We start from the raw sequence: 56,113 nt of genomic DNA, 5'->3' as shown, positions 1-56,113 counted from the left end.
CATAATTTTTTAAGTCGCAGGGGTTCTAAACCTTCTATATCAGCCGGATAGCGTTTTTTAATATCAAAGAAATCATTAATTTCTCTTAAAATTGTTTCAAAACGTGGTAGTAATTTTTCGGGATGATAATCATCGATAAAATTAGCAGGTAAAGAATTAACGGGAAAATTACGGGCATAATTAAGAATACGTTCCAGATCGTATTGACTGGAATAGGCCCCGATTTTTTGACAATTGAAACCGGGATCGAGATAATCGGCTAGGGCGCTATTGACGCTAGAAAATACCGTACAACCACAGGCTAAAGCTTCCAGGGGCGGTAAGCCAAAACCTTCCGTTAAACCGTTTACAGCCCAATATTCAGCCGAATCGTAGAGATAAACCCGACTACGATTGAATAATCCCACTAAATCCTCCACATAGCTATCTAAAACCTTAAGGCGACATTGGGGACGGAGGGCGGGAACTAGACGATTGAGAAGATACTTTGAGGATTTGCGCCCCTGTACTAAGACATCGATATCTCTTTCTAAGCCTAAATTGAGAAATTCTGAGCCAATTTGATTAGGAAGATAGTAAATCAGAGCATTAGGAGCTTTTTCCCCCCAATAACCCATAGTATTACGGCTAACGGTTATAATTGGTATTCCGGGGGGTAAACGGAAGCCGTAACCTGTACTATGGGCATGATAAATGATATTATGCGATCGCAATCTTGGCACCAGTTTAGGCAGATCAAAACCCCAGCTAACCACAAAAATACTGTCATCCGAGCTTATTTTCGCGAGTATATCCTCTAAAAAAGGATAATTGAACTCTTTTTGACGATAAGTCACAATCTGGGCGGTACAAATTTGACTAGCCAAATTGACGGTTTTCATTTCTGCCCACAGTCCACCCCCACCAAAAGGAGAAGTAGTACCGGGTAAGAGAAAATAGAGGTTTCTCATCGGGATAATAGAGGTTTTGGTTAAGCGGTAGTCTGGAGACTCGGCTATTCTATGCTTAATTATTAAGGTGTGAGGTATCTAAAGGCAATAGTCGATCGAGCATAGATATTATACTATAGCGTTTCCTGTTCCAAGAGGTACATTATCGATGTCGAAAAATTTAATCAGCAAAGGTTAAACTGTGCCACACAGGTGTGAGAAACCTTATATATCCATTAATATTAGCAAGGGGTTTTTAATACTTAATTACTCTATTTTTATTCGGATAAAAAATGAACTAGAGATTCTATGACCTAGAACACGGAGATCGCCTAAGTATAAATACTCGAAAAATCGCTATTTTTTGAACTTAAATGATTGTTTTAAGTTCAATTAGTCTTTAAAAATATCTTGTTTTTTCTTGCGAGGTTCCATAGTATTAAATTCAGAGAAGTAGCTCGACAAGCCTGACAACTCTTGCCAAGACTTTTGTATTTATAGCGTTTCCTAAGCTAGTGAGGTACGCCTATTTTTCTTCCCTTTTGCCGTTCGGCGGTTCGACTGAGCTCACGGCCGAAGCCTTTTGCCTAAAACCCATAACTTTTGTACCTCATCAGACTGAAAAACGCTATATATAGTCAATTACGATCGCGACCGTGTTCCCTAACCAATTCGCTCGTAATTATCCGTGGATTTCTAATTCCAACCGAGTCATATCTCCCCTCCCCGAGGCTCCCCTCGCCTTCAGTGCCGACGCGATCCAATGGCCAGAAAGCTGGCAAAACAAAACCCCCGTACTCACCACCACAATCTAACCATGAACGAGAACCCGAACCCTATCCCCGCCATCCTACCCCGATCGGTGTGGGAGAGCCAGATCGCCTATCTCTGGGCCGTATTCCGGGCGAAAAAAGCACTGGATGAAATTGAACGAATTCAGAACGAGAAGACATGAAAGCCCGATCTAATCCGCATCCAGTAACCCCTCATCTCTCATCGAATCGCCTGTTTTAAACTACGGCAAAGTTCTTCGAGGGATTTTAAACCATCGCCGGGGGAATTATCGGCCAAACGTTTAACCATGGCACTGCCGACAATTACCGCATCAGCACCCCAGTTTTTCACCTGTAGCGCCTGTGTCGCGTCAGAAATGCCAAATCCTACCCCGACGGGTTTATCGGTGACAGAACGGATAGAATCGAGCAATTCCTCCACTCTGGTGGCCACTTGCTTCCGCATTCCCGTCACTCCCGTGACACTAACCAGATAAATAAAACCTTGGGATTGCCTGGCGATCGCTTGTATTCGTTCCGGGGGACTGGTAGGCGCTACCAATAAAATGACTTCAATTCCCTTAGCGGCAGCCGGTTGCAGCAGACTTTCCGCTTCCTCTAGGGGTAAATCGGGAACCACCAAACCACTCACCCCGGCTGCTTTAATTTGGTCTAAAAAGACATCTATCCCGCGATGATAGATGGGATTATAGTAAGTAAACAGAATAATCGGAGCTTTCACCTCTCCCTGGGCATTTTTGACGATTTCTAGCACATCTTCCAACTTGACACCCCGATTTAAAGCGCGGGTGGCTGCCGCTTGAATAACCGGACCATCCGCAAGAGGATCGGAATAGGGAACCCCCAACTCGATCAGATCAGCCCCTGCCCGGTCTAAAATGCGTAAAGCTTGGGCAGTAGTAGATAAATCGGGATCACCGGCAGTAATAAAGGGAATCAAGGCACAATTCCCCTGGGAACGGAGAGAACGAAAACACTCGGAAACAGCAGTCATCGAAAATTACTGGAGAGATAAAGCACCGTCTATTATCTCATGGCGGGGAATAGCTCATCGCCGGTCGCTGTCAGCTCAGGTAAAGAATTTTTCAAGTAATACTTAAGGAATATTGACAAAATGGCGATCAAGGGTAAAATAGGCTCAGTCTAGTAGTTTTGAGAAAGTTTCTGGCATAACATGGGTTTTTGTTCCGCTTTTTCTGGTACAAAATAGGACTACTGCCCGATCGGTTTGCGTATAATCAAACACCATATTATATCCATGTTTTCCATTTACATTCTCACCTATAACGAAGAAATTGATATTGCCGCCTGTGTAGAATCGGCACTTCTATCCGATGATGTGATTGTGGTTGACTCCTACAGTAGCGATCAAACAGTAGAGATTGCTTCTCGTTATCCAGTGCGCGTGATTCAGCATCAATTTGAAAGTCATGGTAAACAAAGAACTTGGATGTTAGAAAATATCGAGACTAAATACGATTGGGTTTATATTCTCGAAGCAGATGAAAGGATGACACCCCAACTGTATGCAGAATGTCTGAGTGCCACGCAACAGACAGAATTTACTGGTTTTTATGTGGCCGAAAGAGTTATGTTTATGGGAACTTGGATTCGTCGCAGCACCCAGTATCCCCGTTATCAAATGCGTCTATTTAGAAAAGATCAAGTCTGGTTTAGCGATTATGGTCACACGGAAAGGGAAGAATGTCGAGGAAAAACCTCTTTTTTAGAAGAAACCTATCCCCACTATACCTGTAGTAAGGGTTTAAGTCGTTGGATTGAAAAACACAATCGTTATTCTACCGATGAAGCAGCAGAAACCCTACATCAGTTGGCTAACGGGGGTGTTAGTTGGAAAAATTTATTTTTTGGTGAAACCGAAGTAGATAGACGGAGAGCTTTAAAAGATTTATCCCTACGATTGCCTTTTCGTCCCTTGCTTCGTTGGTTTTATATGTATTTTATCCTAGCGGGAATTCTCGATGGTAAAGCTGGTTTTGCTTGGTGTACTCTGCAAGCTTTTTATGAGTATTTGATCCTCTTAAAAGTGGCGGAAATGAAACAGGGTTTACCCACTCCCCCCGAAGTTAGAAATCGTTTTCATACCCCGCAAAATGGTAACAATAGTAATTCCCACAAGCCCAATTTCGTCTCCCTAAAAGGAAAAGCCGATTAACATTTAACCATGATTAATCAGCCGGAAATCATCTAACAACAACCTAGGGACAAAAAACAATGCCAATCCACCTACTCAGTGGTTAATTTTCACGGGGAATACAGCCGTTCGACTTCACTCAATAGTTACTTGACTGGTATCGACGCTGGTTGCCCCATGGACTTTACTGGCAATTACTACCATTTTATTTAAAGTCGCCTGATGGGAAACCTTGCCTTTTAGTACAAATTTACTGCCAGTTTGGGCGACCCACAATTTGTCTTCATCAGCTAAATCCGGTGTCTCGTCAAAAGCTAAAACTACTCGTTTAGCTAGGCCGCTTTCGTCGTATTTTCCGTCTAATCCGACTCTTTCGGGGGGAATACCAGCAGCCGCGGCTTTTCCTGCGATCGCACTAGCGGCATCTGCCGGTTTATCTAAGCCAAAAATTCTTTTTAACCAATCCATTGCTAACACTCCTGATTGAGTTCTAAAACCCCAATTTCTTTAAGAGGGATTTAGTGGAAACGATGTGTCGATCTAATCCTAAACGATCGGGACTGACTCCCACCGCTAAAGCGACTAATTGGGAAAAATGTAGTACAGGTAAACCTAAACTTCGACCGATCACTTTTGCCACTTCCGGTTGTCGGGAATCAAGATTAAGATGGCATAAAGGACAAGGGGTGACTAAACAATCGGCCCCCGCTGCCATGGCCTCTAAAATGTGTTTTCCTGCCATTTGGAACGATTGGGTGGTGGCATAACTGGACAGGGGCCAACCACAGCATTGAGTGCGTCCTTGATAATAAATCGGATTTGCTCCCACCGCTCGAAAGACATTTTCTAGAGATTCCGGCTGAAAAGGATTATCGTAGGGGAGAGTATCCTGGGCTCGCAGGAGATAACAACCATAAAAACCAGCACAATTTAAGCCTGATAAGGGACGAATCACCTTGGCCGCCAGATTATCTAAGCCATAATCGCCGACAATTGCCCAGAGTAGGTGTTTAACCGTCGTCGTACCTTGGTAGGGGGAACAATGTTCTTTCTGTAAATAATTATTAACTTCCTCAACATAATTGGGATTATTATGCTTTGCTTCCTTCAAGCGCTCATCCACATGACCGATCACCCCTTGACAGGTGCTACAGTGAGTCAACAGGGGTAAATTGAGGGCTTCTGCTAGGGCAATATTGCGCGCATTGACGGCATCTTCCAAGAGTTGCGAATCTTCCTTATAGGTTCCCGAACCACAACAGGCAGCTTTTTTGAGTTCGACTAAATTAATCCCCAAAGCTTCCGTCAGGGCTGCCGTGGATAGATATAGTTCCCGACAGGCACCTTGGGCGACACAACCGGGAAAATAAGCATACTGGAGATTGTTGACTGTCATGGATTCTAGGAAATTACTACTCATTACCTATCTACCATCTTGCCCCCCTTCCCCCCTGTCATCACTAAAGTCATGGAATTTCTTAACAGACAGTCTTTTGTGAGCTGCTCCGAACAAGTGTAGAGTAGTTTGTCCCTAGAGATAATATCCAAACAGGAGGAGAGCCATCTCAGCAGTATAATGGCTCTCCTTGAGAAAAATTGTTGTCATGAGGAGTGGGTTATATAAATGGGAATCTATCCGGTCAAGAGGTGATTTATCGGTAGAATTGAGAGTGCAGCCGAGAAATTACGGCGAGAAACCCTATTTTGTCGGCTTACGCCGCTTGGGGGAGGGTGATAACAGCATCAAAGTCAGCACGGCTAGGGAAAATCGAGAGAACCCGGTCCAGTTGGGTTAATTCAAAGATAATCTTGACTGAAGGTGGAATAGAACAGATATTGAGGGATTTTTCTTGACTTTGAGCCAGACGAAAGACGGTAACTAAAGCCATTAATCCAGCGCTGTCGAGGAATTCCACCCTACTCATATCCACGAGAAAAGTGATAGAGCGACTCCGGTTAACCAGATTGGTGAGCTGCTCTTGAAATTCTAGGACGTTAGCGGCGGTAATATAGCCACTTGGCTCAAATAGAGCAATTTCTGGGACTTTTACAGGACTTTTCATGGCTGGGCTTTGAAATTCATAAATGAACCTTTTAACTAGAAATCAGATACCGCTATTATGTCCTAACTTTCTGATTTTGCAACCCCGGTCTTGATAAATTTCCTCTCTCTTGAAAAGATTAATCTTTTCTTAATCTTGACCCCTGTAGGGAGGAACTGGTTTTAGGTTAACCTCATAATCTGGGCAGTAAAGAGAAACAGTCATCAAGGCTTATTAGGGTGAACACTAGGGGAAAGTCGTTAGGTTTAAGCTCTAATCCCGAATAACTGATCATAACCCACTATTCTACCGGTATTTTTGTTAAAATAAAGTAAAGCAGGATACAGAAACTAGATTTATTGAGCTAGAGTAAGGAAATTGTGGATACCCAGCCGACTATCCGCCAATTAGTGGAACAAGCCCTATATTATCGTCAAATCACCCCAGAAATCGAGAACGGAATCAGTGAACTCCTCGGTCGTCTTGGCTACGTTTCTGATGTGGATTACGAAGCCCTCGAGTTACTCATGGATGAAATGGACGAAGGCCGGATTAATCTCGTTCCGCGTCGGTAACTTCAGTTATCAGTTATCAGTTATCAGTGGTGAGTTATCAGTTCACTGATGGCCTTTCGGTTCCTGCTTATGCAATGGACGGGGTTATAAGGGATGATTTAGCGATCACCCGATCGAACCGGACCTAGTAACGAAGAACCTGACTGATTACTGTTGGCTGAACCATCCCCCAAAACCTAATTTCCCCAAATTTCCCCAAATTAATATAATTAGCTGCAGGCTTTCTCTTAACCTGATTTCTTCGATGATTCCTTTAACTCTTAATCTCTTGCAAGGTTCCGTTACTTTTCGTTTCAGTCCCAGTGCTGCTCTGGATTTGCAAAGGGAAATTAACATTTTACTCGATCGACTGAAAGCGATCGCCAGTAATGCTGCTAGTGGGGGCAAACCCCAACCCCAAAAACCGCTGGAATATCAGCACACTGGTGATGTATTTCTGGAAGTGTTTTGTAATCCCAATATTTATCCGAATCCTTTTTCGGCTAAAGTTTTGTTAACGGTCCGCGATGATCGCCTGCGCTTAACCACAGAAACAGAATTAACCCGTGTGATCGAGGATTTAGAGCGTTATATCGACCAAAATAGTTAGAATCGGGGGGTTTTTGGGGTTTCGACCTTTCCTTGTCGTCCCACCTCTCCCCATCTGACTATTCTTCTCTAGCTTGCCATGTTACCGACAGATTTATTGATTTCCCGTCAAAATGGCGAGACAATTATTCCCAAACGCTTACCGATCGCTGCCGATTATCTGGCGATCGCTAAAGAACAAATCACCTGTTTTCAGGAAAGTATCGGTCAAACTAAGGGAGAATTAAGCCAAAAACTCCTAATCTTGGAGGGAGACAGTCCCGATTATAAAATTAAACGGGGATTTGCTCACCTATTAACCAATCATTTTGCCAACTTTGAGATTATTAGTCCCTTAGAACCCCAGGAATTAAGAAAAAGAGTTTTTGAACAAGCGGCCAACTTTGTTCCTATTCCCCAAAATCGATCGCTAATTCTGGAGAAAATTGCCCAGCAACTCAGCCAAGAATTAAATCAAGAAATTTTTCCAGTAGCTCTAGAAAAAGGACTCTATGCTGATTTAGCGGAGAATAAAATTCTCACTCAATTTGATGCTCCCACCCCCGAAAACTTAATTCATCGTTTTAACCTCTCGCAAATTCAAGGGATTTTTTATCGGGCCAGTTATTTAATTATCAACGTCCATCGCAATGATCCGGGGGAATATAAATATCTCTTTCGCTATCTAAAACTATTTCGTTTAATGACTTATATCGAAGGGGATGCCGACACGGGATTTACTATTACTATCGATGGTCCCACCAGTTTATTTAAAGCTAATAGTCGTTATGGCATTGAAATCGCTAAATTAATTCCTGCCTTACTCCATGTTACTCACTGGAATTTGAAGGCACAATTACAGTATAAAGATTCCTATACAGGAACTATTAAAAAACAACAGTTCAATTTAGAGGATAAATGTGGTCTGGTGTCCCACTATTCCCCGGGTAAACCCTACGATAGTATGTTAGAGGAATCTTTTGCTAAACGTTGGTTACAGTTAAAAACTGAATGGCAGTTAGAAAGGGAAGTGGATTTAGTGCCTTTACCCGGAGGAGTGATGATTCCCGATTTCCGTTTAGTGCATCCCGATGGTCGCGTTTTTCTCCTCGAAATTGTTGGTTATTGGCGGCCAGAATACCTACAAAAGAAATTTTTACAGGTTAAATCGGCCCAAGCAAATAATCTAATTTTAGCCGTATCGGAACGGTTAAATCTAGAAAAAGCTGGAGTGAAATTTCAAAACCTACCCGCTCAGGTTATCTGGTTTAAAGATAAATTATCACCCCAAGCAGTGTTAGAAGTTTTAAGTTAAAGGGTTAAGAAGCTAAAAGCGGAAGTATAGTTTCATACTCCCGCTTCGGTTTAATCAGACTAAGTCAACTCTTTCGCCTAAGACTGGACAATGAGTGCTACATCATTGAGCAATGGCAGGACTGATGGACACTTTCACCACTTTATTTTTTTCTTCTTCCGCTTTCGGGAGGGTGAGATTGAGAATGCCATCTTTGTATTCAGCAGCCACGTTAGTGTTATCAACCTGAACCGGTAGAGGAATAACCCGATGGAATTTACCATAACGGAATTCAGTGCGGGTAAACCCTTCTTCTTCGGTTTTGATTTCCGATTTTCTTTCACCATTAATGGTCAGACTATCGGCTGTTACTTCCACGTTGAGGTCTTTGGCTTCCATACCAGGTATTTCCAGTTTAAGCTGAACTGCCTCTGGCGTTTCGGTCATTTCCGCCGCCGGGATAAAGGATAACCCCATTTTTTCGCCATTGCCTACATCAGTCGGCACAAGACGGTCAAACAAGCGATTCATTTCTTTCTGTAGGCTTTCTACTTCTCTGAAAGGTTCCCAACGTATAAGTGCCATATAAGTCACCTCCGAAGTTTTCTTAACGCTAGAGATGTTGGTTTATCTCTACACTTTTAGGATAGATAAAAGATTCTCTTACCGGGGTAGGGTTTTCGGTATTGAGTTTTTCCAGATTCCCGTACTATCTCCTATACTAGGGTCTGCTGAAAAAGTTTTTCCTGGTGTGGGGTGTGGGGTGTTTTCTCAGTGAACTGATGACTGATAACTGATGACTGACTCCACCAACAAACTTATTCAGCAAACCCTAATTGTTGTCTATTATTTTCATCGAAATAGAGCAATAACTCCTAAAATAACCCCTAGCAAGCCAATTAAGATGGCGAATATAACGGCTTTGCGATTTCTCTCTAGTTGGCGTGTTAAGTTTTTTCGTTCTTCCTGAAAACGATTCAGTCTGCGCTCAATTTCCTCTAACTTAATTTTTTGTTTCGAGTTCTTAGTCTCAAGATTTTGCAGATGAGATTTAAAAGTTTCTAAATCAGCTTGTATTGTATCTTTTTGCTTTTGCAAGGTTGTCTGAAATTCCTCTAATTTTTGATCATAGGATTCTACAATCTCAGAAATTTTTAAATAATTACTTTCAACAGCTAATAACTGTTCTAGCTTAACATCAAAACTATTAAACTTAGTTTGTAGTCGGTTAAATTGTTCTAACAAATCGATATATTTATTATCAATACTTTGTTCAAATAGCTTGTTTTCTTTCGTGAAAATTTTGTAAACGCTAAGATAATTATAATTAATTATTTTTCTGGGAATTAAGTTGTTCGCACCCGTTAATAAATATTTCGTTACATTATCAGAAATGGCGATTGATGATTTGAAAGTTTCTTCCATACTCTTATTGATCAAAAATGCTTGTTCATTGTAATCATCAAAGTTCGTTTTATTTAAATCATTAATTATACTAATAATACTATCTATAATTCTGTTAACTTGAGTGTATAATCTCAAATCGTTTATAAACATAAAGCTATGGCTAGGCATATTTTCTGATAAGAATTTCATGTTTTCAAGTATTATTTTTAAATCTTTATCATTTTTTCCAAATTCATTTAAACAGTTTTGAAACATGAAAATACTGCTGTCTTTTATATTACTAAATATTGAAAAAAAAGAATCAATTTGATTTATATCTAAATGATGACTGAGGAGAGCAAAATGATAGTCTTTAAAGCAATTGTTGATTATATTTTTAGTGATGTCTTGACTGATTCGCCAAGTATCAGAATATAGGTCGTAGGAATAGATAACTATCGATTTTACTTCTGGGTAAAATTGTCGTAAAAAACTTAATAAACCAAGAGCTTCAGGTGCAGCACCCGCGCAAAATAAACAAACTTTGAGATGTTTTTTATCAAAAACTAGCTGCATCAAGCTGGGGTCTTTTTCTTGCAAGCTTTCCAAAACTCTATAAGTCATTTCTACATGATGAGGATAGTAAGCCAGTAAGTAAGCAGCCTGAGTGTTATAATTAGAATAATCTACACTTACATGATTAGTATGAAAACTACTTCTTAGTCGTTTAACATCAGGTTGCAAAGATTGTAAGTAAGATTTAATACTAAGACTTTTTCCCTGTAATCTATTCAGATCAATTAAATTTTCGATAATTAAGTGGTATAAATTGTTAAGTTCGTTCATGGTTAGATAATATTCCTAAAAGTAAGATTAATTCTCGCAGAAATATTGTGATTAGTTTTGGGTAATTGATGTAACCAGTGGTGTTGAGTTGCTCCGCGCATGATTAGCAAACTACCTGATGTTAGCTCAAGATTGATAATATCTTCCTCCTGTTTATGTTTAAGTGAAAATTTTCTTGTGCTGCCAAAACTAACCGATGCAATAACTGGATTTTTGCCTAATTCTGGTTCATCATCACTATGCCAAGCGACGCTATCTCGACCATCTCGATAAAAATTCAGAAGCACGCTATTAAATTTCGTACCTGCTAGAGTTTCCGCTCTCTCTTTAATATATAATAAGGTATCTGTCCAAGCAAGAGGATTCATATTAATTCCTGAATAAGTATAGGATTTATCTGAATCGCCATACCAAGCAGTTAATCGAGGTAGAGGTAAGGTTTGCCCCATCATTTTTATATAATCCTGTCGCCAAGCTATCTCATTTTGCAAAATATTTAGCAAATATTCACTTTGTTTATCATTGAATATTTCTTGGTAAAAAATAACTTCACCGTCTCGATTAATTAATGTTTCTCCAATGGTTGATTCTAGAGGATTAATTTTGATAAATTCTCTAATTCCTTGCTGACGATAACGCCTAAACCATTTGTATAATGTGCTATAGCTATAATCTGAAAATTGAGCAAACTGTCTAATATTATCAGACTGAGATGTTTTAAAGTCAATCAATGCTTGTATCGGCTGAGTTTTTTCTGCCTCTAGCAGATAGACTTTTAAAAGAGAGATAGATTCTTTGATATGCAAAGTTTTATATTTACTCATAGATAGGATAAAAAATTAAAACATTTTGATATTAATTATCTACTGATGAATAATTAAACTTTCTAAACTGGTTTGTAAATCTTGGGTTAATTTTGCTACGGCCGAGCGTCGATCGCTTTTATAATCGGCATAGCGCTCGGATACAGAAATAGGCTCACCGATAGTTATTATCGCTTTTTGTTGACCAATTTGGGGACGAAAAAAGGGATTACCTCCTTTAATTCTTGTTACTAAATCCCAGAGTAATAAAATTGTCTCAGCAAATCTTTCTACGGTGGGTTTTTCTTTGACATAATAACCGGTTACTGAGACGAAACTTTCGACAATTCTCATGTGCCACATTTTTAAATTAGCTTCATCGGCCAGGCGATCAGCTAATCCTAATTCAAGGGTAGAAATAGAATGAGTGGGTTTTAATTCTTCCCGATAAATGCGTTCCCATCCTGCTTGTTCTAAACGACGACAGCGATCAATTACATTACCATTAGGAGAAAGATTAAAATACTTTTCTACGGTTTGTAAGGCCACATCTAATAAATTGGCTAAACGTTTGGCTAGGGTTTCATTTGGATCATCACCATTGGCAGGCACTACAGGCAAAGATTGATAGTAGAAATCTCGATAAAAATCCTCCATTAAGGATAATAATCTTTCTCCTAAACGAAAAAGACGCTCGTATAAAACCTTTTGTTCTAGGGATAAATTTGGGATTGTTTCTAAACCGCTATCGGTTTCTAAATTAGTTAAAATTCGCTCGATTTCTTGCCACACTGGAGTCAGATAAAAATACTGAATACCAATAGGTAAAATAATTACTTCTTGCTGTTGTTTAGCTTTTCTGACATCATCCACACCCCAAAAAGCCAATTGAGAAATACCCGGTTCAATAGCACTGACAAGCTCATTATGTCCGTTAGTTGCTCCTTCTGGAGCGGCGGCTAAAGGATAATCTCCTTCTAATAATAAACGACGAGCCGAACGCAATCCGATTAAATCAGCTTTTCCCCGTTGAATTGGTGTGCCACCTAACTTAGAATATAACCATCCTACCCTTTCTCCCGCCCATAAAGGAATCCCTCGATCGTACATAAAATGAGCGTGAATTGGAGTGTTTAATTTTATTCCTAACTCTTGGGCTTTTTGGGGTACTAATTTCCACAAAAGATAGGCCATACAGTAGGGATCGTTAATACTGGGATGACGAAAGGCAAGCAGTAAACGGACTTTTTTCTCTTGACTTTTTTGATAAAATGTGATTAAAGTTTCTAGATTAGCGGCGGAAATTTCTCTTAAGTTGGTTTGAGTTTGTAACCAGAGAGGTAAAAAGATTTGACATCCCTTTAAAAGCAAGGGGTTAAGGTCAGGTGGTATAAATTCTAGAGGAGGTTGTGCGCCCAAAGATAGATTAGACATATAAGTAGTCGTGCCAAATAAATTTCCTAGTTGAGACAGTTATCAGTTATCAGTTATCAGATTTGAGTTTTCAGTTCACTGTTTACTGTTTAAGGAAGAATAAAAGAAAAATCTGATCAATAATTACCCACTGTCCAAAAGGTAATCAAAGCAGCAAACAGGTGTCGCGCTAGATTTCAAATAGACTGGGATTACAGGCTCCCTCAACCGTGAAAGGAGAAATTAACCGACTTTGAGCGAGGAGGAACAGGAGCAGTTTACCTCCTCACCTAAACAAATACAGCTATACTATAGCTCTATCCCCATTTCCTGCAAACGAGCTGCCAGCAGTTGAGAACGCTGTCTTTCCGCTTCCAGAGCTTGCTGAATAGCATTTAATTGCTCTTGTGCTGCAGCTGCTTGCTCCTGTGCTGCAGCTGCTTGCTCCTGTGCTGCTTCTTCTGGCAAGGGGATTAAATTGCCTTCCGAGTCATAAAATCTTGCCCAGATTGCCGTTTCTCGGTCAATAGTGCCTTCCCAAGTTCCCAACCAATAGCCTAAGGTTTCGCACCATAACCAGCCGCGCTCGTTTCGTTCTAAAGAATGGTAACGTTGGTCGGCCCCTAAATGCCATCCTTGTAAAGAATTGCCATCGAAAGGATCGTAGATGAAATAATCTGGCGTGCGGAAGGTTCCCTCATAAATTGCCTTTTTTCGCACTTTATCAGTCTTAGCGGTACTAGGAGAGGTTAATTCCACGATAACGTCGGGATAACGTCCCTCTTCTTCCCAAATTACCCAACCCTGTCGCTCTCTCGTACCATCGACATTGAGGACAGCGAAGAAATCTGGCCCGCGAAAATCGCGATTTTTCGCCTGTTCGCGGCTGAAATAAATAAACATATTGCCACCAGTGTAGAAGTCGTCTCGTTCGCCATAACCCTGCTGTAGGGAGCGAATCAGGACATTCATGGCAATGCGGTGTCGGTTGCTTTCCAAGGGTTCACCATCATCAAAAATTAAGTCTGTGGGGGGTGGGGGGGGTTCCCAGAAGTCCTCGAAATCTTCTTCTATCAGTGCCGGAGAGGTGGCAGTTTCGTCGCTTTTGGCAATCGTCATTTTTTCGGCCTCTCTAGGTGGGAGTATCCATATTTTTGCTGATTATTGCTCCTATGTTACATCAAAATTTAGGAGTGAGGAGATAGATGTTAGGAGTTGAGAAAATTATCTTCGCTTAATAATGACCAAAATTTTTCTTCTGGGTGCGTTACATTGGGCTAACAGACCCGACTAATATCCTTAAGCTAACTAAAAAACTTGGCTTTATCTTTAACTAATTTTGTCCCGATTCCGGCGGCAATCACTTCGGAGAGAATGCTAATTAAACGATAGATAGCAACGGTGACAAGTACGTTAGCGGCGGGAAATTTTTCTGTGTCTAAAAGTGCGATTGCTGTGGCTTCAAACACTCCTAATCCTCCCGGCGCTCCGGGGACAACTAAACCCAATAACCAAGCAAAACTAAAGGTTCCTAAGAGGGGTAAAATCTGAGCGGGGGTAATCATTTTTAACACCATCCAAGCTAAAATAAAACCCGCACCGCGCCATAATAAAAATCCAGTTTCACCCAAGAGAGGGACGAGAGGATATTTAGTTAGATAAACAGGTTCTTGAGCAATCTTTTTCTTTTGGCTAAGGATTTTGAGAGGATAATTTAAAAATTTGGGATGAATGCCGATTAAAATTAATCCTAAAACTAATATCTGTATCCCTAGACTTGAGCTAGATTTCATCCAACCTAAACCACTACCAATAACTGCTATGGCTAAGGCTGCACACACCAGTAATAAAAGTTCTAATAAAACGCTTAAACTAGCGGTTCCCCAATCACTTCCTGCTTTATTAATTGCCACAATGCGAGCATAAAAGTGTCCGATATTACCGGGTAGGTATTTTCCTAAATTGGTAATCATATAGATCCCAATTCCTGTGGAGGTTTTAATCGGTTGTTGATAGCTTTTGAGTATCCATGTCCACACCCATCCTGCCCAAATTTGAGCAATAACTGTGGTTACAAGTGCCAAGAAAAGAAATAACCAACCGTGATTTTCAATTCTAACTGAGGTGACGTTATCCCAGTTATTTTTAAGATTACTGAGAACAAAAAATAAGGTTCCCCCAATAATCAGCCAACGTAGAAACTTTTTCAGCATTTCATTTTTTCCTTTATTCATTTTCTGGAGGAACCCAATCGAGAGCGATCAGATTTTCTAAACTGTAGGGACATTCCCCAGGAAAACTAACTTGATTATCGTTTTTTTCTCTAACATAATTTAAGGCTTTCTGGTAAATAAGAGGTAATTCTTGAGTGAGATAATTGCGGAGATTAGTAGTTAAATAATTGTCGATCTGGTTTTTGAAATTGACAATTTCTGAGTGCCAATGACTACGATTATATGTTCTTTCATCTTGCCAAAATTGTAGGAGTAAACAATGTCTAATAATTTGCTCTAATAAACTAGCAACACGAAACTTTTTTCCGTTTCCCAAATCTTCTAATTCCTCGATTAAGTTTTCTAAGTCTAAAGCTTCATATCTTTTATTCTTCAAGAGTTCTATAGTTTCTTCTAACCAGAGGGAATCATCAATTTCGTAGAGAGTTTTTAAGTCGGGAATAACAGTCATTTTTTATCTCCTTTATTCGTAAGGTGGTAGCCAATTAGGATCGAGAAGTTCTTCTAAACTGTAGGGACAAGTATCGGGGAAAGTAACTTTATTCTTTGTCTTTTTTCTCACATAACGGATTGCCTTATGATAAATATTATCAAATTCTTGTTCTAAATATTTCCGTAAACTTGCCGTTAGGTAGGTATTTAATTGATCTTGAAAATTTACCAGTTCTGATTCCCAATGACTTTGATTATATTCTCTTTCCCTTGTCCAAAATTGCAGTAACAAAGCATGACGAATAATTTGCTGTAAAAAACTAGCAACACGAAACTTTTTTTCGTTACCCAAATCTTCTAACTCCTCGATTAAATTATCTAAATCTAAAGCGTCAAATCTCTTCGCTTTTAAGAGTTCGATAGTTTCTTCCCACCAGAGGGAATCATCAATTTCGTAGAGAGTTTTTAAGTCGGGAATAACAGTCATTATCATCTCCTTTATTCGTATGGTGGTAGCCAATTAGGATCGAGAAGTTCTTCTAAACTGTAGGGACAAGTATCGGGGAAAGTAACTTTATTCTTTGTCTTTTTTCTCACATAACGGATTGCCTTATGATAAATATTATCAAACTCTTGTTCTAAATATTTGCGTAAACTTGCCGTTAGGTAGGTATTTAATTGATCTTGAAAATTTACCAGTTCTGATTCCCAATGACTTTGATTATATTCTCTTTCCCTTGTCCAAAATTGCAGTAACAAAGCATGACGAATAATTTGCTGTAAAAAACTAGCAACACGAAACTTTTTTTCGTTACCCAAATCTTCTAACTCCTCGATTAAATTATCTAAATCTAAAGCGTCAAATCTCTTCGCTTTTAAGAGTTCGATAGTTTCTTCCAACCAGAGGGAATCATCAATCTCGTAGAGAGTTTTTAAGTCGGGAATAACAGTCATTATCATCTCCTTTATTCGTATGGTGGTAGCCAATTGGGATCGAGAAGTTCTTCTAAACTGTAGGGACAAGTATCAGGTAAAATAACTTTATTCTTTGTCTTTTTCCGCACAAAGAAAACTGCATCTTCATAAATGTTAGTTAATTCATTTTGTAAATAATTACGGAGATTGGTGGTTAAGCCTCTTTTTAGCTGAATTTGAAAGTTGACTATTTCTAACTCCCAGTGATCCTGATTATATTCTCGTTCACCTGTCCACAATTGTAATAATAAACAATGTCTAATAATTTGCTCTAATAAACTGGCAACACGAAACTTTTTTTCGTTTCCCAAATCTTCTAACTCCTCGATTAAATTGTCTAAATCTAAAGCGTCAAAATTTTTAGCCTTGAGCAGTTCTATAGTTTCTGCTAACCAGAGAGAATCATCAATTTCGTAGAGAGTTTTTAAGTCTAGAATAACAGTCATTATCGTCTCCTTTATTCGTAAGGTGGTAGCCAATTAGGATCGAGAAGTTCTTCTAAACTGTAGGGACAAGTATCGGGAAAGTTGACTTTATTATCGGTTTTTTGACGAACATATCGCACGGACTCAAAGTAAATTTGCTCAAATTCCTGTTCTAGATATTTACGAAGATTTGTGGTTAAATAACGTTTTAGTTGATCTTTAAAACTAACTATCTCTGCTTGCCAATGAGCCTGATTATAATCTCTCTCGCTTATCCAAAATTGTAATAATAAACAATGTCTAATAATTTGCTGTAAAAAACTAGCAACACGAAACCTTTTTTCGTTCCCCAAGTCTTCTAACTCCTCGAGCAAGTTTTCTAAGTCTAGCGCTTCAAAATTTTTAGCCTTGAGCAGTTCGATAGTTTCTTCTAACCAGAGAGAATCATCAATTTCGTAGAGAGTTTTTAAGTCTAGAATAACAGTCATTTTTTATTTCCCCTAGAATTGGCAATAGTGACCAGTTAAACCGATCACTAAAGCTTTTTTCCTGTTTATATACTAGATAATTTTAGCGGAGCGCAGACCGAAAAAGAGACCGAGGGCAATTCCGGTAAAAACGATCAGATAACCCGCTAAAGCAGCAACAGCTAACACAGACATGGTGAAAATCTCCCAAGTAATTTAATCTTTTTTAGCATTGTACCGTTATTCTTGCCCTTCCCCTTCCTCCTCTTCTATATCTTCCCCAAAGCGCTGCTGGGGGGGGATTGCGGCGACAATTGCCTCGATTACCTTGCCGACTGGAACAATTTCTAAGCCCACATCTTCGGGATAAACTTGACCTCTGGGGACAATCGCCCGTTTAAAGCCTAATTTCGCCGCTTCTTTTAATCTTAGTTCCATTTGCGACACTAAGCGCACTTGTCCGCCTAATCCCACTTCCCCGATTAAGACTGTGCGCGGATCCACGACTCGATCGCGAAAACTAGCGACAACCGCGATCGCAACTCCCAGATCCGCCGCCGGTTCTTCCACTCCCAACCCTCCTGCGGAAGCAACATAGGCATCTAATTTCGATAAAGGAATGCCGACGCGCTTTTCTAAAACGGCGAGAATTTGCTGTAATCGGTTGTATTCTATGCCAGTAGTCGATCTTCGCGGGGAAGCATAACTGGTAGGGCTAACTAATGCCTGTAGCTCCACCACAATCGGGCGTGTACCTTCACAGGCTACCACCGTCGCCGTACCAGGGGAAAATTCGTCGCGATTGCCTAAAAATAATTCTGAGGGGTTTTCCACTTCCACCAAACCGTGATCCACCATCTCGAAAATACCGATCTCATGGGTTGCCCCAAAACGGTTTTTCACAGATCTTAAGAGACGATGGGAGGCATAGCGATCGCCTTCAAAATATAACACCGTATCGACCAAATGTTCCAAAACTCGCGGACCGGCGATCGCCCCTTCTTTAGTCACATGACCGACAATTAATAAAGTAATATTCTCCCGTTTTGCTACCTGCATCAAGGCGGAGGTACATTCGCGAACTTGGGCGACAGATCCCGGTGCGGAAGTTAACGCCCCAAAATAAAGAGTTTGAATACTGTCAATTACCGCCACCTGTGGGCGTAGAGATTCTAATTCCCGCAAAATTTCCTCTAAATCGGTTTCTGGCAGAACATAGAGATGATTATCGAGTTCTGCGGTTGATTCAGAGGCTTTGTTCTCCTTGCCATTGCCGTTATTTTCCGACTCAACGGGAACCACTCCCACCCCCAAACGGGCAGCCCGCAGTTTAATCTGTTGTCCCGATTCTTCGGCGGAAACGTAGAGGATGCGCGGTAATCTTTGGGCGAGTTGGTTGGTAACTTGCAGTAAAAGCGTCGATTTGCCGATACCCGGATCGCCGCCGATTAGTACAAGAGAACCGGGAACAATGCCACCACCGAGAACGCGATCGAATTCCCCGTAACCAGAGGGAAAACGTTCCTGTTCATACTGGGTAATTTCCGAGAAGCGCACCGAGATGCGCGGTTGCGGGTTGCGTTGCCCTTTGCCGTTATTTGGGCGACTATTTTGCCATCCTGGGCGATTTCCCGCCGGATTATTGCCACCAGCCATCACTTGTTCTTCTAGCGTCCCGTAGGTGTCACAACTGGGGCATTTTCCCAACCATTGGGGAGATTCCGCCCCACAAGCGCTACAGATATATATTGTTCGCGATTTCGCCATGTTTTTTAAGAAAAGTTGAAGAAAAGCGGTTTGAGGATCAATTCTCTTGTCAAATTTAGTTAAGTATGATAGAGGGGAAGGAAGACCATAAAGTTATTGATAATTGCCATAAAAGAAATAAAATAGGAAGTTTAGGCTTAATGATAACGGCCAAAGGATATTCTATAAACAGGAACGCTCGTTATTTAACTTTAAAATTCATCACACTATTTAACTAAGGAGTGTTAATTCAGTTGGAGAACCAAAAGGAAAAAATTCTCGTTGTTGATGATGAAGCCAGCATCCGTCGTATCTTAGAGACTCGTTTATCGATGATTGGTTATGAAGTCGTCACCGCCGCCGACGGAGAGGAAGCTTTAGAAACCTTCCGAACTGCTGAACCCGATTTAGTGGTTTTGGATGTGATGATGCCGAAATTAGACGGTTACGGTGTCTGTCAGGAACTCCGCAAAGAATCGGATATTCCTATCATTATGTTAACCGCTTTGGGCGATGTGGCCGATCGAATTACTGGGCTAGAATTGGGCGCGGATGACTATGTAGTTAAACCTTTTTCTCCCAAAGAACTCGAGGCGCGGATTCGTTCGGTGTTGCGTCGGGTGGAGAAAAATGGCGCTCCGGGGATTCCTAGTTCCGGTGTGATTCATATTGGTTCCATTAAAATCGATACTAATAAACGCCAAGTTTATAAGGGGGATGAACGCATCCGTCTGACTGGTATGGAATTTAGTTTACTGGAATTATTGGTCAGTCGCTCGGGAGAAGCTTTTTCCCGCTCGGAAATCCTTCAGGAAGTTTGGGGTTATACCCCCGAACGTCATGTGGATACGCGGGTGGTAGATGTGCATATTTCCCGTTTACGAGCCAAATTAGAAGATGATCCCAGTAATCCTGAGTTAATTCTCACCGCTAGAGGTACAGGCTATCTTTTCCAGCGGATTTTAGAACTAGACGAGGAATAGTTCTCAGCTATGGCACCAGCTGATCCCAATCGTATTTTAAGACTGTTACCCCTGTTCGCCGGCATCGTCGGGGGTACGGTATTAATGTTTAATCGTTTTGCCACTGCCGATTTAACCCCATCGCAAGCGCGTTCCGATGTGATGGGAGTGATTTTGAGTGGGGTTTTAATTTTGGTGGGTTTAATCTGGCAAAGAGTTCAACCCCACTTACCGGATGCTGTGGAATTAATCGGGCGCGAAGGTCTGGAATTTGCCCCAGATTTGCCAGAACCGGTTAAAATTGAGCTTGCCTGGGCTTCCCATTTACTTTTAACTAACACCGTGACAAAATCTCTGATCGTTTATTATCAGGGAAAAGTTTTATTACGTCGCGGTATCTTAAGCCAGAATTCTGAAGTTAAAGTTAGTAATATTATCAAAAGAGTTTTAGAAACCGGTAAAGCCGTCTATTTAGTTAATTTAAATTTATATCCCGCTAAAATCGAGTTTGACTATTTGCCAGAAAACAGCCAAGGCTTAATCTGTCAACCCATCGGTAAGGAAGGGGTGTTAATTTTGGCGGCAAATGCACCGCGCAGTTATACTAAACAAGATGAAATTTGGATCGAGGGAATTGCTGATAAATTAGCCAACACTTTCAGTCAGTTTTAGACGATTTCAGTAAGATTTAAGAATTTGGTTAAGATGAGAGTAGGCAATTAGCGCTCAAAATGTTATTTTCTCTCGCTGATCTATTCCTAATTTTAAGTTAATTATCTCTTCGATTCCTATTTCATCAATTATTCCCGCTACTATTCCTAAGTGATCTAGATTTTTTACTTCTATCTTTGACATTTTTCTTGACTTGAATATTTTTTGAGAACCTTTTTAGTTTCTCACTTTTTGGCTCCTTTGGGTTTGGTGGGTAAAATGTATTCTAAGATACATTCCTGCTGGCGAGGGAGTGGAAGGAACCACTCCAGACACAGAGGACGCAAAGATTGATCGCTTCTATATTAAGTTAAACTGATCAAACAAAGAATAAGAGAGCCACTTTTTCTTCCCTAAGATTATAAGTATAAATACTTAACTGGTTTTTCATTTTATATGCTACCAGTTATACTACAAGTTGAAGTGCAGAATGTGGGTTGTATTGTAAAGTTTCAAGACCTATAATCAGATGGCCTCTCTGATGAAAAAGACAGAACAGTATCAAGCTTTACCCGCTAAAGTTTCCCAACAAGTTTTAAGAGGATTAGACCGGAACTGGCCATCATTTTTTGCCGATTCATCATTTGACTATACTTTTACTAACTATTTTTCAACACGAATAGGATTATCTGGAAGGAATACTCTTTCTCGATCGCCTTGCTTCTCCGGCGGATTTATACTCGGAGGAAGAATAGCAAAAAATCAGTAATATTGCTGAATATAAGCGATAAAATCCCAAAATATGCTTATCTCTTCAAAATAGTTTAAACAGCTTAACAGGACTATATTTATCTGACGACAAAGTTTTTGTTCGTAAATCTAAATTTTTTGTTAAAATGATAACGATTATCATTCTAGGAAAGCTAAAATACCAAACAAACGAACTACTTGACAAAATAAACTAATTGTGCAGTGGAACTCTGCCCTCAATTAACGAGGGAGATACTCAAGACTTTTTCGGTGACTAGGAAAATCAATTTTTCCAGATTTCCGCACCGGAGATAAACCCAAAGACGAGGGAATAACCCGATAGCTTTCATTAGTTATCGTCTAGATGCCCAGAAAAATAAATACTCTAGCAAAGGGTATTTATTAACATTGGTAAAATCAGAAAACTCGGCCGATCAATTAACTATTGGAGTCCATAAAAATATCTATGACCTTAGCTAAGTCCAAAGCAATTTTTGACAATGATGACTACAATCACTTTCCCGAAGTGATTACCGAACCTAAATCGCCGGTATCAGAATTCGAGATGATGCAAGCGATACGAACACTGCTGTTAGGATTAGGAGAAGACCCCGATCGCGAAGGGTTACGAGATACTCCCAAACGAGTAGTAAAAGCCCTAAAATTTCTCACTTCTGGTTATCAGCAATCCCTGGATGAATTGCTGAATGGGGCAGTTTTTCACGAGGATGCTAACGAGATGGTTTTAATCCGAGACATCGATATTTTTAGCTCCTGTGAACACCATATTTTACCAATTATCGGCCGCGCTCATGTTGCCTATATTCCTAACGGGAAAGTGATCGGTTTATCGAAAATTGCCCGCATCTGTGAAATGTACGCCAGACGACTGCAAGTACAGGAACGTTTAACCGCACAAATTGCCGATGCTTTGCAGGGATTACTGCAACCTCAAGGGGTAGCTGTGGTGATTGAAGCGACTCATATGTGTATGGTAATGCGCGGGGTTGAAAAACCCGGTTCTTGGACTTCTACGAGTGCCGTGCGCGGTATTTTTGCCGATTCTGCTAAGACTCGTCAAGAGTTTATGAGTTTGATTCGTCATAGTCCCGATTTTCACTAATTAGTCAGGGGGATTGGGATTATTTGATCGTCCTATCCCCAGTTTTTTCCTAGGTAAAAAACCAGAGCAAAACCAGCTATTTACTGTTTACTTTTTATTTTTAACTTGCTGTTATCATGCTGATTCGTCCCCGTCGTCTTCGTTATACTCCAGCGATTCGCCGTCTTGTTCGTGAAACTGAATTAACCGTTAATGACTTGATTTATCCCCTCTTTATCATGGAGGGAGAAAATCAAAGGGTTGCTATTCCTTCTATGCCCGATTGTTATCGTTATTCCCTCGATTTATTGCTCAAAGAAGTGGTTAATGCTTATAAATTAGGCATTAATGCCATCGCTCTTTTCCCCCTGATTGCCGAAGATAAAAAAGATAATTTCGGTAGAGAAAGTTATAATCCCGATGGTTTAGTGCCAAGGGCAGTGAAAGCGATCAAAAAAGAAGTCCCTGAAATAATTATTATCACCGATGTTGCTCTCGATCCTTTTTCGATTTATGGTCATGATGGTATTGTGCAGGACGGTAAAATTCTCAACGATGAAACCCTAGAAGTTTTAGTGAAAATGTCGCTATCACAAGCGGCAGCCGGGGCTAATTTCGTCGCCCCTTCCGATATGATGGATGGTAGGGTTGGGGCGATCCGTCGAGCTTTAGATGCGGCTGGCTATTTAGATGTGGGAATTCTCGCTTATACGGCTAAATATGCCTCTGCTTATTATGGTCCCTTCCGAGATGCCTTAGAATCAGCGCCAAAATTTGGTGATAAGAAAACCTATCAAATGGATGGGGCTAATAGTCGGGAAGCGTTACGCGAAGCCAGTTTAGACATAACAGAAGGGGCAGATATTATTATGGTTAAGCCCGCTCTGGCCTACCTCGATATTATCCGTCGTCTGCGCGATAGTAGCCATCTTCCCGTCGCCGCTTACAACGTCAGTGGTGAATACGCAATGATTAAAGCGGCGGCAAAACAGGGCTGGATTGACGAAAAAAGCCTGATTTTGGAAACTTTAATCAGTATGAAACGAGCGGGGGCCGATTTGATTTTGACCTATTTTGCTGCCGATGTGGCATTAATGAAACAGGAAAGCCGATTTTAGGGTTTTTGCCAGCGAAATTGATAGAAATTATCCTGCGCTCCCCATACCTGCCGGCCAAGGCTATCATAACCTCGATCGCTGGTATCCATGCCCTGGGAATGTAGAATAATTGTATTAGTTATTTTCACCGCACCTCTGGCATTAGTGGGACAACCCTGGGGGGGAGTTTCTCCCCGATAACCCCCCGCTATCGGTTTTAAAAACACAGTACACACCGACTCGGCCAAATCTGATACATTTAATTTTCTTTCTGTCAAGTTTTTGTTACAAAAATTAATAAAGTTAGGGGCATTATTTAACTTATAGGCTTTCGATTCCACAGTGGAATTATCAGCACTAGGTTGAATGACTAAAATTCTTTGACGATAGGGTTGATTTAAGCGATCGATAATTGCCTGTTCTTGATAAAGATAAATATTATCCTGTTTGGGGGAAAAATCCACGGCACAGGTAGTCATTTGCACCTTAGCAATGCGCGGGTTAGTCTGCGCTTGTTGCGTCGTATCCATGACCCCAATTAAATGATTAGCCACCCCCTGCACTTCCGGGTTAAGGGACAAAGATTGAGTGAGAAAAAATCCTAGGGCGATCGAAGTTTTCAGCATGAGCAGAGGCTTGATTCCGGTTAGTCTCTAATTAGCTTAAACTAAGAAGCAGCAAGAGCAAAAATACCCCTTTTCCCATGGCTAATCATCTGGCTGAATCTGAAAGTCTTTACCTGCGAAAACACGCCGAAAACCCGATCGATTGGTGGTATTGGTGTGACAGCGCCCTAGAAATTGCCCGGAGAGAAGATAAACCGATCTTTCTCTCGATCGGTTATTCTAGCTGTCATTGGTGTACGGTTATGGAAGGAGAAGCGTTTTCCGATCGGGCCATTGCCGATTATCTCAATCAGTATTTTTTGCCGATCAAAGTTGATCGCGAGGAAAGACCGGACATCGATAGCATCTATATGCAAGCATTGCAGATGATGGTCGGTCAAGGGGGTTGGCCTCTGAATGTATTCCTAACACCCGATAGTTTAATTCCCTTCTATGGTGGCACCTATTTTCCCGTGCAACCGCGCTTTAACCGGCCTGGTTTTCTGCAAGTGTTGCAATCGGTACGTCGCTATTATGAAGAGGAAAAGGAGAAATTAAGCAAATTTACGGCCGAAATGCTGGGCGCACTGCGTCAATCAGCCATTTTACCGCGAGCAGAGACCAATTTAGCCGATCCTTCCCTTTTAGCCACAGGAATCGAGACAAATACAGCGGTGATTCGGGTTAATCCCAATAATTACGGTCGGCCCAGTTTTCCAATGATTCCATATTCTCATCTGGCTTTGCAGGGCAGTCGCTTTGGTGACGATTTTGAGGATTCCCTCCGGCAAGCAGCCCATCAACGGGGGGAAGATCTGGCCCTGGGGGGAATCTATGACCATGTGGGGGGAGGATTCCATCGTTATACGGTGGATTCGACGTGGACAGTTCCCCATTTTGAAAAAATGCTCTACGATAACGGGCAAATTGTCGAATATTTAGCCAATTTGTGGAGTGCGGGTGATCAAGAGGCGGCCTTTGAGAGAGGGATTAAAGGCACGGTTAACTGGCTAAAACGGGAAATGACCGCCCCAGAAGGTTATTTTTATGCGGCCCAAGATGCCGATAGTTTTGAGAAGGCCACGGATGGGGAACCGGAGGAAGGGGCCTTTTATGTCTGGTCGGATTTAGAGTTAAGGGATTATCTCTCGACCGAGGAATTGGGGCTGCTGCAGGCTAATTTTACCGTTACTGCCGAGGGGAATTTTGAGGGTCGTAATGTGCTGCAACGTCGGCAAGGGGGAGAATTAGGGAAGGAGATAGAAAATCTGCTCGATAAGTTATTTATTCGGCGTTATGGCAGTTCTCAAGCCCAATTAGCTCTTTTTCCCCCGGCCAGAGACAATCAAGAGGCGAAAACCGTCTCTTGGCCGGGACGCATTCCGGCGGTAACGGATACGAAAATGATCGTCGCTTGGAATAGTTTGATGATTTCCGGTTTAGCCCGGGCCTTTGCCGTCTTTGGTGAACCTTTGTACTGGAAAATGGCTACGGTCGCGGCCGAGTTTATTCTCCAGCATCAGTGGTTAGATGGACGTTTTCAGCGCTTGAATTATCAGGGTCAGGCCTCGGTTTTGGCCCAATCGGAGGATTTTGCCTATTTTATTAAGGCTTTGCTGGACCTGCAAACCGCTAATCCCCAAGAAACTGGCTGGTTAGAGGCGGCTATCGATCTACAGGGGGAATTTGATCGCTGGTTTTGGGCCGAGGATGAGGGGGGATATTTTAATACTGCTTCCGATCATAGTCTCGATCTGATCGTGCGAGAGCGAGGTTATACGGATAATGCCACCCCTTCGGCTAACGGAATTGCGATCGCTAATTTAGTGCGTCTGTCGCGATTGACGGAAAATCTAGAATATCTCGATCGGGCCGAAAAGGCCTTGCAATCTTTTAGTACCATCCTAGAACAGTCCCCCACCGCTTGCCCCAGTTTATTTGTTGCCCTCGATCACTATCGTCACGGTTTCTGTCTGCGTGCCGCGGAAAGCTCGATCGAGCCGCTGTTAAGTCGCTATTTGCCCACTGCGGTGTATCGAGTCGATGACAGTTTGCCCCCTAGCACATTTGGGTTAATTTGTCAAGGGTTATGCTGCCTTGAACCGGCGGAAAATTTAGAACAGTTAGACCGACAAATTGTCGGGGTGATGGCGGGTCCGTCAATACTGCTCGGTTAGGGATTTTTTCTCTCTGCTTCCCGCTCTCCTAGTAAATAGGCTCTGGTGTTTGGCTTTCGTTGGCAACTTCAACTAAGAAAACGGAGAGGCTATGGCTTTAGAAACTTTCGGATGATCAGTATATAACAATGACCTTAATTGCTTTTTGAGTCAAGACCTAATTTAGCGGCGTGATTGCTCTAAAATAAGGTCATCGCCTGATCAGTATATAGCAATGACCTTAATAGCTGTCATCGATTATGACATGGGAAATCTGCACTCTGCCTGTAAAGGACTGGAAACCGTGGGTGCAGTGCCGAAAATTACCGATTCTCCCCTCGATCTCGAAAAAGCTGACGCTATTGTCTTACCCGGAGTCGGTTCCTTTGATCCTGCTGTCCGGCAAATTCGCGCTCGTCATCTCGAAAAACCGATCAAAGCGGCGATCGCTAACGGTAAACCCTTTCTCGGTATCTGTCTCGGTTTACAAATTCTCTTTGACTCATCAGAGGAAGGAAAAGAGGCGGGTTTAGGGGTTATTCCGGGGACAGTGCGGCGTTTTCGCTCGGAACCGGGCATTACCATTCCCCACATGGGTTGGAATCAATTAGACTTCACCCAGCCGGATCATGCTCTTTGGCAGGGATTACCCCCGCACCCTCACGTCTATTTTGTCCATTCCTATTATGTCGATCCCCTTGATAGTCATCTAACTGCCGCCACCGTCACCCACGGCAGTCAAACGGTGACAGCAGCGATCGCTCGTGAGCGTTTGGTGGCGGTGCAGTTTCACCCAGAAAAATCCTCCACTAATGGCTTAAAAATTCTGGCTAACTTTGTTGAACAGGTGCAAAAATTAGCTTTAGTCTCCTAAATAAGCCTTTAAAACCCGCTCGTTTTTTTGGATTTCGCTGGGAATGCCATCGGCTAAATTTGTCCCTTCTGCTAATACCCAAACGTGGTGACAAAGGGACATAATCACATCCATATTATGCTCGATAATTAAAAAGGTAATTCCCTGACGATTCCATTCGATAATATGGTCGCTGATTTGACCGATTAAAGTGGGATTAACTCCAGCGGCCGGTTCATCTAATAAAATTAATTTTGGCTCGGTCATTAGCGCTCGGCCAATCTCTAATAATTTACGCTGTCCTCCCGATAAAGCTCCCGCATAATCATGCGCTTTTTCCCCTAGACCGATCGAATCTAATATGTCCAAAGCTTTGGCACGATTTTCCTGTTCCTGTTGGCGAATTTTTGCCCCCTGAAACCAGACTTTGAGAAAATTTTCTCCCGTTTGTCCCGGACTAGCTAAGAGCATATTTTCTAACACCGTTAATCGGGATAATACCCTGGCGACTTGAAAAGTTCTCACACATCCTTTCAGGGCAATTTGATAGGGAGGCAGCTGATGAATCGGCTGACCATCAAGAAAAACTTCCCCTTTATCTGGGCGAATAAAATTAGATAAAAGGTTAAAAAGTGTGGTTTTGCCGGCTCCATTTGGTCCGATTAACCCGGTGATGCTGCCCTGCGGCACGTCCAAATAAGCATTATTGACGGCGCGAATGCCTCCAAAACTTTTCGATAATCCTTTGGCAGAAAGTAACATATATAAATTATAGATTATGAATTATGAATTATGAAGTGGGAAGTGTTTTCAGTGAAGAGTAATCGATGAACTGATAACTGATAACTGATAACTGATAACTGAAATTATTTTCCCAAAGTTAACTCCTCTTTTTTGCCGAGGATACCCTGGGGTCGCCAGATCATTAAAACCATGAGCAGCAGACCGATAATCATAATCCGTAAAGCCCCTAATTGGCTATCATTAAAAATATCTAATTGGGGCAGAATAAAGCGAGTCAGGGAATCGTAAGCCCAGAAAATTACTGCTCCTAGTAAGGTGCCGGCATTGCTACCAGAGCCACCGAGAATGATAATAATCCAAGCGTTAAAAGTCAATAACGGCTCAAAATTAGTCGGGTAAATAGTGGTTAATTGCCATGCTAAAAAAGCCCCAGCTAAACCAGCAATAGCACCGCCTAACATCAAAGATTGTAACTTATACCAAAAGACATTTTTTCCCAAGGCCCGGGGAATTTCTTCATCTTCCCGGATAGCTTTGAGGATGCGTCCCCAAGGTGATCGCAAAAGTAATTCTAAACCAGTATAAACGAGAGCGAGGAGGACTAAAACTACCACCATCAGCCCCGCTTTGTAATTATAGTCATTCAAGGCAATTACACCGTTTATATACAGAAAAAGCAGGATTATCGCCCCTAACAACCCCCAAAAGATTAAAGCTCTCTTTTGCGTCGGTTGATAGCTTTTCCCGCTAATTTGCCCAGCTTCGCGCCATTGTCGTTGCAGATTGCGCCCCAATTGCCAGAGAGCAAAGATAGCAAGCAGGGTAAACAGGGCAATAATTAACAATTTGACGGGAAAACTGGGATTTATATCCAAAGGTAGGGGATAACGTTGTAGTCCGAAACTGCCTTTCGTTAACCAATCCTCGTTAAGCACCAGCAAACGAATTAACTCAGACACCCCGATGGTGACAATTGCTAGATAATCGGCTCTTAATCTCAGGGTGGAAAAACCGATCGCCAATCCCAACAATGCCCCTAGTAGCGCCCCGACAATGGCGGCAAAAATCATCGGTACACCCTGTAAAGTTAATAAAACCGTGGCATAAGCCCCTAAAGTGGCAAAAGCAACGTGACCAAAGTTAATTAAGCCAGTAAATCCCCATTGTAGATTTAAACCGAGGGCAAAAATCGCGTAAATACCCGCCCAAATTGTCAGGGAAACTAAATAATCTGTCATGTTATGGCAATTATCTTAATAGTGAGGTACAAAGTTGTCGGTTTCGGGAGTCAGGAGCCAGAAGTCAGGAGTCAGGAGACGATGCCCAATCCAGTTATACTTCATACTTATGAGAAACGCTATAACTCAAAAACGATCTTCAAAGTAAAAAGTAAAAAAGGGGTTGGGAGTGGGGAGATGGGGAGAAAAAAGCTGAAAACTCACATCTGATTACTGAAAAGGCTGATTGCTAACTGCTAGTATAATATCAGTTACAACGGCCTCTGTAGCTTGATGGACAATTGTGACGAGCGGAGGGTGCTAGGCTATTAATAACGAAAAAACCTTGTCCTGTTGATTTCTATGCCTCTTTTGATTCTAATTGCCGATGATGACCCCGGTATCCGCCTAGCGGTCAAAGATTATTTAGAATTAGCAGGTTATAGTGTGGTAGCGGCGAGTAATGGTTTGGAAGCTTTGAATTTATTGGATACCTATCATCCCCATCTTTTGGTATCGGATATCAAAATGCCGCGTTTAGACGGTTATTCTTTGGTGACTAAGGTGCGGCAACAGCCAGAATTTAGGTTATTACCAGTAATTTTTTTAACCGAAAGAGGGTCAACGGAGGAAAGAATCCGCGGTTATCAAGTGGGTTGTGATATCTATCTTCCTAAACCTTTTGAGATGGAGGAATTAAAAGCAGTTATTCGCAATCTTTTAGAGCGATCGCAAATGGTGCAAAGTGAACGTCAATATCAGAAATTAAAACCAGAAGAAAGCCCCAAAACTAGGGATGTTTTAACTTCTTCTTTACAGGACGATTTTAAGTTAACTAATCGCGAGCGGGAAGTGTTAGAACATTTAGCCCGGGGACTTTCTAACAGTGAAATTGGGCAAAAACTGCATCTTAGTTCTCGCACGATCGAGAAATATGTTAGTAGTTTACTCAGAAAAACAACTACTAACAATCGCGCCGAATTGGTTCGTTTTTCCCTCGAACATAGATTAATCGATTAGCTGAAATAAAAAACTTAAATTTTGTTTTTTACTTCCTCTAAAAGACTGCCACAGGAGTCTAAAAGTAACTCGATTACGCGGTCAAAACCTTCCCGACCACCGTAGTAGGGATCGGGAACTTCTTTTTCTGGGTGATAACGAGCATAGTCACACATTAACTTGATCTTTTCTTGATATTTTCCTGTCCGATCTAGGGATAAAATATCTTGATAATTGGCTTTATCCATGGCTAGGATTAGATCAAAATTCTCGAAATCTTCGCGGGTAAATTGTCTAGCTGTCCCTTGCAGAAGAATACCGCGTTTTTTGGCGGCCGTATTCATGCGAGAATCAGGAGGAGAACCGATATGATAACTGGCAGTCCCCGCAGAATCACAGAGGATTTTATTGCCTAATCCTTCTTGTTCAATCAGATAAGTCATGATATTCTCGGCAGCGGGAGAACGACAGATATTTCCTAAACAGACAAAGAGTAGTTTATAGGGCATAAATTGACTGGTAGAATCATCACTAAATTGCCAATTATAGGGCATTTCTAACATCCCGATAAAGATTTATCCTCAAAAAACTCCTCGCTGTCCATTAACCTAATTTTGGCTAATCCCAAGCTTTCTAAATAATCTTGCCACCCTTGGGGAGTATCTTCGATCGCTAATAATCCTAATACCCTAGCTACGTCTGCTACCCAGGGTAGGGTATGAATTCTATAACCCTGCCAGTTTACCTCTAAGGATAACCAAGCGGGAATCTCTTGGGGGTTAAATTGTTGGGAGGCAAGATAATCAGCTTGAAAGCAGTAAATCTGAGGTGGTTTTTGACTCTCTAACAAGGTTAAACACTCCTTCTAATCTGGACATTAATCTCTTTTCCCATATTTTAGGGGAACCTCAGCATAATTTTTGTTAAATATGAACTTCTCTTGTCAAGAAATAGTTAAGTTTGCTCAAGACAATTTACCCTTAATTCTCCCCTAAGCGAGGACGAATAATTAAATAAATTGCCGGACCGATTAGAGGCAAAAGGGAAATTACCGGCAACAGGAAAGGATTTTTTAATCCCCGTCGGGTTAGATCATCTTGCAGCAAAATTGGACATAATAGGGTTAAAAGACAGAAATCTAAACTCATAACATGAATAAAACGGCTAGTTTGCCACTGATACCAAAAATCAGACCAATTGCCGTTAATTAATCCGTAAGCGATTAAAATTGCCGCAGTAATTAGGGCAATTACTCCTAACCAAGGTGAGTCTAAAAGTTTAATGACCAGATTTTTTTTGCCAGTAAAATTGCTGTTGGGTTGACGGAGGGTTAGATAGGGTAAAATAGCGAAAGCACCCACAGCAAAGGAGGCAAAAGCAAAGGGCAAAGCGATAATTTTTTGGTCACGACCATCGATAATTAAAAGGCTAGTGTAGATAAGTGGCCAAAGTCCCATCAGGTTAAAAAGAGCGATAATTAACGGGTTAATATCTTGCCATTTGCCAGTGGAAAGATTGATAATTAAATTTATTGTATCTGGTTGGTCGGGGGGTGCTAGTAAAAAAGCGTATAATCCGAAGCATAACCAAAGTAAACCGAGAATAACTTTTGTTAACATGAGAGTAGATAATTAGGTTAATTGAGTAATCGGGTCTTCAGCATATATCTTACTAGAAAAGTGATCAAAAGATCAAGCAAAATTACCTAATCAATGATCACTAATTTTTAGAGAATACGACGAGGATTCATGGTTTCTCCTGGGGTAATTTCTGCACTTTTAGAGTGGAGTAAGCGAGTTTGTTCGAGGATAGTTTCTAAGTCTTCATCTGAGAATTCTTGTACATAGTTTAATTTCACTTCTTCTAGGAAGATAATTAATAACATCTCGATTCTTTCTAGACTGTGACGGGATTGTAATTCCCCGGCGAGAGATTGCCCGAAACGCTGGACTAATTGCTGTAATAAACGCTCAAAAACTTCGTCTTCCTGGGTAATCTTGTCAGCTATATTAACAAAAGATTGATACAATTGACTAGATAGACGATTACTCAAGTCAGTTTTTAACCCTTTCATGCCGGGTAATCGTAATAAGCTTTGATAAGCGGGAGTTTGATTGAGAATTTTCTCGATATTGTATTTAATTAAAGCTTCTGCTTCTGGTTTAACTTGCGGTAAAACCTTGTCAACGGTGCTATTAACTACTAACCGAAAAATTTCAATAACTTCATTAGTATCATTGAGATTATTATAGCCACCATTAAGGGATCGATCGAGAAAATTCTCCACTTGTCCCCGTCGAATATATTCCTGTATTTGATTAACAATTCTCAGGAATATTATCTCAGTAATATCTTTAGAAATTAGCGCAACTAAGCCTTTAACTGCCTGTTCTTTAATCACCCTTAAGTTAATAATTTTAACTTGATCTAGGCGAATAACGGTAGGAATAAATCGCAGCCATCTCCAGATAGGAATAAACAGAAAAATATCATACCATCGCCATAACATAGCCTCGCGCCAACGCAGACCTTTATGAGTGCGAGCAATCCACCAAGTTCTTAGCATAAATTCCCAGAAAAAGATGGTACCAAATAAAAAATCGATCGCCTCAAAGTTATCTATCGGTCTCCCATCTTCTCCTAGAGGACGAAAATAATTAGTTTCTATTAAAGGTTGAATTTCTTGATTGAAAAATTTCAACTCTTTTTCCCAGCCATTTTGACTGAGATAATCCCAAGTCCAAAACTTCTGAAAGGCTGCTTTTGCGGAAACATTTTCCGTTTGAAAAACCCGCAAGCGCATTCTATTTTTAATCTTCTCTAAAGTCCCAGTTTTCTCGGCCGAGGCAAAGGGATTATTATCGATCATATCGACACTTTTTTGGCGTAAATTGGCTAAAATTTTCTCGATCTCTTGGCGATATTCTTGCAGATTAAACTCTGGGTTAAAGACCTTTTGATTAATTATTTCATTAAGTTTATCAACCGTAGCTAAATATTCACTGGTACTGCGATAGGGTTTAATTCCTTTCACCACATCATAATTAGCGATTCCTTTAACAAAGGGAATTTCTAGGGGTTTATCGGGAGGTATTTGTAATTCTTGAAAGGAAATAAGTCCGAGTTTTATTGGTTCATTAAATCTTAATAAAGTTATTTGCAAGCGTCCCTGTAACCAAAAATCTCGCAGGGGAATATAGGTTAAATCGAAAATAACCAGAATATAATTACATAACACCAACAGGGCCATGCAAGTCTCAAAGAGATTGCGTAGGGAAAAACGACGGTTTCTGATCACGGGGGTTTTAGTCAAAGTCATTAGCCTAGAAAGCACACTTTGACTATGGTAAACCGAAAATGCCTAATTTTTTTACCTGAAAGCGATTGCCCTGAATTGATTTTTATCTGTCAACAAGCCTAGGTTAAAATAGAGAGACAAACGTTGAAACAGAGTCTAGTCAATGACAGCACGGCAACCTCGCCACAGCAAAGAGGAATTTGCCCGACGTGGCCATGAACTCTATCAATCCCAAGTGCGATCGAGGTCAAAGAGGTCAAGCCTGATAGTGCGACAACCTCCTTACAGAGATAGGATAGTAGAATAGAGGAAGCTACCATATCGCTTCTTCAGACTCTAATTTAGTCTTGTAAATCAGTTATTACCATGAAAGAAAAAGTATACTTGGATTCCACCGTTCCGAGTTATTACTTTGATGAGCGTGAAACTCTAAAAGCTTTTACCGAAGTCACAAGGAAGTGGTGGTCGGAAATGTCCAGTTATTATGATTTATATATTTCAGATGCCGTGCTTCAAGAGCTAACCGACGGAAACTATCCGCGTAAAGCTGAAATTATCCATTTGGTTTCGACGATTCCTTTGCTACCGCCGACTTCTGCTCTTGAACAAGTTGTCGAGTTTTATCTTGCCAACTATGTCATGCCAAGGTCTCTTGTGGGCGACGCTCTACATCTTGCCTATGCCAGCTATTTTGACATTCAATATCTCCTTACTTGGAATTGCAACCATCTAGCGAATGCTAACAAACGGAAGCATATTCGCGTTATCAATGCCCGTCTTGGCTTGTCAACACCTGAAATTGTCACACCACTTGAACTATTCAAAGAGGAGAACAACTTATGATCCGCTCAGAGATTTTGCAAGAAAAAGATAAAACTCAAACAAGATTGTCGGAGGAATGCACGTCCATCCATGACTATTTACTGAAGTCTCACATTGCTGCGAAAAAGGCTGCGGAATCCTACGGGTTTACTCTCAAATACGCTGAATTGCCTAACTTGCCATCATCTTAACTCAAATTGCGATCGCTTAAAGGTGATCACCTTGCCTCCTAGGTTGGGTTAAACGAAACAATACGGGGTCGAAAATGGCTCAATTCGATTGAAAAAGCGAAACCCAACCACCTCAACGGTTATTCTTACTTATATAATAGACTACATAAGCTTTATTGATCGCTTTGTTCTATGTCCGAATCAGCTGCTGGAATTTCTGTTTCCAAACCCCAAAATATCTGGAAACGACAAGTTAAAGTCAATCTGAGAAGTCTCTTTAGTACCCTGGGAAAAGCCACTCTTAACGGGCTATTTTTGCAGTGGGATGATCTGGCCGAAAATGGAGTAGAAGTTTTAGATGCTCTTGGTTTAAGTCGGAATCCGGGGGAATTAGCGGGTTTATTAATAATTCGATCGCTAATGGAAGCGATGAAAGGATTACTTAAAAGTAATGCTGATTTACTGCCCCAAGAAGTTGAAAAGCTGCCTTTAAAAGAACTTTACCGTCAGATTACCGACTCTTTAGAAGAGCAGGAATTAAATCTCGATCGAGATTTTTTTGAGCATCCCGAAAGATTACCTATAGTCGCACCAGTCCAAGCAGCTTTTTTACAGTGGTTAACAACAAATAATTTAATCACTAATTCCCAGGAAGCGCAGAGCCTAAGTAACCGTTTACCAGCTTATTTTGTCTTAGAGTTGCATAAACAATGGAAAGATAAACGAGATGAATACAGTCTGCTTTTAGATGAAATCGACACTCCTTTTAACAATCCTTGGAAACGAGAAAGCGGCTGGTTACATTATCGAGCTTGGTTGCAAAAACAGATCGATGAACCTATTTTTTGGGAAACCTTTAGTTTAAAGCAAATTTATGTACCTCTACGGGGATTTTATGAAGAAGAAGAAATAAAAGCCACCCCAGACACAGATTACCATCGAGAGCCATCATTTAAACGCATTGTCATCAAACTCCAAGAGCAGTTAGAAACATGGTTAGAAGCGGCAAAATCCGATGATGCTATCCGTTTATTGACCGGTGGGCCGGGTAGTGGAAAATCGTCCTTTTGTAAAGTATTTGCTGCCCAACAAGCTGGTTTAGAAAAACAAGTTTTATATGTTCCCTTGCATCGCTTGAGTTTCTCCACCGATTTAGTAACAGCAGTTAAAACTTTTGTTCAACATGAAGGTTTTTTACCAGAAAATCCTCTAGAACCGAGCGATCAAGATTTACGATTACTAATTATCTTTGATGGCTTAGATGAGCTATCTATGCAGGGAAAAATCGCCCAAGAAGTCGCCCAAAATTTTATTAATGAAGTACGAGAACAGGTCAAAAGTTTTAATCAAAATAAAACTCGTTTACAAGTGTTGATTAGTGGGCGTGATGTGGTTGTACAATCCAATAAAAATAATTTTAAAAAACCTCAGCAAATTATCACTATTTTACCCTATTGGGTTGCTAAAAGCGATGATTTTAGCGATGTTGATAACTTATTAAAAGTTGATCAACGTCATCAATGGTGGCAACAGTATGGGCAAGCTAAAGGGAAAAAATATGCACAATTACCGCCAGAATTATCGGGGGAAAATTTACAAGAAATTACCGCTCAACCGCTATTAAATTATCTTATTGCTCTCACTTTTGAACGAGGCGAGGTTCAATTTTCCCAAGAAACTAACCTCAATAATATTTATGACAATTTGCTCAAGGCAGTCTATGAGCGAGGTTATGAAAAAAATAGTCCAGGCCACCGGGCTATAGAAGGGATTACAGAAAAAGATTTTGTGCTAATTTTAATGGAAATTGCCCTTTCCTGTTGGCATGGTAATGGTAGAACCACCACCGTTATAGAGATTAAAGAACATTGTGACAATAATGGCTTAAAAAATCTCCTAAAAAATTTCCAAGATAGTTTTCAAAGCGATTCCCAAGGGAGTATTACCCGTCTTTTAACAGCCTTTTATTTTCGAGAAAGTGGCGATTTACGAGGCAGCGAAAAAACCTTTGAATTTACCCATAAAAGTTTTGGTGAATATTTAACTGCCCGCAGAATTGTTGACCGAGTTAAGCAAATTCATAGGAAATTACAAGACAGTGAAGATGATTATGACAATGACTACGATCCCAGACAAGCTTTAATTACCTGGGCGACTTTATGCGGACCGACGGCAATAGATGAATATCTTTTTAGTTTTATTGTCAATCAAATGCAATTACAGTCCCCAGATGAAGTGAAACAGTGGCAGAAAACTCTGGGTCATTTAATTGAATATCTTTTGGTCAAAGGAATGCCGATGGAGGGGTTAAAAAACCGCCCCAATTTTCAGGAGGAAATGCGACAGGCACGCAATGCCGAAGAAGCTCTATTAGCGGTATTTAATGCCTGTGGGCGAGTCACCGAAGAAATTTTTCCCATTCAATGGCCTTCTCCTGAAGCTTTCGGCAATTGGTTGGCCCGTCTTCAGGGACAAAGAATAGATTTAGAGTTTATGTTGGTGTTAGATTGTCTCAGTTTTCTTGATTTACAAAACTGTCTGTTGATACATCGAGATCTTGGCGGGGCAAATCTTGAAAGAGCTAATCTTGCAGAGGCAGATATTGGAGGGGCAAATCTTGAAGGGGCAAATCTTGAAGGGGCAAATCTTAAAGGGGCAAATCTTGAAGGGGCAAATCTTGCAATGGCATTTCTTAAACGGGCAAATCTTGAAGGGGCAAATCTTAGAGGGGCAAATCTTGAAGAGGCAAATCTTAGAGGGGCAAATCTTTACGGGGCAAATCTTAAAGGGGCAAATCTTGATTGGGCAAATCTTGAAGGGGCATATCTTGAAGGGGCAAATCTTAGAGGGGTATTTCTTGATGGGGCTAATTTTAAATATGCTAACGTCAAAGGGACGATTCTCGATACGGAAGTTAAAACCGAGTGACTCTTCTAGGTTCTGTGTGATAAGTTTAACTTACAATATGATCGCTCAGTCTTTGTGTCCTTTGTGTCTTTGTGGTTTGTTCCACCCCCTCGCTAGGAAGAATGTATCTTAGAATACATTTTACTCACCAAACCCAAGAGAGCCGCCTTAGATATTCTTCAACAGCTTATCCCTACCTAGGATGAAAATAATTATAAATTTCCTTAGCTAATTGTTCCCCAATTCCTGTCACCTGTTGCAATTGTTCTAGGGAAGCTTCGCGAATATAATCCAGAGAATGAAAATGAGCTAATAAATCTTTTTGTCGCTTAAAACCTAAACCCGGTATCTCATCCAAACGGGAACGGCGACTTTTTTGCATCCTTTGTTGTCGGTGAAAGCTAACAGCAAAGCGGTGCGCTTCATCCCTGACTCGACGCAATAACTGCACTCCGGGTTGTTCCTTATCTGTCTCTAAAGGAGAGGATTCCCCCGGTAAAAAAATCTCCTCTCTCTGTTTAGCTAAACTAACAACTTTTACCTGTTCTAATAAATTCATCTCCCCTAAAACTGTCACCACTGCCGATAATTGTCCTTTTCCCCCATCAATCATGACCAAATCGGGAAAATCATCACTTTCGGCAATATTATCGGGATTTTCGGCATAACGACGGAAACGCCGGCGAATTACTTCTGCTAAACTGGCAAAATCATCGGAATGGCCGATTTTAACCTCGGGATTTTTGATTTTATAGTGACGATAATGTTGATTAGCGGCCACCCCATCGATAAACACCACTGAGGATGCCACCGCATTGGAACCCTGAATATGAGAAATATCATAACCCTCAATGCGGTGGGGTAGTGCCGGTAAATCGAGAATTACCGCTAAATCCTGCAAAGACTGTAAATCCCGGTCGGCGCTTCTTTTCGTCTTTTCTAACTCATAAAGAGCGTTTTTCTCGACCATAGCTAATAAATCCGCTTTACTTTGCCGTTGGGGGACAGTTAACTCGACTTTGCGACCTTTTTTTTCCCTTAACCACCCCGCTAACACCTCACCTTCCGGTAATTCGCAGGGTAACAGGATTTCGCTGGGAATTTCCACCCCTTCCACCGATAAATAATGTTCTTCCAGGACTTTTTGCAGGATTTCTCCCTCGTTTGCTGACTGACTATCGGCAAAAAATCCCAAACGTCCCACCAAACGACCGGAACGCACTTGGAATAATTGTATGCAACAATGCTGCTCGTCCTTAGCTAAAGCGATCGCGTCCCGGGATACGGTATCATCAGGTAAAGAGACTTTTTGATCGGTATTAAGGGCCTGTAATCCGCGAATTTGATCCCTAATCGTGGCCGCTTGTTCAAAATCTAGGTTTTCCGAGGCTGCGAGCATCTTTGTCGCTAATTTGTCTAATAATTCCCCCGTCCTTCCCTGAAAAATCATCGCCACTTTCTGCAAGGTTTCTCGATAATCTTGGGGACTGATTAGTTTTTGACAAACCCCCGGACAACGACCGATATCATAATTTAAACAGGGACGGTCTTTGAACAGAGGTTGGGGACGTTGACGCAGGGGAAAAGTGCGTTTAATTAGGTGTAAAGTGTAGCGCAGCAGCCTGGTATCGACGTAGGGACCATAATAACGGTCTTTTTGGTTATTTATGCTCCGTTTGCGGGTGATGAAAATGCGCGGGTAGGTTTCCGACCAAGTAATACAAATGTATGGATATTTTTTATCGTCCTTGAGGAGAGTATTAAAATGGGGCTGATGTTGTTTAATTAGATTAGCTTCCAGGGCCAAAGATTCTGCTTCCGTGTCGGTGACGATAAATTCAATTTCTGTCACCTGTCGCACCATCAAAGCAATGCGGGGACTGAGGGGTTGACTGGGACGAAAATAGGAACGGACTCTAGACCGGAGTTTTTTGGATTTACCGATGTAGAGAATTTCGCCATTTTGGTCGCGCAGGAAGTAAACCCCCGGTTCGAGGGGAATTTCCCGAAGACGATTTTCTAGGCGATCGAGGTCTTGGATTAGGGTAGAGTTAAGATTATTCCCGAACATCTTTTTATATTAGGGTTTGCTGAAAAAAGTTTGTCTTGGGGACAGGGTGTGGGGTGTAGGGTGTAGGTGTAGGGTGTAGGGTGTAGGGTGTAGGGTTTTACCGATTTTCAGGAGTTCAATTACCTAATTTTCAGGGAAAAAGTCCAGGAATTTTCCCCCCGATTACTCTAATGGCCGGTACTTTTGGATTTCAAAAAGGTCTAAAAGTCTTATCGAACAATGTTTTTAGATTTATTCAGCAAACCCTATATTAGACAAAAAAATTACGTCAGTGGGTATTAGCTGACGTTTGGCAAGATATTTAGGGCAAATCTTCACAAAAATTAATAGGCTTCCGATTCGATTTGCTTAATCGGGACGAAACACTCTCCGGGGAGAAGAATCGGTTTATTGTTAAAAATCAATTGACCGCGATGATTGTCGCGGTTAATAGCGACACCGAAAGGACGTTTACTAACTCGGCTGTTGAGGGTACAGTAGATGCGATAAATGCGTCTGGCTGCCCGTAAGACAGTAGGATCTAACAAAATTGGGATTTCCATATCGACACGTTGTTGTTCTGTTTTCTCGGATAGGGCCACCATTTCACTCGTCTCCCCACGATTAAATTGACGTATTTATTAAATCAATGGTATATGACGATTTCCGAATTTGTCACTTTTGTTATGATTCTAAAACTTTCAGGATGACCTGGCCCATAGCTTGGCATCCCACTAGGGTCATACCTTCTGAGAAAATATCTCCAGTACGATAACCGAACTCTAAGACTTTTTCCACGGCTTTTTCCAGCGCGGCTGCCGCTAAAGGCTGATTTAGCCCATATCTTAACATCATAGCAGCGCTGAGAATCTGGGCGATCGGATTGGCTTTATCTTGGCCGGCGATATCTGGGGCCGAACCGTGGACGGGTTCAAAAACCCCCACCCCAGCAGTCCCTAAACTAGCGGAGGGTAACATTCCGATACTACCGGTTAACATGGCCGCTTCATCGGAGAGAATATCACCGAATAAATTGCCCGTGACGATAGTATCAAATTGTTTGGGGGCCCGGACTAACTGCATGGCCGCGTTATCGACGTAGAGATGGGAAAGTTCCACATCGGGGTAATTAGCGGCGATTTTCGTCATCCGGTCGCGCCAGAGTTGGGAAACATCAAGAACATTAGCTTTATCGACGGAACAGAGTTTCTTACCGCGTTTTTGGGCAATTTCAAAGGCCACCTTAGCGATGCGGTCCACCTCCGATTCCAAGTAAACCATGGTATTTACACCGCATTTTTCTCCCGTTTCCGTCTCAAAAATCCCCTTCGGTTGACCGAAATAGACACCCCCGGTCAATTCCCGGACGACCATGATATCCACTCCCTCGATAATCTCCCGTTTGAGACTAGAAGCGTCGATTAATTGCGGAAAAATGGTGGCAGGACGTAAATTAGCAAAAAGACCTAAACCAGATCTTAAGCCTAATAATCCCGTTTCTGGCCTTTGCTGCCGAGGCAAATTATCCCATTTATAACCCCCAATAGCGGCCAGGAGAACAGCATCACTATTTTTACAGGCGCTCAGAGTTGCTTCGGGGAGAGGACTGCCGGTTTCATCAATGGCTGCCCCTCCAATTAAAGCGGTTTGGAAGTCAAACTGGAGGTCAAATTTTTTACCGATGACTTTCAGTATCTCTACGGTGACAGCGAGGATTTCCGGCCCGATGCCATCGCCGGGTAGTAGGGTAATGCGATACTGTTGCGTCATAGTTCTAGAACGGTAAAATAGGTCAGACTCTTGATTATAACATAGTTAGGTGAGCTTTTTTCTCCTAAAAATGTCAATCTTTCTCAGAAAAGCTGGGAAACCGCCAGCGAATTAGCTAGGGAAATTCTCGATCCTCCGGTATTAATTAAACAGGCAGTTAATCCCCAATAACTACACTAATTCCACATGGGAATCATCCCCAATCATAAAGCGTAAAGCTTTTGGACGTTGGGGGGCAATTTCTAATTTTGCCCGTCGTCCAATCACACTATCAACTATGCGCTGATGAATGCCAATAATCGTGGCATCTTTGAGAATAACACTGTGTTCTATGTCGGCATCAATTAATTTTGTGCCATTAGCTATACTGCTGTAGGGACCGATAAAACAATTCTCAATGTGACAATTTTCTCCAATAATGACAGGGCCGCGAATGGTACTATTAATAATTTTACTACCCTGGCCAATTTGTACCCGTCCGATCGCCTGACTATTAGGATCAATTTCTCCTAGTAAAGCGATTTCTAGACTGGTATCGAGGATAATCCGATTTGCTTCTAATAAATCATCTTTTTTACCGGTATCTAACCACCAACCTAGTAGTTTATTCGCTTCTACTGCTTTATTTTGATTGATTAATTCTTGGATAGCGTCGGTAATTTCTAACTCACCCCGGCCCGAAGGTTGAATAGATGCGATCGCTTGATGAATGGTGGGAGCAAAAAAATAAATCCCCACCAAAGCTAAATTTGAGGGGGGTTCTTTGGGTTTTTCGACTAAGTATAAAACTTTGCCAGTTTCATCTACTTTTGCCACCCCAAAAGCACTAGGATTAGAAACTTTTCGCAGGAGAATTAAAGCATCAAGAGACTGTTGATGAAAAGACTCTAAAAAGGGCGATAAATCATCCTCAATTAGGTTATCACCCAAGTACATAATAAAGGAGGAATCTCCTAGGAAAGATTGGGCAGTTTTGACCGCGTGAGCTAATCCAGCAGGTTGATCTTGGCGAATATAAGTTATCTTAGCGCCAAACTGTTCACCACTGCCCGTGGTCTGACGAATTTCTTCCCCAGTTTCGGGACTGATAATAATGCCAATATCGGTAATTCCTGCGGCCACAATTGACTCGATTCCATACCATAAAATCGGTTTATTGGCCACGGGAACTAACTGTTTTGCCCCAGTATAAGTTAGGGGACGTAACCTCGTACCTTTGCCACCAGATAAAATTAGTGCTTTCATAGTTTTAAAGATTAAATAGTTGGTTGAGCATCGCTTTGAGAGAATCTCGCCAATAGGGAGGAATATAACCCAATTGTTGCGAGATTTTTTGACTGGAAAGAACCGAATAGGCCGGACGCACTGCTGGGGTAGGATATTCAGCAGTAGTAATGGGAATTACTCTCTGAATTTTTAAGGGAATACCGCTTATTTTTGCCTCCTCAAAAATCGCTTTAGTTAAATCAAACCAACTGGCAACACCGCTATTAGTAAAATTATAGATTCCTGTGGGATTATCGGCATTAATTAGAAGCTGAGTAATGGCCGTGGCGATATCTTTAGACCAAGTGGGACTTCCCACCTGATCCACCACTACTTTTAACTCCTCTCTTTCCTTGCCTAATCTCAGCATAGTTTTGACAAAATTACTCTTACCATAACTGCCGTAAACCCAAGCAGTCCGCAGGATAATTGCTTGAGAATTAACAGTTTTAATCTCCTCTTCTCCCCTTAACTTTGATTGTCCATAAACCCCTAAAGGATTAGTTAGATCGGTTTCTAGATAGGGGGTATTTTTCCGACCATCAAAGACATAATCGGTGGAAATGTGAAGAAATTTAGCTTTAATTTTCTCGGCAGATTCCGCCATGATTTTCGGGGCTATAGCATTGATAGAATAGGCTAAATCTGGCTCGGTTTCGGCTTTATCCACTGCCGTATAAGCGGCGGCATTAACCAGATAATCAGGGCGAATTTCCCTAATTAACTGACCGATTTTTTCCGAGTTAGTTAAATCTAGTTCTTCTCGACCGATACTAATAACTTCGCCCAAGTATGGCAAAGTTACCTGTAACTCTTGTCCTACCTGACCTTTAGCACCAATTAGTAAAACTTTTTTCATCGTCTTTAGGGGAAAACTTCCACGGATTTAAAGGGTTGTCCAGCTTGGTCTTTAGGAGAGAGAATCGGGGGAATCTCTAGGGGCCAGTCAATCCCTAAATCGGCATCATTCCATAAAATGGTTTTTTCGTATTGAGGATAATAATAATTAGTGGTTTTGTAGAGAAATTCGGCTCGTTCAGAGAGAACTATAAAGCCATGGGCAAAACCTTCGGGAACCCAGAAAATCCGTTTATTTTCCGCACTTAAAACACAGCTTACCCATTGCCCAAAAGTGGGGGAACTTTGACGCGCATCCACGGCCACATCAAAAACACTACCGCTCACCACCCGCACCAGTTTACCCTGGGGATTGGGGATTTGATAGTGCAATCCTCGCAGGACATTTTTTAAGGACATAGAGTGATTATCCTGGACAAAAGTGGTATTAACCCCAGTTTTTTCTCGAAAATCTTTCTGATTAAAACTCTCCAAGAAAAAACCTCGATCGTCTCCGTAAACTTGCGGTTCAATGATTAAAACATCGGGAATTTCCGTCGGAATAACTTTCATAAAATCGGAGACAAGATAACTTTTGCGGGTAGTCTAGCACAAAAGGGTATTTTTTTCTAAATTTTTTGATTAATCTTTCCTCGGTAACTGAATAATGATAAGATGAGCCTAACTTAGTCAGAGCATAAACGACGTGGTACAAGTCTCTACACACACCGCTACTCAATCTATCCCCGTGGAGGGAGAAGCCTTAAAAAACTGGTTACAGACTAGGGCTAATCAGATTATCGCCGGCGATCGACTCAGTAAGCAAGAGGCCCTAGCTTTAACTGCGATCGAAGGTCAGGAAAATATTTTCAGCTTATGTGAGGCTGCTGATCGCATTCGTCAGGCCTGTTGTGGTAATACGGTGGATTTATGTAGCATTATCAACATAAAATCGGGAAGTTGTTCGGAAAATTGCAGTTTTTGTTCCCAATCCGTCCACCATCCCGGTCAAGATTCGCCTATCTACGGTTTAAAAAGTCGCGAGGAAATCGTCAGCCATGCGAAAGCGGCAGCCGACGCGGGGGCCAAACGCTTCTGTTTAGTTAGTCAAGGCCGGGGATTAAAGTATAATAGCCCCAAATCCAAGGAATTCGAGGAAATACTGGCCACAGTTCAAGAAATCATCGAAACAGCCAAGATTAAACCCTGCTGCGCCTTGGGAGAGTTAACCCTTGCCCAAGCCCAGGCCTTAAAAGAAGCTGGAGTTACCCGTTATAATCACAATCTGGAAGCTTCCGAGAATTTTTATCCTAACGTCGTCTCCACCCACAGTTGGCAGGATCGGGTAGAAACGGTAAAAAACCTGAAAGCGGCGGGAATTCAAGCTTGTACGGGCGGAATTATCGGTATGGGGGAAAGTTGGACTGATCGCATTGATTTAGCTTTTTCTCTGGCGGAATTAGAAGTGGAATCAGTGCCGATTAACCTATTAAACCCCAGAAGTGGCACCCCTTTAGGTCATTTACCCAAACTGGACCCTTTTACTGCCCTAAAAGCGATCGCCATTTTCCGGTTTATCTTACCTCAACAAATTCTCCGTTATGCCGGGGGACGAGAGGCAGTGATGGGAGAATTGCAAAATCTGGGGCTAAAATCGGGAATTAATGCTATGCTGATTGGGCATTATTTGACCACCCTAGGACAACCGCCCCAACAGGATCAGGCGATGTTGGCTGATCTTAGTTTAATAGGAGGAGAAGCCCCCATCCCCGGTGAATACCAACCCTAACAGGCAACCCAAATCACGTCGAGGACAAGAATCTCCACCGCGGCGCACTTCCGCGTCGGTTCCCAATGAGTTAATCTGGGCTTTGATTGGCTTGTTGCTGACGATTTTTAGTACATTTGTTCCAGTAAGCCTAGCTAGTTGGTCGGCTGCGGGTCTATCTTCGCAAAAACTAGGCATAACTTACCAAATTGGGGCAGTATTGTTAACGGGCTGTCTGGGGGGCAAAAATGCCGGGCTTCTTGCTCAGGTGGCCTATATTTTTCTCGGTTTAACTTGGTTGCCAGTGTTTGCCCAGGGTGGGGGAATGGGCTATCTGAAAGAAGCCAGTTTTGGCTATATTTTAGGCTTTATGCCGGGGGCATGGCTGTGTGGTTGGTTGGCTTTTCGCTGGCGGGCTAAGATAGAAACTCTGGCTTTCAGTGCCTTTGCCGGTTTGTTAGTGATTCATCTGTGCGGTTTATTATATATGCTGGGATTGTCGATTTTTCAGCCCCAAGCCAGTCAAATCACCTTTCCTGATAGTTTGCCCACCCTATTTATGAATTATTCAGTCTGGCCATTTTTAGGGCAGTTAGTAGTAATTTGTGTGGTGGTAATTATTGCCTTTTTCTTCCGTAAATTATTATTTTATTGATGCCAGAGCCAATGTTAAAAAAAAATCGCTGGTTTTGGATAGTGGCGGTGCTTGGTCTAAGTTTAGACCAAGTAACTAAGTATATAACCGTGCAGAGTTTTGAGCAAATCGGTGATACTTTTCCGGTTATTCCGGGGGTTTTTCATTTCACCTATGTGATTAATACTGGGGCGGCTTTTAGTGCTTTTCGGGGCGGTGTTGGTTGGCTCAAATGGCTATCCTTATTAGTTAGTTTGGGATTAATGGCTTTTGCTTACTTTGGACCGCATTTAAGCCGTTGGGAACAATTAGCCTACGGTTTTATTTTAGCAGGGGCTTTCGGCAATGGTATCGATCGCTTTTTGTTTGGTTATGTGGTGGATTTTCTCGATTTTAGATTGATTAATTTTCCTGTTTTTAATCTGGCTGATGTCTTTATTAATATCGGGATTATTTGCCTATTAATTTCTACCTTTCCCCACAAGTCGCCTCGTTCTAAGTAGTGCCTTGGCTCTCTTAGGTTTGGTGGGTAAAATGTATTCACCAAATACAGTCCTGCTGGCGAGGGAGTGGAAGGAACCACTCCAGACACAGAGGACACAAAGATTGATCTATCCTATATCGCTTAAACTTATCACACAGAACCCAGAAGAGCCTTTATCCTCGATCGGGTGAGCATTGCCCACCCGAAAAACTATGCTTCTGTTTCAGAAATAGAGCGATCGAATTTACTAACTAACTGAGGATTTTCTGACCAAGCATCGATAATACTCATATTACCATTAAGAAAATTCTGTTTAATAGCGCGGCGTTGAATTTTGCCACTGGCAGTTTTGAGAATTGTTCCCGATTTAGCCAGAACAATGGCATGGGTCATAATTTCGTGTTCTTCGGCGATTTCCTGACGAATATCAGCAATTAATTCAGCCGTATCTAATTCGCCGCTGCGACGTTCCAATTCCTGGACAATAACTAACTGTTCTTCCCCATTATCTTCAATGGAAAAAGCGGCGCCATAATCGGGACGAAAAACCTCATTAAGATGCTGTACTGACCATTCTAAATCTTGGGGATAATGATTACTACCACGGACAATAATTAAATCCTTAATCCGTCCCGTGATATACAATTCCCCATCAAGAAGAAAACCTAAATCTCCTGTGCGTAAAAACGGTCCTTCTCCCGTATCCGCAAGATAAGCTTGAAAAGTTTCTTTGGTTGCGTCTTCCCGTTGCCAATATCCAGCGGCCATACTGGGGTCACTGGCCCAAATTTCGCCCACTTCATCGGCTGCACAAAGGGTGAAAGTATCTGGATTAACCATAGCTATACGGGTATCACAGACGCGACGACCACAACTGGGGACGTATCTAACTCCCGTGGTTCGATCGGAGCCTACAGGGACAATTTTACCGCGTTCGTAGGCGGTTGCATCCAAAGCGGTAATAATTGGGGTGGTTCCCTTGGGTTTATTGGAAATCAACAGGGTATATTCAGCTAATCCGTAGGCAGGGGCGAAAGTTTGCCAAGAAAAGCCATAATCGGCAAAAGTATCGACAAATTTGGCCATGACCTTCGGGTTAATCGGTTCGGCGGCATTTCCCGCAGCCTGCCAACTGCTCAGGTCTAATTCCGCTAAATCGGCAGCTTTAATCCTGCGAGTACAAAGATCATAGGCGAAGTTGGGGGCTTGACTATGAGTAACTTTGTACTTAGTAATATTTTTTAACCACTGCATCGGACGCTTAATAAAAGCAAAGGGAGACATGAGATAGCAGGGTGTACCGTTGTAGAGGGGGACGGTGATACCTTCGACTAACCCGTAATCGTGAAAATAGGGCATCCAAGTGAGGGTAACGCTATCCGGTTCGTAACCACAAGCTTTTTGCAAGTAACCGCAATGGTGCATCAGATTAAAATGACTTAACATCACCCCTTTGGGGATATTAGTCGAACCGGAGGTATATTGCAGATAAGCAAGCGCCGATTTATTCACCTGGGGATCTTGCCATTGATCCGCCAGGGAAATATCAATGCTTTCGGTAGTAATCCATTTCATTTGGTCGAATTCTGGGAATTCTTCCTTAACCCCTTCAATAAGAGTCAGAATACTTTCGGTAACTAGGGCAAAGGTGGCATTAGCATCCTTGACAATTGCGCGTAAACGGGGCAGAGTGCGCTTAAGTCGTCCCGATTCCGGTGGGGGGACGGGAATGGCAATCACTCCCGCATAGAGACAACCACAAAAAGCGGCCACTACTTCTAAACTTTGAGGATAGAGTAACAAGGCCCGTTCTCCTTGGGCCTGGTATTTTTGCAAATAGGCGGCGATTGCTCTTGCTTGGCGATCGAGTTCACTGTAGGTTAAAGGTGGGGTTTCTTTTTTACCATCAATAAGAAAAGTGTAGGCATGGCCCTCCGGTTGTGTCGTGGCGCGGTAACGTAAGAGTTCTACTAGGGTGGCAGGTTGAATTAAGGTTTCAGTCATCGTTGTTATCGGGCTTATTGGCGCTATTGTATAGAAGTTTTAAGGTGCGGAGGGCGATCGGTCAAGGTATAGGATTAAGTTATTGGTTGGCTCTCTTAGGTTTCGTAGGTAAAATGTATTCTAAGATACAGTCCTGCTGGCGAGCGAGTGGAAGGAACCACAAAGACACAAAGGACACAGAGATTGATCACTCCTGTATAAGTTAAACTTATCACACAAAGAAGAAGAGAGCCTATTAGCTGAAATCCCCCCGCCTTATCTCTGCAATTGTGAGAAAAAAGCTATAATTAATCAATCCTAAAATACCGGGAAAAAGTCATGACAGCCCTAGACATGATCCCAGAAGTCACCTGTCCCCCCACAGATTTATGGAGTGATGAACCACCATTGGAAAGTGATCTACATCTGCAACAGATCATCATTCTCCTTAGTTGTCTAGAATTATTATGGCGCGAGAGGAGTGATTACTACGCTTCGGGAAATCTAACTATCTACTACAACGAGGAACAGCTAAAAAAACGTGATTTCTGTGGTCCCGATTTTTTTGTGGTTTTAGATACCGAAAAACGTCCCCGCAAAAGTTGGGTAGTTTGGGGAGAACAGGGTAAATATCCCGATGTAATTGTCGAGATTCTTTCCGATTCTACGGCCAATATTGACCGCAATAACAAGAAAATTCTCTATCAAAATACCTTTCGCACTCCTAATTATTTTTGGTTTGATCCTAATACGTTAGAATTACAAGGATTTAGACTAATTGGGGGACAATATCAAGCCATTGCTGCCAATGAACAGGGTTATCTCTGGAGTGAACAGTTAGGATTATATTTAGGGATATTTGACCGTAAACTGCGTTATTTTACCGCAGATAGTCAATTAGTCCCCACTCCTCAAGAAGCGGAATTACAGCAACGACAGGCAAAAGAACAGGCTCTTTTAGAAAAAGAAAGGGAACGACAAGCTAAGGAAAAATTGGCCGAAAAACTGCGAGAATTAGGCATCGATCCCGATACAATTTAGGGGAAATATTATTTTCTAGTAACTATGGTGACAGCAGCGCCCCTAGTGGGTGTAATTATGGGCAGTGATTCCGACTTACCCACCATGAAAGAAGCGATCGCAGTTTTAGAGGTTTTTCAGATTAGCCACGAAGTCGCCATTGTCTCGGCCCATCGTACCCCCGAAAAAATGTTTGAATACGCCAAAAACGCTCATAAGAGGGGAATAAAAGTGATTATCGCTGGAGCCGGCGGCGCTGCCCATTTACCTGGAATGGTGGCATCTTTAACTCCCTTACCCGTGATTGGAGTTCCCGTAGTCACGCGCACTTTACAAGGGTTAGACTCTCTCTATTCAATTGTACAGATGCCCGCAGGCATTCCCGTGGCCACGGTGGCGATCGGTAATGCCAAAAATGCCGGACTTTTAGCGGTTCAAATTCTCGCCACTGGTAATACTGATCTTTTAGAGCAAGTTATCGCCTATCGTCAATCCCTCACCGATTCCGTCCTCGAAAAACAAAGCAATCTTCAACGACTAGGCTATCAAGACTATCTAGGGCAGAGTTCACCTAAGTAGGGTAGATTGAGAAAAGATTAAGTAACAAATTATGAAGTAATTATGCGTTGGATCACCGCTTGTGTATTGAGTCTATTACTCTTTTTTGCCCTACCCATAGCGGCCTATGCCGATAGCCCGACTATTAGCGAAGAACAGATGAGAGAAGGGGAAGTTATCGCCGAAAAAGCCCTAGAAGCCACAGAAAAAGGGGATTACGCCCAGGCCGAAAGCTATTGGACCGAATTAGTCGCCAAATTCCCCACTAATCCCGCCGTCTGGAGTAATCGCGGCAATGCCAGAGTCAGCCTCAATAAATTAGAGGATGCGATCGCCGATTTTAACCAAGCGATCGCCATTGCCCCCGATGCCCCCGATCCCTACCTCAATCGTGGCACCGCTTTAGAGGGAGAAGGCAAATATCAAGAAGCGATCGCCGATTATAATAAAGTTTTAGAACTAGATCCCAATGATGCCTTTGCCTATAACAATCGCGGCAACGCTGAGGGCGGTTTAGGGGATTGGGAAGCCGCCGTCAAAGACTATCGCCAAGCTACCCAACTAGCCCCGAATTTTGCCTGGGCCCAAGCTAATCTGGCTCTGGCCCTGTACGAATTGGGCAGATATCCCGAAGCAGTCCAAAAAATGCGGAATATTGCCCGTAAATACCCCATGTTCCCCGATGTCAGAGCCGCCTTAACCGCCGTTTTATGGAGCCAAGGACAACAGGGAGAAGCGGAAAGCAATTGGGTAGCCGCCGTCGGCATGGATACCCGCTATCAAGACCTCGATTGGGTAAAAAGCGTGCGCCGTTGGCCGCCAAATATGGTTCTAGCCTTAGATAAGTTTCTTAACTTAAAGTAAAAAATTACTAAATAGGGTTGGCTGAATAAATCTAAAAACCTTGTTGGGTAAGACTTTTAGACTTTTTGTCAATCAAAAGGTACCAAATATGGGAGTGATCGGGGGGAAAATCCCTGGACTTTTTCCCTGAAAATTAGGTAATTGACCCCCTCAAAATCGGTAAAACCCTACACCCCACACCCCACACCCTGTCCCCACGAAAAACTTTTTCAGCAGACCCTAAATCTAGCAGTAGCGGGGCTGAGGGTCTAATTATCCTGAAATCAGCGACTAAAATACAATTGAGGCCTGATAGTTCCATTATCCTCGATCGAATAACCCGGCTCTGGAAAGGAAAAGGAATAGCTAGAGCGGGCCGATGGCCCAATGCTATAATCCAATTACAGGGATAGATTGGACTCTATCAGTATCCGCCGCTACTGTACACCTTAAATCTTAGCCAGAATGCCAGATTTACACTTGCTTAATTCTCATCCACAGGCCCTAGAAACTGCCTTCATCCCCACTGCCGACCGGTCTTTTTTCTCCCCTCTATCCCTCGACCTGGCCACAATTAATCAACGTTTTGACTCCGCTAACGCTGCGCAAATCGTCGCTTGGGCCGCGGCCACCTTTGGGGAAGGTTTGGTGATGAGTACCAGTTTCGGCATTCAGGCGGCGGTAATGTTGCACCTTGTCACCGCAATTATCCCCGATATTCCCGTCATTTGGATCGATACTGGCTATCTTCCCCCGGAAACCTATCAATTTGCCGAAGAATTAAGCCAACGCCTCCATTTAAACCTGAAAGTTTATCAATCTCCCCTCAGTCCCGCCCGCATGGAAGCAATCCATGGTAAATTGTGGTCAAATAACGATCTCGACTCCCTCAATCTCTACGACAAAATCCGCAAGGTGGAGCCGATGCAACGGGCCCTGAAGGAATTAAAGGCCACCGCTTGGTTAGCGGGTTTACGTCGCGACCAAACCGACCACCGCAAAACTCTCCAATGGGTCAATCAACAGGGCGAACGTTACAAAATATTACCGATCCTTGACTGGAATGCCAAAACCATCTACGACTATCTGACTAAATACGATCTTCCCTACCATCCCTATTTTGATCTGGGTTATGTCTCCGTCGGCGATTGGCACTCCAGTCGGCCTTTAACCGCCGATGATAGCAACGAACGAGACACCCGTTTCAAGGGTTTAAAACAAGAATGCGGTCTTCATTTGCCCTTAACCCCCGCAGAAGCACAAAGTCTCGACGCAAGCTCCCTATAACTGCCGGGGTGGAAAATTTGCTGGTGCGATCGGTTCCTAGACGTTGGACAATGGTTAATGATTATTAATCCCCCATTAACCATGGCTATTTTAGAAAGTTTTCTCGAAGTCGGCTCTCTCAAGTGGTTCTATCGACAGGTTAACCCCGATCAACAACCGGACACAACCCCCGTCATTCTACTCCATGGTTTACCCGCCCATGGCTATATTTGGCGGGAATTATTGACCAGTTTAGAAGAATATAACATTAATGCTATTGCCCCCGATTGGATCGGTTCTGGTTTATCCGCTAAACCCGATGCCAGAGATTTCGCCTACACACCTAGCGCTTTTTGTCAAGCCTTGGCGGATTTTATTCAAGCTCTCCAATTACCGAAAATCTCCCTCATTGTCCAGGGTTTTTTAGCCTCCGTCGGGTTACAATACGCCCTAGAAAATCCTGATAAAATTGAGCGCTTGATCATCTTAAATACTCCCCTCTCCAGGGATGTTAAATTACCCTGGATAATGAAACAATGGGGGATACCTTTCCTCGGAGATATGGCGACTCAAGATCCCTTATTAGTCGATCGTACTTTAGAAACCGGTAGCGGTTTTGTGATTAGTGATGCAGATCTGGCTATTTTCCGTCAACCTTATCTAAAAACTTCGGCAGTGGGTCGCGCTTTACTGGCCACGATTCGCAATTTAAACCTATCGAAAACCATGGCAGAAATTGAGACAGGTTTAGAGAACTTTGAAAAACCTATCCTTTTTGTCTGGGGAATGGCCGATCCTTGGTTATCTTCTGTCACTGTCGAAAAATTAGCTACTAAATCAGGAGTGGAATTAATCCCCCTCTCGGAAGCAAAACACTATCCCCAAGAACATTGGTCAAAAGAAATTAGTCCCCAGATTATTAATTTTCTCGGACGCAAAACCTAAACCTCGATACTTTCTGGGAATTGATAGCAAAATCTCCCTAGAAAGTATTGATCAAGTTATCCTTAGTATATCACTGTAGTTCTGCACTGGCCACCGCCTATGGAAAGACTAGCTTTAGGAAGGATAAATATAACAAATAATCCCCCAGATATTAATAATTTAACCGATTGGGAGCGAGTTAAATCGATGAGCGATGCAGAAATCGAGGCTAATGCTTTGTCAGATCCCGATGCGCTTCCTTTTGATGATGATTGGGAAAACGCGGCGATTATTCCTGCTTACAATAAATTAACATCTCAATAATTGCTAAAACTGATAATTGTCTCAGGGTTACTTGTTATGAAAGTTTAATAGACTGTTGTTCAAGAAAATAGTGATAAAATTTTTTGTTAGCTCAAAACAATAAGCAGGTAATCATTTGATAGTAATCATTCCACGTTATCCTCAAATCGAATTACTTAATATTAATTATTTGAACCATATTTTCAAGTCTATGTATATAGGCTTGATGATGTCTCCATGCTTCTAAAATACTTTGTAATAATTCATCTTTTGAAAAACAACCAGAATCAGCTACATCTTCAATTTGTCTGATTAGATCATCTTCTAACTCCAATTCTAGCATACTCACTTGTTTAGTTGTGTCTGCCATACTTTTATCTATCTAAAAGTTGATGGAACTATCATACCATAGGAACTCAGCACTGTGGTATCTATTAAGCCCCACATTATACCCATTGCTATGCCTTGCATATATGTACATATAATACCACCTACTAAATACCCTATTATACCCCCTGTTGTACCTAATCATGAATAAAACCTAAGATTATTTTAGTTAAAATTTGCGAAAAATAGCCTTTTAATAGCAAATAAGTCGATAAGTTGATGTATTTAACTTATTGCACCCATTAAGTACCGTCAGGACTCGTTTATGTTGATTTGACATATCTGGTGTAATTGCTTGACATATCTAGTGTAATTAGGGTAAGATCAGGTACTGTACTTAGGATGCTAGGTTTCTAAAGGCAGACTATTATGAACATCTATAAAAACGTAGTTTGTACATCAATTGTCCACAAAAATGCCTATTGACCAGCATCGATGTAATCAAGCAAACAAAGAGATGGCCACCAGACAATTTCGAGTAAATCTTAGTCAAAAGGACTCTGAATATCTTAAAGAAATAGCTAAGGAGCTAGGCTTAACAGAGTCTGAAGTCATTCGTAAAGGATTAAAACTCATGGCTTTATATGCTAAAACTGAGACGGAGGAAGATACTCAATTAATACTGCAAAAAGGTAATGAACAGAGACCACTACTAATTGTTTAGTTATGACCAGTGATTCAAAAAATGAGACAGAGGAAGTTAACAACCCAAAAGATCCCAGCGCTTCTTTGGTTCTTCCAACTGAGAGGAACTCTGTGCGTCATAATCTAAAGAAGACTCTGGAGCCTTATCATTTAGACAATGAAGTATCTGAATTTGGTAAACCAGCTACAGCTATATCACCCTCAGACCAAAGACATAATTTTAATACTAAAGTAGCTGGTTCCTTAGCAACGTGGCTTTGGATTGGATTGTTATTCACTGCTTTTTCACAAATTGTTTCTATTTTTTTCATTTCTTTTGCTTCTCTTGGAATTTTTAATCTCTTCGGGTCTAATTCCCCGCCGCTCGCGGCGTACAATAGAAAAATGAGTGAATACATCCATAAGAGCCATAATGTAAGTGTTTTGCTATATCATTTAGTGTTCCCAGCCAAATATCGTAAAGCCGTTTTCGACGAACAGGTAGATAGCTTGTTGAAAGAAGTCTGTCTAGAGATGGAAAAACGATACGAGATAAAGTTTGTAGAAATTGGAGTGGATAAAGATCATGTGCATTTTCTGGTGCAATCAGTACCGACCTATAGTGTGACAAGGATAGTGACAATGATTAAAAGTATAACGGCGAGAGAAATTTTCAAAAAGTGTCCTCAAGTGAAAAAGCAGTTGTGGGGAGGAGAGTTTTGGAGTGATGGATATTACGCAAGTACGGTAGGAAAGCATGGGGATGAAGGTATGATAGCGAGATATGTAAAAGAACAAGATAAAGAATACCTGCAGCTACACCAAAATCTACAATTGAGTCTATTTTGATTCTGATACCCCGTCCGCTTGCGGCGGGGTAGTTCATTTTAAATATAAATTTGAAAGCCATCGAAGAACAAGAAGTACAAAGTAGAGTGGATAAAGCGGCAACCCTAATTAATGATTCTTCTAAGACAATTTATACTTTTTTAGGGCCAATAGCTACAGCAGTCACTGCCTTTTATTTTAGTGGTTTGGGTAGTTCGTCGAAAACTAACGATGAAAACTCTGAAAATGAAAAAAATGAATAGAACTTTTAAAAAAACACGAAAAAATCTCTCCTATTGGGAATTTTAGTACAAAGGCTAGAAATCTCAACCCCAGAAACCTCTCCTCCCCACTCTCCTATACTTTTAAAGTGGAAGAAAGTTTTAGCTTAATTAATCTGGCTACAGGCCTGTTTTTGTCGTTTCTAAATACCCCTGATAACTTGACCGGAACTGTTCGATCGATAAGTCCTTTGTCCAATATTCTACCAGAGCATGACCCCAGGCCCAAGCTTCCTTGTCGGCAGTGCTAGAATTTTCTAATAGTATTGGCCAAAGTGCCAATAAATCAAAACTTTTATTCTCTGGATTCAAGAGAGAAGAAAGCTCATAGGCCATCTGTAATTTACCGATCGCTACTGGTAATTGTTCCACAGGAATTTGTTCAGCTAAAAGATAGGCTAAAGTCGGTCTTCCTGTGGCTAAAGTGGAGATAAAACCGAGAATAGGACTTTTTAATAGGGCCGTTAAACCTTGTCCCGTGGCCATCTGTAAAGTATAGCGATCGATTATTTTCGCCGCTGCCAGAGTTCGAGTTTCCAAATCCGCTAAAAAACGGGCTAAACGCAACTGTTTTGCGGGCGAAATTGCCCCCAGTAAAGCGATTGATAACTCCTCATCCCCCCAAGCTTCTCTATCTGGCTGTTGACTGACCATCGGCAAAATGCGATCGCAGAGATCCTCGAATAATTCCGCCCGATACTGCAAGCATTCTCGGATATTGACTTCTTTGGGACTTTCTCCCGTCAGCCAATTATAGGGAGGTTGCCACTCTCGCACCGGACGCAGCCGATCGACTTGAGAAACACAGACTATAACTGGTAAATTGTCAATAGTTTGTTGCAAATCTTTAAGAAAAGCCTCATCCATGGCC

62 protein-coding genes and 2 pseudogenes (1 of these 64 cut by a window edge) are annotated in these 56,113 nt (G+C 41.8%); 28 read left to right on the top strand and 36 right to left on the bottom strand.

What is annotated here, in order from left to right; all coding sequences use genetic code 11:
- Positions 1-950, bottom strand: the 5' portion of a protein-coding gene (locus IQ224_RS01475; protein ID WP_194032412.1) for a glycosyltransferase. It extends 46 nt beyond the left edge of the window; 950 of the gene's 996 nt are visible here — the first part of the coding sequence; the start codon lies at positions 948-950; the stop codon falls past the left edge of the window.
- A 726-nt stretch (positions 951-1,676) separates the two neighbouring features.
- Between IQ224_RS01475 and IQ224_RS01470 the strand changes: the two genes are divergently transcribed.
- The gene (locus tag IQ224_RS01470; protein ID WP_155119285.1) at positions 1,677-1,853 is read left to right on the top strand and encodes a hypothetical protein; all 177 of its coding nucleotides are present in this window, start codon (positions 1,677-1,679) and stop codon (positions 1,851-1,853) included.
- A gap of 69 nt (positions 1,854-1,922) precedes the next feature.
- Here the strand turns inward: IQ224_RS01470 and trpA are convergent, their stop codons facing one another.
- Positions 1,923-2,717: a tryptophan synthase subunit alpha gene (gene trpA / locus IQ224_RS01465; protein ID WP_002732665.1), complete on the bottom strand. Its 795-nt coding sequence runs from the start codon at positions 2,715-2,717 to the stop codon at positions 1,923-1,925.
- Positions 2,718-2,981: 264 nt separating this feature from the next.
- On the opposite strand from trpA, the gene IQ224_RS01460 reads away from it, so the two are divergent.
- A complete protein-coding gene (locus tag IQ224_RS01460; RefSeq protein ID WP_084989786.1) occupies positions 2,982-3,899 on the top strand; it encodes a glycosyltransferase family 2 protein in 918 nt (305 codons plus the stop codon).
- A 114-nt stretch (positions 3,900-4,013) separates the two neighbouring features.
- Here IQ224_RS01460 and IQ224_RS01455 read toward each other — a convergent pair whose 3' ends face one another.
- The 3 genes from IQ224_RS01455 to IQ224_RS01445 form a co-directional block, all read right to left on the bottom strand.
- Positions 4,014-4,346, bottom strand: coding sequence for a BON domain-containing protein (locus tag IQ224_RS01455; RefSeq protein ID WP_194032411.1), 333 nt, complete (start codon positions 4,344-4,346; stop codon positions 4,014-4,016).
- Positions 4,347-4,368: 22 nt separating this feature from the next.
- Positions 4,369-5,298, bottom strand: a complete 930-nt coding sequence (locus IQ224_RS01450) for a CoB--CoM heterodisulfide reductase iron-sulfur subunit B family protein (RefSeq protein ID WP_002776286.1) — start codon at positions 5,296-5,298, stop codon at positions 4,369-4,371.
- Positions 5,299-5,590: 292 nt separating this feature from the next.
- A complete protein-coding gene (locus IQ224_RS01445; RefSeq protein WP_002742362.1) occupies positions 5,591-5,941 on the bottom strand; it encodes an STAS domain-containing protein in 351 nt (116 codons plus the stop codon).
- Positions 5,942-6,300: 359 nt separating this feature from the next.
- Between IQ224_RS01445 and IQ224_RS01440 the strand changes: the two genes are divergently transcribed.
- The 3 genes from IQ224_RS01440 to IQ224_RS01430 all read left to right on the top strand — a co-directional run bounded on the left by IQ224_RS01440 (position 6,301) and on the right by IQ224_RS01430 (position 8,377).
- Positions 6,301-6,495 carry a hypothetical protein gene (locus tag IQ224_RS01440; RefSeq protein ID WP_002742363.1) on the top strand — a complete coding sequence of 65 codons (195 nt, stop codon included), beginning with the start codon at positions 6,301-6,303 and terminating at the stop codon, positions 6,493-6,495.
- Positions 6,496-6,739: 244 nt separating this feature from the next.
- Positions 6,740-7,084: a hypothetical protein gene (locus tag IQ224_RS01435; protein ID WP_194032410.1), complete on the top strand. Its 345-nt coding sequence runs from the start codon at positions 6,740-6,742 to the stop codon at positions 7,082-7,084.
- A 78-nt stretch (positions 7,085-7,162) separates the two neighbouring features.
- Complete coding sequence (locus tag IQ224_RS01430; RefSeq protein ID WP_002742366.1) at positions 7,163-8,377, top strand: DUF790 family protein; 1,215 nt, start codon at positions 7,163-7,165, stop codon at positions 8,375-8,377.
- 102 nt (positions 8,378-8,479) lie between these two features.
- Here IQ224_RS01430 and IQ224_RS01425 read toward each other — a convergent pair whose 3' ends face one another.
- The 13 genes from IQ224_RS01425 to radA all read right to left on the bottom strand — a co-directional run bounded on the left by IQ224_RS01425 (position 8,480) and on the right by radA (position 19,104).
- Positions 8,480-8,941 carry an Hsp20/alpha crystallin family protein gene (locus IQ224_RS01425; RefSeq protein ID WP_002742368.1) on the bottom strand — a complete coding sequence of 154 codons (462 nt, stop codon included), beginning with the start codon at positions 8,939-8,941 and terminating at the stop codon, positions 8,480-8,482.
- Between the two features lie 267 nt (positions 8,942-9,208).
- Positions 9,209-10,588, bottom strand: coding sequence for a hypothetical protein (locus IQ224_RS01420; RefSeq protein WP_002742371.1), 1,380 nt, complete (start codon positions 10,586-10,588; stop codon positions 9,209-9,211).
- Between the two features lie 2 nt (positions 10,589-10,590).
- Positions 10,591-11,412, bottom strand: coding sequence for an alpha-ketoglutarate-dependent dioxygenase AlkB (locus IQ224_RS01415; protein ID WP_002742372.1), 822 nt, complete (start codon positions 11,410-11,412; stop codon positions 10,591-10,593).
- A 39-nt stretch (positions 11,413-11,451) separates the two neighbouring features.
- On the bottom strand, positions 11,452-12,825 hold the full coding sequence (locus tag IQ224_RS01410; RefSeq protein WP_002742374.1) for a 1-acyl-sn-glycerol-3-phosphate acyltransferase: 1,374 nt from the start codon (positions 12,823-12,825) through the stop codon (positions 11,452-11,454).
- Positions 12,826-13,113: 288 nt separating this feature from the next.
- Positions 13,114-13,923, bottom strand: coding sequence for a Uma2 family endonuclease (locus tag IQ224_RS01405; protein ID WP_002742375.1), 810 nt, complete (start codon positions 13,921-13,923; stop codon positions 13,114-13,116).
- A gap of 185 nt (positions 13,924-14,108) precedes the next feature.
- Entirely contained in the window at positions 14,109-15,038 is a 930-nt protein-coding gene (locus tag IQ224_RS01400) for a YbhN family protein (protein ID WP_002789021.1), read from the bottom strand.
- Positions 15,031-15,489 carry a DUF29 domain-containing protein gene (locus tag IQ224_RS01395; RefSeq protein WP_002742377.1) on the bottom strand — a complete coding sequence of 153 codons (459 nt, stop codon included), beginning with the start codon at positions 15,487-15,489 and terminating at the stop codon, positions 15,031-15,033. Before IQ224_RS01395 ends, IQ224_RS01400 begins: the two co-directional genes overlap by 8 nt.
- Before the next feature lie 12 nt (positions 15,490-15,501).
- The gene (locus tag IQ224_RS01390) at positions 15,502-15,957 is read right to left on the bottom strand and encodes a DUF29 domain-containing protein (RefSeq protein WP_194032409.1); all 456 of its coding nucleotides are present in this window, start codon (positions 15,955-15,957) and stop codon (positions 15,502-15,504) included.
- Positions 15,958-15,968: 11 nt separating this feature from the next.
- Positions 15,969-16,424 (bottom strand): DUF29 domain-containing protein, encoded by a 456-nt coding sequence (locus IQ224_RS01385; RefSeq protein ID WP_194032408.1) that lies wholly within the window; start codon positions 16,422-16,424, stop codon positions 15,969-15,971.
- A gap of 11 nt (positions 16,425-16,435) precedes the next feature.
- Positions 16,436-16,891, bottom strand: coding sequence for a DUF29 domain-containing protein (locus IQ224_RS01380; RefSeq protein ID WP_194032407.1), 456 nt, complete (start codon positions 16,889-16,891; stop codon positions 16,436-16,438).
- An 11-nt stretch (positions 16,892-16,902) separates the two neighbouring features.
- A complete protein-coding gene (locus tag IQ224_RS01375; RefSeq protein ID WP_052277040.1) occupies positions 16,903-17,358 on the bottom strand; it encodes a DUF29 domain-containing protein in 456 nt (151 codons plus the stop codon).
- A 72-nt stretch (positions 17,359-17,430) separates the two neighbouring features.
- Positions 17,431-17,532 (bottom strand): cytochrome b6-f complex subunit PetL, encoded by a 102-nt coding sequence (petL, locus tag IQ224_RS01370; RefSeq protein WP_002752397.1) that lies wholly within the window; start codon positions 17,530-17,532, stop codon positions 17,431-17,433.
- A gap of 45 nt (positions 17,533-17,577) precedes the next feature.
- Positions 17,578-19,104, bottom strand: coding sequence for a DNA repair protein RadA (gene radA, locus IQ224_RS01365; RefSeq protein WP_194032406.1), 1,527 nt, complete (start codon positions 19,102-19,104; stop codon positions 17,578-17,580).
- A gap of 233 nt (positions 19,105-19,337) precedes the next feature.
- Between radA and rpaB the strand changes: the two genes are divergently transcribed.
- Both rpaB and IQ224_RS01355 read left to right on the top strand, forming a co-directional pair.
- Positions 19,338-20,066 carry a response regulator transcription factor RpaB gene (gene rpaB / locus IQ224_RS01360; RefSeq protein ID WP_002734727.1) on the top strand — a complete coding sequence of 243 codons (729 nt, stop codon included), beginning with the start codon at positions 19,338-19,340 and terminating at the stop codon, positions 20,064-20,066.
- A 9-nt stretch (positions 20,067-20,075) separates the two neighbouring features.
- Entirely contained in the window at positions 20,076-20,717 is a 642-nt protein-coding gene (locus IQ224_RS01355) for a cofactor assembly of complex C subunit B (RefSeq protein ID WP_194032405.1), read from the top strand.
- 60 nt (positions 20,718-20,777) lie between these two features.
- Here IQ224_RS01355 and IQ224_RS01350 read toward each other — a convergent pair.
- A pseudogene (locus IQ224_RS01350) lies at positions 20,778-20,900 on the bottom strand (DUF4277 domain-containing protein); the annotation flags it as partial.
- Positions 20,901-21,361: 461 nt separating this feature from the next.
- Here IQ224_RS01350 and IQ224_RS24780 point away from each other — a divergent pair.
- From IQ224_RS24780 to hemB, 3 genes and pseudogenes are all read left to right on the top strand, one after another.
- Positions 21,362-21,451 (top strand): annotated as a pseudogene (locus IQ224_RS24780) (peptide deformylase); the annotation flags it as partial.
- A gap of 461 nt (positions 21,452-21,912) precedes the next feature.
- Positions 21,913-22,569, top strand: coding sequence for a GTP cyclohydrolase I FolE (folE, locus tag IQ224_RS01340; RefSeq protein WP_002791327.1), 657 nt, complete (start codon positions 21,913-21,915; stop codon positions 22,567-22,569).
- 116 nt (positions 22,570-22,685) lie between these two features.
- A complete protein-coding gene (hemB, locus tag IQ224_RS01335) occupies positions 22,686-23,666 on the top strand; it encodes a porphobilinogen synthase (RefSeq protein WP_002742392.1) in 981 nt (326 codons plus the stop codon).
- Here the strand turns inward: hemB and IQ224_RS01330 are convergent.
- Positions 23,663-24,271, bottom strand: coding sequence for a chromophore lyase CpcT/CpeT (locus IQ224_RS01330; protein ID WP_002791329.1), 609 nt, complete (start codon positions 24,269-24,271; stop codon positions 23,663-23,665). The two genes, hemB and IQ224_RS01330, sit on opposite strands and share 4 nt — an antisense overlap.
- Positions 24,272-24,348: 77 nt before the next feature.
- Between IQ224_RS01330 and IQ224_RS01325 the strand changes: the two genes are divergently transcribed.
- Positions 24,349-26,427: a thioredoxin domain-containing protein gene (locus tag IQ224_RS01325; protein ID WP_194032404.1), complete on the top strand. Its 2,079-nt coding sequence runs from the start codon at positions 24,349-24,351 to the stop codon at positions 26,425-26,427.
- Between the two features lie 214 nt (positions 26,428-26,641).
- Positions 26,642-27,280 carry an imidazole glycerol phosphate synthase subunit HisH gene (gene hisH, locus IQ224_RS01320; RefSeq protein WP_002742400.1) on the top strand — a complete coding sequence of 213 codons (639 nt, stop codon included), beginning with the start codon at positions 26,642-26,644 and terminating at the stop codon, positions 27,278-27,280.
- Here the strand turns inward: hisH and IQ224_RS01315 are convergent.
- The gene (locus IQ224_RS01315; protein WP_002731723.1) at positions 27,269-28,021 is read right to left on the bottom strand and encodes an ABC transporter ATP-binding protein; all 753 of its coding nucleotides are present in this window, start codon (positions 28,019-28,021) and stop codon (positions 27,269-27,271) included. The genes hisH and IQ224_RS01315 overlap by 12 nt on opposite strands.
- A 104-nt stretch (positions 28,022-28,125) precedes the next feature.
- Complete coding sequence (locus IQ224_RS01310; RefSeq protein ID WP_002742401.1) at positions 28,126-29,241, bottom strand: branched-chain amino acid ABC transporter permease; 1,116 nt, start codon at positions 29,239-29,241, stop codon at positions 28,126-28,128.
- Between the two features lie 342 nt (positions 29,242-29,583).
- Between IQ224_RS01310 and IQ224_RS01305 the strand changes: the two genes are divergently transcribed.
- Positions 29,584-30,240 carry a response regulator transcription factor gene (locus IQ224_RS01305; protein WP_002742402.1) on the top strand — a complete coding sequence of 219 codons (657 nt, stop codon included), beginning with the start codon at positions 29,584-29,586 and terminating at the stop codon, positions 30,238-30,240.
- A gap of 14 nt (positions 30,241-30,254) precedes the next feature.
- On the opposite strand, the gene IQ224_RS01300 is transcribed toward IQ224_RS01305, so the two are convergent.
- The 4 genes from IQ224_RS01300 to IQ224_RS01285 all read right to left on the bottom strand — a co-directional run bounded on the left by IQ224_RS01300 (position 30,255) and on the right by IQ224_RS01285 (position 33,538).
- Positions 30,255-30,773: a low molecular weight protein-tyrosine-phosphatase gene (locus IQ224_RS01300; protein WP_036400131.1), complete on the bottom strand. Its 519-nt coding sequence runs from the start codon at positions 30,771-30,773 to the stop codon at positions 30,255-30,257.
- A 2-nt stretch (positions 30,774-30,775) separates the two neighbouring features.
- Positions 30,776-31,069 (bottom strand): hypothetical protein, encoded by a 294-nt coding sequence (locus IQ224_RS01295; protein ID WP_002742404.1) that lies wholly within the window; start codon positions 31,067-31,069, stop codon positions 30,776-30,778.
- A gap of 130 nt (positions 31,070-31,199) precedes the next feature.
- The gene (locus tag IQ224_RS01290) at positions 31,200-31,838 is read right to left on the bottom strand and encodes a hypothetical protein (protein ID WP_002742407.1); all 639 of its coding nucleotides are present in this window, start codon (positions 31,836-31,838) and stop codon (positions 31,200-31,202) included.
- Positions 31,839-31,945: 107 nt separating this feature from the next.
- A complete protein-coding gene (locus tag IQ224_RS01285; protein ID WP_002742409.1) occupies positions 31,946-33,538 on the bottom strand; it encodes a hypothetical protein in 1,593 nt (530 codons plus the stop codon).
- Between the two features lie 345 nt (positions 33,539-33,883).
- Here IQ224_RS01285 and IQ224_RS01280 point away from each other — a divergent pair, with 345 nt between their 5' ends.
- The 3 genes from IQ224_RS01280 (at position 33,884) to IQ224_RS01270 (ending at position 37,437) form a co-directional block, all read left to right on the top strand.
- On the top strand, positions 33,884-34,360 hold the full coding sequence (locus IQ224_RS01280; RefSeq protein ID WP_004158653.1) for a type II toxin-antitoxin system VapC family toxin: 477 nt from the start codon (positions 33,884-33,886) through the stop codon (positions 34,358-34,360).
- Complete coding sequence (locus tag IQ224_RS01275; RefSeq protein ID WP_002742412.1) at positions 34,357-34,530, top strand: hypothetical protein; 174 nt, start codon at positions 34,357-34,359, stop codon at positions 34,528-34,530. Before IQ224_RS01280 ends, IQ224_RS01275 begins: the two co-directional genes overlap by 4 nt.
- A gap of 171 nt (positions 34,531-34,701) precedes the next feature.
- The gene (locus IQ224_RS01270) at positions 34,702-37,437 is read left to right on the top strand and encodes a pentapeptide repeat-containing protein (RefSeq protein ID WP_194032403.1); all 2,736 of its coding nucleotides are present in this window, start codon (positions 34,702-34,704) and stop codon (positions 37,435-37,437) included.
- A 172-nt stretch (positions 37,438-37,609) separates the two neighbouring features.
- Here the strand turns inward: IQ224_RS01270 and uvrC are convergent, their stop codons facing one another.
- The 6 genes from uvrC to rfbC all read right to left on the bottom strand — a co-directional run bounded on the left by uvrC (position 37,610) and on the right by rfbC (position 43,912).
- Positions 37,610-39,487 (bottom strand): excinuclease ABC subunit UvrC, encoded by a 1,878-nt coding sequence (uvrC, locus tag IQ224_RS01265; RefSeq protein WP_002767174.1) that lies wholly within the window; start codon positions 39,485-39,487, stop codon positions 37,610-37,612.
- Between the two features lie 323 nt (positions 39,488-39,810).
- A complete protein-coding gene (locus tag IQ224_RS01260; protein ID WP_002734814.1) occupies positions 39,811-40,071 on the bottom strand; it encodes a hypothetical protein in 261 nt (86 codons plus the stop codon).
- Positions 40,072-40,150: 79 nt separating this feature from the next.
- A complete protein-coding gene (leuB, locus tag IQ224_RS01255; RefSeq protein ID WP_194032402.1) occupies positions 40,151-41,236 on the bottom strand; it encodes a 3-isopropylmalate dehydrogenase in 1,086 nt (361 codons plus the stop codon).
- A gap of 171 nt (positions 41,237-41,407) precedes the next feature.
- Positions 41,408-42,481, bottom strand: coding sequence for a glucose-1-phosphate thymidylyltransferase (locus IQ224_RS01250; RefSeq protein WP_002742421.1), 1,074 nt, complete (start codon positions 42,479-42,481; stop codon positions 41,408-41,410).
- Between the two features lie 4 nt (positions 42,482-42,485).
- Entirely contained in the window at positions 42,486-43,361 is an 876-nt protein-coding gene (gene rfbD / locus IQ224_RS01245) for a dTDP-4-dehydrorhamnose reductase (RefSeq protein ID WP_002742422.1), read from the bottom strand.
- A 5-nt stretch (positions 43,362-43,366) separates the two neighbouring features.
- Positions 43,367-43,912 (bottom strand): dTDP-4-dehydrorhamnose 3,5-epimerase, encoded by a 546-nt coding sequence (rfbC, locus tag IQ224_RS01240; protein WP_194032401.1) that lies wholly within the window; start codon positions 43,910-43,912, stop codon positions 43,367-43,369.
- A 133-nt stretch (positions 43,913-44,045) separates the two neighbouring features.
- Here rfbC and bioB point away from each other — a divergent pair, with 133 nt between their 5' ends.
- From bioB to lspA, 3 genes are read left to right on the top strand one after another with little or no spacing between them, the layout of a single operon-like run.
- Positions 44,046-45,128 (top strand): biotin synthase BioB, encoded by a 1,083-nt coding sequence (bioB, locus tag IQ224_RS01235; protein WP_002742428.1) that lies wholly within the window; start codon positions 44,046-44,048, stop codon positions 45,126-45,128.
- The gene (locus IQ224_RS01230) at positions 45,112-45,762 is read left to right on the top strand and encodes a biotin transporter BioY (protein ID WP_036400089.1); all 651 of its coding nucleotides are present in this window, start codon (positions 45,112-45,114) and stop codon (positions 45,760-45,762) included. The genes bioB and IQ224_RS01230 overlap by 17 nt, the downstream gene beginning before the upstream one ends.
- A gap of 11 nt (positions 45,763-45,773) precedes the next feature.
- Positions 45,774-46,244, top strand: a complete 471-nt coding sequence (gene lspA, locus IQ224_RS01225; RefSeq protein ID WP_002742430.1) for a signal peptidase II — start codon at positions 45,774-45,776, stop codon at positions 46,242-46,244.
- Between the two features lie 191 nt (positions 46,245-46,435).
- Here the strand turns inward: lspA and IQ224_RS01220 are convergent, their stop codons facing one another.
- Positions 46,436-48,229 carry a fatty acyl-AMP ligase gene (locus IQ224_RS01220; protein WP_194032400.1) on the bottom strand — a complete coding sequence of 598 codons (1,794 nt, stop codon included), beginning with the start codon at positions 48,227-48,229 and terminating at the stop codon, positions 46,436-46,438.
- 318 nt (positions 48,230-48,547) lie between these two features.
- Here IQ224_RS01220 and IQ224_RS01215 point away from each other — a divergent pair, with 318 nt between their 5' ends.
- The 6 genes from IQ224_RS01215 to IQ224_RS01190 all read left to right on the top strand — a co-directional run bounded on the left by IQ224_RS01215 (position 48,548) and on the right by IQ224_RS01190 (position 53,143).
- Positions 48,548-49,249: a Uma2 family endonuclease gene (locus tag IQ224_RS01215; protein WP_002742436.1), complete on the top strand. Its 702-nt coding sequence runs from the start codon at positions 48,548-48,550 to the stop codon at positions 49,247-49,249.
- Positions 49,250-49,273: 24 nt separating this feature from the next.
- Positions 49,274-49,807: a 5-(carboxyamino)imidazole ribonucleotide mutase gene (gene purE / locus IQ224_RS01210; RefSeq protein WP_194032399.1), complete on the top strand. Its 534-nt coding sequence runs from the start codon at positions 49,274-49,276 to the stop codon at positions 49,805-49,807.
- A 42-nt stretch (positions 49,808-49,849) separates the two neighbouring features.
- Entirely contained in the window at positions 49,850-50,650 is an 801-nt protein-coding gene (locus tag IQ224_RS01205; RefSeq protein WP_194032398.1) for a tetratricopeptide repeat protein, read from the top strand.
- 444 nt (positions 50,651-51,094) lie between these two features.
- Positions 51,095-51,916, top strand: a complete 822-nt coding sequence (gene cysH, locus IQ224_RS01200; protein ID WP_002742441.1) for a phosphoadenosine phosphosulfate reductase — start codon at positions 51,095-51,097, stop codon at positions 51,914-51,916.
- 57 nt (positions 51,917-51,973) lie between these two features.
- Entirely contained in the window at positions 51,974-52,840 is an 867-nt protein-coding gene (locus tag IQ224_RS01195; protein ID WP_194032397.1) for an alpha/beta fold hydrolase, read from the top strand.
- Between the two features lie 99 nt (positions 52,841-52,939).
- Positions 52,940-53,143: a hypothetical protein gene (locus tag IQ224_RS01190; RefSeq protein ID WP_194032396.1), complete on the top strand. Its 204-nt coding sequence runs from the start codon at positions 52,940-52,942 to the stop codon at positions 53,141-53,143.
- A gap of 151 nt (positions 53,144-53,294) precedes the next feature.
- On the opposite strand, the gene IQ224_RS01185 is transcribed toward IQ224_RS01190, so the two are convergent.
- Positions 53,295-53,492: a hypothetical protein gene (locus tag IQ224_RS01185; RefSeq protein ID WP_036400102.1), complete on the bottom strand. Its 198-nt coding sequence runs from the start codon at positions 53,490-53,492 to the stop codon at positions 53,295-53,297.
- A gap of 474 nt (positions 53,493-53,966) precedes the next feature.
- On the opposite strand from IQ224_RS01185, the gene IQ224_RS01180 reads away from it, so the two are divergent.
- Positions 53,967-54,173 carry a hypothetical protein gene (locus IQ224_RS01180; protein ID WP_012264701.1) on the top strand — a complete coding sequence of 69 codons (207 nt, stop codon included), beginning with the start codon at positions 53,967-53,969 and terminating at the stop codon, positions 54,171-54,173.
- Between the two features lie 127 nt (positions 54,174-54,300).
- Here IQ224_RS01180 and IQ224_RS01175 read toward each other — a convergent pair whose 3' ends face one another.
- The gene (locus tag IQ224_RS01175) at positions 54,301-54,465 is read right to left on the bottom strand and encodes a hypothetical protein (protein WP_002742454.1); all 165 of its coding nucleotides are present in this window, start codon (positions 54,463-54,465) and stop codon (positions 54,301-54,303) included.
- A gap of 73 nt (positions 54,466-54,538) precedes the next feature.
- On the opposite strand from IQ224_RS01175, the gene tnpA reads away from it, so the two are divergent.
- On the top strand, positions 54,539-54,982 hold the full coding sequence (tnpA, locus tag IQ224_RS01170) for an IS200/IS605 family transposase (protein ID WP_002740761.1): 444 nt from the start codon (positions 54,539-54,541) through the stop codon (positions 54,980-54,982).
- Positions 54,983-55,032: 50 nt separating this feature from the next.
- Positions 55,033-55,224, top strand: a complete 192-nt coding sequence (locus IQ224_RS01165; RefSeq protein ID WP_002742456.1) for a hypothetical protein — start codon at positions 55,033-55,035, stop codon at positions 55,222-55,224.
- Positions 55,225-55,362: 138 nt separating this feature from the next.
- On the opposite strand, the gene IQ224_RS01160 is transcribed toward IQ224_RS01165, so the two are convergent.
- A partial coding sequence (locus tag IQ224_RS01160; RefSeq protein ID WP_370583114.1) for a GTPase family protein occupies positions 55,363-56,113 on the bottom strand: 751 nt, incomplete at its 5' end.

It is taken from the genome of Microcystis sp. LEGE 00066 (genome assembly GCF_015207925.1).
Classification (GTDB): Bacteria; Cyanobacteriota; Cyanobacteriia; order Cyanobacteriales; family Microcystaceae; genus Microcystis; species Microcystis ichthyoblabe_A.
This window is presented reverse-complemented; position numbering and strand designations above follow the sequence as displayed.

Excerpts from the sequence above, each read along its gene's own strand:
- IQ224_RS01175 (WP_002742454.1), bottom strand. The coding sequence starts at position 54,465 with ATGAAAAAAATAGAAACAATTTGTGAAAAAGCAGTGAATAACAATCCA.
- IQ224_RS01190 (WP_194032396.1), top strand. The coding sequence starts at position 52,940 with ATGGAAAGACTAGCTTTAGGAAGGATAAATATAACAAATAATCCCCCA.
- IQ224_RS01430 (WP_002742366.1), top strand. The coding sequence starts at position 7,163 with ATGTTACCGACAGATTTATTGATTTCCCGTCAAAATGGCGAGACAATT.
- IQ224_RS01455 (WP_194032411.1), bottom strand. The coding sequence starts at position 4,346 with ATGGATTGGTTAAAAAGAATTTTTGGCTTAGATAAACCGGCAGATGCC.
- IQ224_RS01460 (WP_084989786.1), top strand. The coding sequence starts at position 2,982 with ATGTTTTCCATTTACATTCTCACCTATAACGAAGAAATTGATATTGCC.
- IQ224_RS01290 (WP_002742407.1), bottom strand. The coding sequence starts at position 31,838 with ATGTTAACAAAAGTTATTCTCGGTTTACTTTGGTTATGCTTCGGATTA.
- IQ224_RS01375 (WP_052277040.1), bottom strand. The coding sequence starts at position 17,358 with ATGACTGTTATTCTAGACTTAAAAACTCTCTACGAAATTGATGATTCT.
- IQ224_RS01385 (WP_194032408.1), bottom strand. The coding sequence starts at position 16,424 with ATGACTGTTATTCCCGACTTAAAAACTCTCTACGAGATTGATGATTCC.
- IQ224_RS01390 (WP_194032409.1), bottom strand. The coding sequence starts at position 15,957 with ATGACTGTTATTCCCGACTTAAAAACTCTCTACGAAATTGATGATTCC.
- IQ224_RS01285 (WP_002742409.1), bottom strand. The coding sequence starts at position 33,538 with ATGACTTTGACTAAAACCCCCGTGATCAGAAACCGTCGTTTTTCCCTA.
- radA (WP_194032406.1), bottom strand. The coding sequence starts at position 19,104 with ATGGCGAAATCGCGAACAATATATATCTGTAGCGCTTGTGGGGCGGAA.
- IQ224_RS01435 (WP_194032410.1), top strand. The coding sequence starts at position 6,740 with ATGATTCCTTTAACTCTTAATCTCTTGCAAGGTTCCGTTACTTTTCGT.
- petL (WP_002752397.1), bottom strand. The coding sequence starts at position 17,532 with ATGTCTGTGTTAGCTGTTGCTGCTTTAGCGGGTTATCTGATCGTTTTT.
- IQ224_RS01205 (WP_194032398.1), top strand. The coding sequence starts at position 49,850 with ATGCGTTGGATCACCGCTTGTGTATTGAGTCTATTACTCTTTTTTGCC.
- trpA (WP_002732665.1), bottom strand. The coding sequence starts at position 2,717 with ATGACTGCTGTTTCCGAGTGTTTTCGTTCTCTCCGTTCCCAGGGGAAT.
- IQ224_RS01260 (WP_002734814.1), bottom strand. The coding sequence starts at position 40,071 with ATGGTGGCCCTATCCGAGAAAACAGAACAACAACGTGTCGATATGGAA.
- purE (WP_194032399.1), top strand. The coding sequence starts at position 49,274 with ATGGTGACAGCAGCGCCCCTAGTGGGTGTAATTATGGGCAGTGATTCC.
- uvrC (WP_002767174.1), bottom strand. The coding sequence starts at position 39,487 with ATGTTCGGGAATAATCTTAACTCTACCCTAATCCAAGACCTCGATCGC.
- IQ224_RS01400 (WP_002789021.1), bottom strand. The coding sequence starts at position 15,038 with ATGAATAAAGGAAAAAATGAAATGCTGAAAAAGTTTCTACGTTGGCTG.
- IQ224_RS01270 (WP_194032403.1), top strand. The coding sequence starts at position 34,702 with ATGTCCGAATCAGCTGCTGGAATTTCTGTTTCCAAACCCCAAAATATC.
- lspA (WP_002742430.1), top strand. The coding sequence starts at position 45,774 with ATGTTAAAAAAAAATCGCTGGTTTTGGATAGTGGCGGTGCTTGGTCTA.
- IQ224_RS01215 (WP_002742436.1), top strand. The coding sequence starts at position 48,548 with ATGACAGCCCTAGACATGATCCCAGAAGTCACCTGTCCCCCCACAGAT.
- IQ224_RS01250 (WP_002742421.1), bottom strand. The coding sequence starts at position 42,481 with ATGAAAGCACTAATTTTATCTGGTGGCAAAGGTACGAGGTTACGTCCC.
- IQ224_RS01280 (WP_004158653.1), top strand. The coding sequence starts at position 33,884 with ATGAAAGAAAAAGTATACTTGGATTCCACCGTTCCGAGTTATTACTTT.
- IQ224_RS01325 (WP_194032404.1), top strand. The coding sequence starts at position 24,349 with ATGGCTAATCATCTGGCTGAATCTGAAAGTCTTTACCTGCGAAAACAC.
- IQ224_RS01185 (WP_036400102.1), bottom strand. The coding sequence starts at position 53,492 with ATGGCAGACACAACTAAACAAGTGAGTATGCTAGAATTGGAGTTAGAA.
- tnpA (WP_002740761.1), top strand. The coding sequence starts at position 54,539 with ATGAGTGAATACATCCATAAGAGCCATAATGTAAGTGTTTTGCTATAT.
- IQ224_RS01305 (WP_002742402.1), top strand. The coding sequence starts at position 29,584 with ATGCCTCTTTTGATTCTAATTGCCGATGATGACCCCGGTATCCGCCTA.
- hisH (WP_002742400.1), top strand. The coding sequence starts at position 26,642 with ATGACCTTAATAGCTGTCATCGATTATGACATGGGAAATCTGCACTCT.
- IQ224_RS01310 (WP_002742401.1), bottom strand. The coding sequence starts at position 29,241 with ATGACAGATTATTTAGTTTCCCTGACAATTTGGGCGGGTATTTACGCG.
- IQ224_RS01450 (WP_002776286.1), bottom strand. The coding sequence starts at position 5,298 with ATGAGTAGTAATTTCCTAGAATCCATGACAGTCAACAATCTCCAGTAT.
- IQ224_RS01445 (WP_002742362.1), bottom strand. The coding sequence starts at position 5,941 with ATGAAAAGTCCTGTAAAAGTCCCAGAAATTGCTCTATTTGAGCCAAGT.
- IQ224_RS01195 (WP_194032397.1), top strand. The coding sequence starts at position 51,974 with ATGATTATTAATCCCCCATTAACCATGGCTATTTTAGAAAGTTTTCTC.
- IQ224_RS01355 (WP_194032405.1), top strand. The coding sequence starts at position 20,076 with ATGGCACCAGCTGATCCCAATCGTATTTTAAGACTGTTACCCCTGTTC.
- IQ224_RS01300 (WP_036400131.1), bottom strand. The coding sequence starts at position 30,773 with ATGCCCTATAATTGGCAATTTAGTGATGATTCTACCAGTCAATTTATG.
- IQ224_RS01330 (WP_002791329.1), bottom strand. The coding sequence starts at position 24,271 with ATGCTGAAAACTTCGATCGCCCTAGGATTTTTTCTCACTCAATCTTTG.
- cysH (WP_002742441.1), top strand. The coding sequence starts at position 51,095 with ATGCCAGATTTACACTTGCTTAATTCTCATCCACAGGCCCTAGAAACT.
- IQ224_RS01420 (WP_002742371.1), bottom strand. The coding sequence starts at position 10,588 with ATGAACGAACTTAACAATTTATACCACTTAATTATCGAAAATTTAATT.
- IQ224_RS01425 (WP_002742368.1), bottom strand. The coding sequence starts at position 8,941 with ATGGCACTTATACGTTGGGAACCTTTCAGAGAAGTAGAAAGCCTACAG.
- IQ224_RS01405 (WP_002742375.1), bottom strand. The coding sequence starts at position 13,923 with ATGACGATTGCCAAAAGCGACGAAACTGCCACCTCTCCGGCACTGATA.
- IQ224_RS01220 (WP_194032400.1), bottom strand. The coding sequence starts at position 48,229 with ATGACTGAAACCTTAATTCAACCTGCCACCCTAGTAGAACTCTTACGT.
- IQ224_RS01415 (WP_002742372.1), bottom strand. The coding sequence starts at position 11,412 with ATGAGTAAATATAAAACTTTGCATATCAAAGAATCTATCTCTCTTTTA.
- IQ224_RS01395 (WP_002742377.1), bottom strand. The coding sequence starts at position 15,489 with ATGACTGTTATTCCCGACTTAAAAACTCTCTACGAAATTGATGATTCC.
- IQ224_RS01275 (WP_002742412.1), top strand. The coding sequence starts at position 34,357 with ATGATCCGCTCAGAGATTTTGCAAGAAAAAGATAAAACTCAAACAAGA.
- folE (WP_002791327.1), top strand. The coding sequence starts at position 21,913 with ATGACCTTAGCTAAGTCCAAAGCAATTTTTGACAATGATGACTACAAT.
- leuB (WP_194032402.1), bottom strand. The coding sequence starts at position 41,236 with ATGACGCAACAGTATCGCATTACCCTACTACCCGGCGATGGCATCGGG.
- rfbD (WP_002742422.1), bottom strand. The coding sequence starts at position 43,361 with ATGAAAAAAGTTTTACTAATTGGTGCTAAAGGTCAGGTAGGACAAGAG.
- IQ224_RS01315 (WP_002731723.1), bottom strand. The coding sequence starts at position 28,021 with ATGTTACTTTCTGCCAAAGGATTATCGAAAAGTTTTGGAGGCATTCGC.
- IQ224_RS01410 (WP_002742374.1), bottom strand. The coding sequence starts at position 12,825 with ATGTCTAATCTATCTTTGGGCGCACAACCTCCTCTAGAATTTATACCA.
- IQ224_RS01180 (WP_012264701.1), top strand. The coding sequence starts at position 53,967 with ATGGCCACCAGACAATTTCGAGTAAATCTTAGTCAAAAGGACTCTGAA.
- hemB (WP_002742392.1), top strand. The coding sequence starts at position 22,686 with ATGCTGATTCGTCCCCGTCGTCTTCGTTATACTCCAGCGATTCGCCGT.
- IQ224_RS01380 (WP_194032407.1), bottom strand. The coding sequence starts at position 16,891 with ATGACTGTTATTCTAGACTTAAAAACTCTCTACGAAATTGATGATTCT.
- rfbC (WP_194032401.1), bottom strand. The coding sequence starts at position 43,912 with ATGAAAGTTATTCCGACGGAAATTCCCGATGTTTTAATCATTGAACCG.